Origin of the sequence: Microbacterium songi, assembly GCF_042747925.1 — a bacterium.
In the GTDB taxonomy this organism is placed as follows: domain Bacteria; phylum Actinomycetota; class Actinomycetes; order Actinomycetales; family Microbacteriaceae; genus Microbacterium.
On the sequence record NZ_JBHZIE010000010.1, the window covers coordinates 457,591 to 513,937 of the forward strand.

The window sequence follows — 56,347 nt, forward strand, 5'->3', positions numbered from 1 at the left end:
CTGTTCCTGATCACGTACACAGTGCACGTCATCGGCGACGTCAGCGGCATCACCCGCGGCTTCACCCTGAGCACGATCGGCGTGATCTACATCGTCTTCGCGGCGGACTACGTCATCACGCTGATCCTGTCGCACCCTCGTCGACGGTGGTTCCGCACGCATCTGTTCGATCTCGCCGTCGTCCTGGTGCCGGCGCTCCGACCGATCCGGCTGCTCGGCGCGCTGACCAGGATCGCGTCGATGCGTGGGACGGCCGGCACATCGATCAGGGCGCGGCTGCTCATCTACGGGTCGGGTACGGCGCTGCTGCTCATCTGGTACATCTCGCTCGTCGTCCTGGAGGCCGAGCGCGGAGCGCCGGGAGCGACCATCCGCACGTTCGGCGACGCGGTGTGGTGGGCGTTCTGCACCGTCACGACCGTCGGCTACGGCGACTACGTGCCGGTGACGGTCGTGGGCCGCGTCGCGGCCGTGTTCCTGATGGTCGGAGGCGTAGTGCTGGTCGGCATGATCGTGGCGACGTTCGCGTCATGGGTGGGCGAGCGTGCCTCGCGCGGGCACGATGAGGTGCGGCCGGCGAGCCGCGCCGACGTGCAGGAGCTGACGAAGGCTCTGCAGGAGGCGAGCGACCGCGTGGCGGCCGAGCGCCGGTCACGCGGCGCGTAGAGCCCTTCCGCTCACGGCGTAGGAGCCCGCTGGTGGGTGTCGGAGGTTGGTCGTACGCTGAAAGCGTGCTCGGAAAACTCCTCGTCCGCTATCTGATGCCCTACCGCTGGCTCTTGGCGGTGCTCCTCGTGTTCCAGCTCATCTCCGCGATCGCGACGCTGTATCTTCCGCGTCTGAATGCCGACATCATCGATCAGGGCGTGTCGAAGGGCGACACCGCCTACATCTGGTCCACGGGCTCGTTCATGCTCATCATCTCCCTCGGGCAGATCGTGGCCGCGATCGTCGCCACGTACTTCGCGGCGCGCGCCTCCATGGCCGCGGGGCGAGACATGCGCAACGACATCTACGAGAAGGTGAGCGGGTTCTCCGAGCGCGAGGTCTCGGCATTCGGTCCGGGCTCGCTCATCACCCGCAACACGAACGACGTCCAGCAGGTGCAGATGCTCGCGATGATGGGCGCGACGATGCTGGTCACGGCACCGCTGCTGGCGATCGGCGGCATCATCATGGCGCTCCGGCAGGACGTCGGGCTCAGCTGGCTCATCGCCGTCGCGGTGCCGCTGCTCCTGGTCATGGTCGTCCTGATCGTCAGCCGCATGGTGCCGCTCTTCCGTCAGTTCCAGAAGAAGCTCGACGCCGTCAACCGCATCATGCGCGAGCAGCTCACAGGCGTGCGCGTCGTGCGCGCCTTCGTTCGCGAAGACATCGAAGAGGAGCGGTTCGGCGTCGCCAACACCGACATCATGGTGGTCGGGCGCAAGGTCGGGTCGCTCTTCGTCCTGCTGTTCCCGCTCGCGATGCTGGTCCTCAACGTGACGATCGTCGGAGTGATCTGGTTCGGCGGCATCGAGGTCGATGACGGCAGCATCCAGATCGGCACGCTGTTCGCGTTCATGCAGTACATCGCGCAGATCCTGATGGGTGTGCTGATGGCGAGCTTCATGACGATCATGATCCCGCGCGCCGCCGTCTCGGCGGAGCGCATCGCAGAAGTGCTCGCGAGCGAGTCCACCCTGGTCCGTGCCGAGAATCCCGTGCGGGACTTCCCCGACCGGGGCGCGGTGCGCTTCGACGCCGTGGAGTTCACCTACCCGGGCGCGGAGTCGCCCGTGCTGCACGGCATCACCTTCGAGGCCCAACCGGGAGAGACGCTCGCGATCGTCGGCTCCACCGGCGCGGGCAAGACGACGCTCGTGTCGCTGATCCCGCGGCTCTTCGACGTCACCGGCGGGTCTGCGCGCGTGGGCGGCGTCGACGTGCGCGAGGCCGACCTCGATCTCCTGTGGCGGGGCATCGGTCTCGTGCCGCAGCGTCCATTCCTCTTCTCCGGCACGATCGCCTCGAACCTCCGATTCGGACGCGAGGATGCGACCGACGACGAGCTCTGGGCGGCGCTGGAGATCGCACAGGGCCGTGACTTCGTCGAAGAGATGGAAGGCAAGCTCGAGGCCCGCATCGCGCAGGGGGGCACGAACGTCTCGGGCGGACAGCGGCAGCGGCTCGCGATCGCACGCGCCATCGTGCATCAGCCCGACATCCTCGTGTTCGACGACTCGTTCTCGGCGCTCGACCTGACCACCGACGCCCGCCTGCGGCAGGCGCTGTGGCGCGAGCTGCCGCACGTCACCAAGATCGTCGTCGCCCAGCGGGTGTCGACGATCACCGAAGCAGATCGGATCGTCGTGCTGGAAGACGGACGCATGGTCGGTGTCGGAACGCACCAGGAGCTGCTGGAGACCAGCAGCACCTACCGAGAGATCGTCGACTCCCAGCTGGCGGTGCAGGCATGAGCACTCCCGACGTCATGACGGAAGAAGAGCGGGCCGAACTCGAGCTCGCCGAGCAGGCACGACAGAATTCCGGCGACTGGGATTCGGTCAAGCCCGGCAAGGCCGACAACTTCGGCCAGAGCTTCAGCCGCATGATCGGCCTGCTCCGACCGCACGCCGTCGCCTTCACCTTCGTCTCGATCCTCGGCGCGATCGGCGTCGTCCTGTCGGTCATCGCCCCGAAGATCCTGGGCGAGGCGACCAACCTCATCTTCGAGGGCTCCGTCTCCCGCGCGCTCGCCGAGCAGTTCCCCGCCGGCACGTCGCAGGCCGACGTCGTCGATGCGCTGCGGAGCGCGGGCCAGACCGATTTCGCCAACATCATCGGCGGCTTCAGCAACTTCACCGTCGGCGCGGGCGTCGACTTCGACGCCCTGCGCATGGTCGTCGTCGGAGTGCTGGCGATCTACGTCGCATCCGCGTTCCTGGGCTGGATCCAGGGCTATGTCATCAACATCATCATGGTGCGGACGATGTGGCGTCTCCGCGAGTCCGTCGAGGCGAAGATCAACCGCCTGCCGCTGTCGTACTTCGACAGGGTGAAGCGCGGCGACCTCATCTCGCGCGTCACGAACGACATCGACAACATCACCCAGACGATGCAGCAGTCGCTGTCGTCGGCGCTCACCTCCGTACTGACCGTCGTCGGCGTGATGGTCATGATGTTCTCCATCTCCTGGCAGCTGGCTCTCGTCGCGCTCATCTCGCTACCGCTCATGGCGGTCATCTTCGGCGTCATCGGCCCGAAGTCGCAGAAGGCCTTCGGCATCCAGTGGCGCAAGGTCGGGTTGCTGAACGCCCGCGTCGAAGAATCGTTCTCGGGCCACGCCCTCGTCAAGGTGTACGGTCGCGAGGCCGATTCTCGCGAGAAGTTCCGCGCCGAGAACGAAGAGCTGTACCAGGCGAGCTTCCGGGCGCAGTTCCTCTCCGGCGTGATCATGCCGGGTATGACGTTCATCGGAAACCTGACGTACGTCGGCATCGCGGTGCTCGGCGGACTCATGGTCGCCGGCGGCCAGCTCCGGCTGGGTGACGTGCAGGCCTTCATCCAGTACTCGCAGCAGTTCACGCAGCCGCTGTCGCAGCTCGGGGGAATGGCGGCGGTCGTGCAGTCGGGCACCGCGTCGGCCGAGCGGGTGTTCGAGCTGCTCGATGCCGAGGAGCAGACGCCAGATGCCGACGACGCCCCCGTGCCCGTCGACGGCGAAGGCGTCATCGAGTTCGAGAACGTCCGGTTCTCGTACACCCCCGAGCGGCCGCTCATCACCGACCTGTCGTTCCGGGTCGAGCCCGGACAGACCGTCGCGATCGTCGGCCCGACCGGAGCCGGCAAGACGACGCTCGTCAACCTCATCATGCGCTTCTACGAGCTGGACGGCGGCCGCATCCTGCTCGACGGACAGGGCATCGCCGCGTTCCGGCGCGACGACGTGCGGTCGCGCACCGGCATGGTGCTGCAGGACCCGTGGCTGTTCGCCGGCTCGATCAAGGAGAACATCCGGTACGGCCGGGAGTCCGCGACCGACGAGGAGATCTTCGAGGCGGCCAAGGCGACCCGGGTCGATCGGTTCGTCCACTCGCTGCCCGAGGGCTACGACACGGTGCTCGACGAGGACGCCTCGAACGTGTCGGCGGGTGAGAAGCAGCTGATCACGATCGCCCGCGCCTTCCTCGCCCAACCGTCCGTCCTCATCCTCGACGAGGCGACGTCATCGGTCGACACCCGCACCGAGCTGCTTCTGCAGCAGGCGATGAACGCCCTGCGTGAAGGCCGCACGTCCTTCGTGATCGCGCATCGTCTGTCGACGATCCGCGACGCCGATCTCATTCTCGTGATGGAGCACGGCGACATCGTCGAGAAGGGGTCGCACGACGAGCTCATCGCGGCGAAGGGTGCCTATTGGCGCCTGTACCAGTCGCAGTTCGAACACGCGTCGGCCGACTTCGGGGCAGAGGACTCGGGGTCCGCCGAGAACGTCCAGACGGGGAGCCGCGCCGAAGGCTGAACGGTCGTCGGCGGAACGCTGATCGTCCGCGAGGGACCGCCACCGCCGACCGGGTCAGTTGACAGCTGAGGTCAGACGCGCGAGGCCGTCCAGGAACGTAGCCTTGCGGGGCTCGCGACGCCATTCGTCCAGCGTGAGTTCGCGCCCGGCATCCCGATATCCCTGCTCGACCTCACGCATCGCCGCCACGAATGACGACCCGCGGACGAGCAGCGACGACTCCATGTTCAGGCTGAACGAGCGGATGTCCATGTTGCTCGACCCGATCACCGCCAGATCGTCATCGATCGAGAAGTGCTTCGAGTGCAGGATGTACGGCGCCGGGTAGAGGAAGATCCGCACGCCCGCCTCGAGGAGCGTCTCGTAATACGAGCGCTGGGCGTGGTACACCAGCCCCTGGTCGCCGATCTCCGAGACGAACAGCTGCACCTCGAGACCCCGCTGGCACGCGGTGGTGATCGCGTACACCATCGCCTCATCGGGCACGAAGTACGGACTCGTCAGGATGACCCGCTCCGTGGCTCCGTAGATCAGGGACAGGAAGAGGCGCAGGTTGTTCTCGGACTCGTACCCCGGACCGCTCGGGACGACCTGGCAGAGCAGCGCGCCGGGTGATGTCGAAGCGGGCACGGATTCCGCGGCGAGGTGCTCCTGCAGCAGTGTCTCGCCGGTCTCGATGAGCCAGTCCGACAGGAAGATGGTGTTGACGGATGCCACGACCGGCCCGGTCAGCCGCGTCATGAGCTCTTGCCACATCAGCCCCCGCGCGATGTTCTTCGGGGAATCGTACGAGCGGTCGATGAGGTTCTGCGATCCCATGAAGGCGACGAGCCCGTCGACGACGACGAGTTTGCGGTGGTTGCGCAGGTCGGGGCGCTGGTACTTCCCCTTCAGGGGCTGTACCGGCAGCATCCACTCCCACTGGACCCCGATCCGGTCGAGTTCGGCCAGCGTCTCAGCGCAGACCGAGACTCGCCGGGTCGCCACGTAGTCGGTGAGGAGCCGCACCGTGACCCCGCGTCCGACCGCGCGCTCCATCGCCGCGAAGAAGCCCTTCGTCGTCGCGTCGAAGGCGACGATGTAGAACTCGACGTGCACGAAAGCCGTCGCTCGATCGATGGCCGCGGCCATCGCATCGATGGAGGCCTGGTAGTCGCCGATGAGCTCCGCGTCGTTACCGCCGACGGCGGGCAGTCCGGTGAGCGTCTCGTTCTGCTGGACGACGCGTTGGAACCAGCGCGGCCATGCAGCATCCGTCGTCGTGATCCGCGCGCTCCCGACCATCGCACGGATGAGCGCGTCGATGCGCGACTGCTCGTCGCGCCTCTTCTGGGGGAGGCGGTACGTGCCGATCAACAGGAAGAACAGGATGCCGACCACCGGCAGGAGGAGGATCAGCAGCAACCACGCCATCGCGGCGGTGGGCTTGCGACCACGGGGGATGACGATCAGGGCGGTGATGTTGATGGCGAGGGTCACGGCGGCGCCGAGCGCCCACCACCACCCGGAGTCGGGCATCTCGCGGCCCTCAGCCCAGCAGCTTTGCTTTCGCGGCCGAGAACTCGGCGGCGTCGAGCACGCCCGCGTCGCGGAGCGCCGCGAGCTTCTGGAGCTCGCCGACGATGTCGAGCGCGGGCGCAGCGGCGGTGGGTGCCGGCGCGGCGGGCGCGGCGTACTGCGCCTGCGCGGCCGCGTGGGCGGCGGCAGCCTGCATCGCTGCAGCCTGCTGGTCGGCCTGGTACAGGGCCGCCTGTTGCTGCTGGGCATCCCGCTGCGCCTGGGCGCGCTGCATCGAACCGTTGACGGCGTTCGCCGTGCCGGCGACGACGGCGGTGCGCGCCGCGAGCCCGAGGAGGCCGGGGCGCCCCATGCGTCGGATCATGATTCTTCTTCCTCCTGCGCCGCCTGGACGAGCGCATTGACGATGGGTGCGGGGATGCGCTCGCTGCGGAGCACCACGCCGCCGGACGCCGCGAGGCTCTCGGCAAGCCGCTTGGCGAAGACGAGCTCGTAGGCCATGATCGCCGCCGAAGCACCCGGAGGGATCAGATCGGCCAGCTCATCGATGTCGTCGTCGCCGGCGATGCCGAGTTCGGCCAGTTCCAGGTCACCGAACCCGAAGCGATCTGCGTCGTCATCGATCTCGACGGCGGTGACGTCGCCGTCCTCGCCCTTCGAGACGATGATCATGTCGAGCAGTCGGACCAGCCCGCTCTCGATCAATTCGACGATGGAGGCGATGACGCCGGGGTCGGGGCGGTCGCCCTCGAAGCCGACCAGATGGAGTTCTACCGGACCGTACTCGAAGGCTGCCACGTCGTTCCTCTCGCTGGACGCCTCCACCGTAGACCCCTCAGGTCGTGGGGTCGATGCGCAAAACGGTCGGCGACTCGCCGAGCGTGACTTCGTCCACGACCCGCACGGTGCGTGCCAGGTCGTCGACGGCGGCGATGACTGTGCCGAAGGTCGTCCGTTCGGCGCACACCGCGGTGACCGCCACGAAGTGCGTGCCCGTGTCCCAGGTGTAGGTGGCGAACGGAGGAGTGCGCGGGTCGGAGGGGAGCGCCATCGCCAGCTTCTCCCCGACACCGAGGTAGGGGTTGCGGAACGACTCGGTGTCGTCGTACTCCATCGGCATCGACGCGCGCGCTGCGCGCAGCTGCGAGGTCGCCTCCTGGACCTGCGCCATCACGACGAGCATGTCGGGATCGGACTTCCACACCCACACGAGCACGCGGCCAGCGGCTTTGCGCATCAGGAACGGCGCGACCTGACTCATCGCCCACGCCGCCACGCCGTTGCCCTGGCGGTCGGTCGCACCGGTGGCGCGGTTCACCTGGGTCAGCAGCATCCGGATCGCCGCCTTGCGGTGTCGACGCCCCCGCAGCCCGAGCGAATCGGTGACCGGCACCCACTGGGTCGCATCGGCATCGGCCTGTAGTCGCGGCATCCCCCCAGAGTACGGGTGGCGCCGCGACCCCGCGTGCGGCGCGCGCCCCGGGGTCCTGTGGGCCGCTCGGGTAGAGTCGGAGCCGAATGCACCACCTCGTGCGACCCCACCCGCCGCAGAGATAGGCAGCAGAACCCCGTGACTTCCCCCGCCGCACCCGACGCCCCCGGCCCGGATGAGACGACCCCGCCCTCGCCGGCCCCCCTCACCATCCTCATCGGAGCCGACACCTTCAGCCCCCACGTGAACGGGGCCGCGCGTTTCGCCGAGCGCCTCGCCGCGGGCCTCGTGACGCGCGGCCACAACGTGCACGTGATGGCCCCGAGCAAGAGCCACCGGCAGCACGGGACGTTCACCGAGGTGATCGAGGGCGAGCCGATGACGATGCACCGCATGCGGTCGCACCGGTATCTGCCGCACGACTGGCTCACCTTCGTCTTCCCGTGGATGGTGAAGCACCACTCGCGGAAGATCCTCGACGAGGTGAAGCCGGACGTCGTGCACATCCAGTCCCACATCGTCGTCGGGCGCGGCCTGGCGAGGATCGCCCACAAGCGCGGCATCCCCGTCATCGCCACCAACCATGTGATGGCCGAGAACATCCTGGACTTCACCACCCTTCCTCCGGTGCTCGACAAGATCGTCGTCAAGCTCGCCTGGGACGACGCGAAGCGCACCTTCGACCTCACCCGCGCCGTGACGACACCCACCCGCAGGGCCGCCGACTTCCTCGAGTCGACGATCAAGATCCACGACGTCATCCCGATCAGCTGCGGGATCGACAAGTCGAACTACGCGCCGGATCTCTCCCCCCGCGACGCCAACCGACTGCTGTTCGTCGGCCGACTGACGACCGAGAAGAACATCGACCAGGTGCTTCGCGCGCTGCAGACGCTCGATCCCGCACTGGATGTCACCTTCGACATCGTGGGCAACGGCGATCAGCGCAAGAATCTCGAGCAGCTCACGCATCAGTTGGGACTCGACGGCCGTGTGACGTTCCACGGACACGCGTCCGAGGAGGACCTGCGCGCGATGTACTCGCGGGCGAGCGTGTTCGTGATCGCCTCGATCGCCGAGCTGCAGTCGATCGCGACGATGGAGGCGATGGCGTCCGGTCTGCCGATCGTGGCGGCGAACGCCGTGGCGCTTCCGCACCTCGTGCACGACGGCGAGAACGGCTACCTGTTCGAACCGGGCGACATCCCTGCGCTCGCCGCGCGCATCACGGACGTGCTCACCGCGAGCACCGAGGAGCGCCGGCGCATGCAGCAGGCGTCGCTCGACGGCGTGATCATCCACGACATCAATCGCACCCTCGACACGTTCGAGGCGCTGTATCGCGACGAGCCGCTCCCGGCCTGACGCGCCGCTCCCGCACACCCTCAGACGCCATGCACATCCTGATGTTCGCCGACCAGCACATCGAGACGCTGGGCGGTGCGCAGGTGTCGATGCGCCTGCAGCGGCGATTCCTCGAGCGCGCGGGGCACACGGTCACGATCGTGGCCCCCGCGAGGCACGGGCCGCGCGCAACGACGGCGACGCCGGATGCCGCCTTCCTCGATCTGCCGTCCGTGCCGATCACGCTCGACCGCGAGTACGCGCTGACCGTCCCGGGCCGACGTGCCGACGCCACCATCGACCGGGCTCTGACGCACCGGCCGCCGGTCGACGTCGTCCACGTGCAGGCCGACTTCTGGGGCGCCTTCCTCGGTCACCGCTTCTCGCGGCGAACCGGCATCCCCGCCGTGCACACGATGCACAACCGGGTCGATGTGGGCATCGAAGCGGTCGCACCGTTCCCCGGCACGGTGCTGGCCGCGCTCAACCTCTGGCAGCGACGATCGCTTCCTCGCCTGTCGGGGGTTCCGGTCGGATCCGACGGCTGGGCCTACCTGCGCGGTCTCGCGGCCGGCGCGCTCGCCGTGACCGCACCCTCGGCGCACTTCGCGCGGCGGCTCGAAGACCACCGGGTGTTCCCCTCGGTCGATGTCGTCTGGAACGGGATCGACGACGACGTCCTCGACGCGGCGCTCGCGGTCGCCGGTGCACCACGGACGAGCGGGAGACCACGCTTCGTGTGGCTCGGTCGCATGAGTCCCGAGAAGCGCCTGATGCCGTTCCTCGAGGCCGTCGCCGCGTCCGGCGTGCAGGCCGACGTCGAGGTGATCGGCGGCGGCGCGCAGCTGGCGGCGGCGCGCAGTCTCGTGCAGCGGCTTCAGCCCGCGGCATCCGTCACTTTCGCCGGTCGGTTGCCGTACGCCGAGACCCTGCGCCGCATCCAGGAGGCGGATGCCGTCGTGCAGACCTCGATCGGATTCGAGACGCAGGGCATGACGGTGTTCGAGGCCGCGTCGCTCGGCACCCCGTCGGTCGTCAGCGACCCCGACATCGGCGCGGAGCTCCGTTCGGGATTCTGGGCCGTCGGCGAGCGGGACGGTGATCCCTCGGTGGCTGCGCTCGCCGCGGCCCTGCGGCGGGCTGCGGAGGACATCTCCGGCGGCGCCGCCCCGGTGCCGGACGTGTCGATCCGCGAGCGGTTCCGGCAGTCGTCGCGCACCGACGCGATGCTCGAGGTGTATCGCCGCGCGATCGGCTGAGGCCCGGAGACGGCGACCCCTGTCACGGCAGGCGTGTCCAGTCGGTGCGGGTCGCACGGTAGCCGTCGGAGTGGACGGAGACGATCGTCGAGCCGATCGCGACGAGGGACAGGGCAGCAAGAACAATGAGAAGGATCATGGCAGAAATGCTACGGTTGCGTTCGTCCTGCCACGAGTGGCAGGATAGCCATGAACCACCGGATTACTGCCACGGTTCGGAGTCGGAGGAAATGACATGAAGAGCGTCGCGGTCATCGTGCAGCAGGGCTTCGCCCCGTTCGAATTCGGCCTCGCGTGCGAGGCGTTCGGCCTCGATCGCTCCGCCGACGGGATCCCCCCGTTCGACTTCCGCATCGTCACTCCCGACCCGGGTGCGGTGAGCAGCAACATGGCCTTCTCGGTCAACGTCGAGCGCGACCTGGCCTTCGCCGACGAGGCCGATCTGGTCGTCGTCACTCCGATTCCGCGCTCGACGTGGGGCGCGGTGGACGACCGCGTGAGCGACGTGATCCGGCGGGCGGTGGCCCGCGGCGCCTGGGTGCTGACCGTCTGCAGCGGGGCCTTCGCCGTGGCGGCGGCCGGAGTGCTGAACGGCAAGCGCGCGACCACGCACTGGATGTATGCCGAGCAGATGGCCGAGATGTACCCCGAGATCGACGTCGATCCCGACGTCCTGTACGTGCAGGAGGGGCGCATCATCACGAGCGCGGGCACTGCCGCCGGGATCGACGCCTGCCTTCACCTCCTGCGGCAGGAGCTGGGCGCCGAGATGACCAACCGCATCGCCCGGCGCATGGTCGTCCCTCCGCAGCGGGACGGCGGCCAGGCGCAGTTCATCGACCGTCCGCTTCCGCAGGCGACCTCGCTCTCGCTCGCTCCGGTCACGGACTGGATGGTCCAGAACCTGCGCCTCGACCTGACCGTCGATCAGCTCGCCGCGAAGGCGCACATGTCGCCGCGCACGTTCGCCCGTCGGTTCAAGGCGGATCACGGCACGACGCCGGCGGCCTGGCTCGCGCGCCAACGTCTGATCCACGCGCAGCGCCTGCTCGAGAAGACCGACCTGGGCCTGGATCGCATCGCGTGGGAGAGCGGGTTCGGGTCGGCAGCCGTCCTGCGTCAGAACTTCGCGCGCACCCTCGGAACGACGCCCACGGCGTATCGGGCGACATTCACGTGCCGATCGGATGCCGCGGCATCCGATGTCGTACCGCTCGCGTCGACCGTTCCCCAACTCGTCGCCTGAAAGTGTAGAAAGCGCTCCCAGGGAGTCGATAGGTTGGCGCGAGGGGGCGTCGCACCAGCGCCCCGGAAGGCGGCCCGTCGTGTGGACCCAGGACTTCGACCCGCTCGGCACGCTGTGGCTCTCCGCGATCGTCGCCGCGATCCCGATCCTGGCGTTCCTGCTCTGCCTGGTGGTGTTCAAGCTCAAGGGCATCACGGCGGGCATCATCGCGGTCGCTCTGGCCGTGGTCGTCGCGGTCTGGCCGTTCGGCATGCCCATCGCCTCGGTCGCCGGGGCGGGTCTTCTCGGCATCCTCACCGGACTCTGGCCGATCGCCTACATCATCATCATGGCGGTGTGGCTGTACAAGATCGCGGTCGTGAGCGGTCGGTTCGACACCATCCGATCGTCGATCGCTTCGGTCTCGCCCGACCAGCGCATCCAGGTGCTGCTCATCAGCTTCAGCTTCGGCGCGTTCCTGGAGGGCGCCGCCGGCTTCGGAGTGCCGATCGCGATCTGTGCCGCGCTGCTCGTGCAGCTCGGCTTCCGGCCGATCAAGGCGGCCATGCTGAGCCTCGTCGCCAACGCGGCCGCGGGAGCCTACGGTGCGATCGGCATCCCCGTCATCGTGGGTGCGCAGATCGGCGGGGTCGAGCTCGGCGACCTGTCGGTGATGATGGTCGTGGTGCTGCAGCTCATGACACTCGCGGTGCCGTTCCTGCTCGTGCTCATCCTCGACGGGCTCAAGGGGCTGCGTGAGACATGGCCGATCGTCCTCGTCCTGAGCGTGGCCTACAGCGGCGCGCAGGCCACGATCCTGCTGTTGCTCGGTCCGGAGCTGGCCGACGTGCTCCCCGGCCTGTTCGGCATGGTCGTGATCTTCGCGATGGGCCGTGTCTGGCAGCCCCCGCGCATCTACCGCGAGGACGGCGGGGCGGTTCCGGTTCCCGAGAAGCAGTCGTTCGGCGACGTGGTCGTCGCGTGGAGCCCGTTCTACATCCTCACCGCGTTCGTGTTCGTGTGGAGCATCCCATGGTTCAAGGGGCTGTTCGCCGCAGCATCCGTCGACGGGTCCACGCCCGCGGGCCCCCTGAACGGCCTCGTCTTCAACGTGCCCATCCCGGGCGTCACGGGCGCGATCCAGATCGCCGGCGACCCACCCACCACGATCCAGTCGATGTGGCAGTTCACCCCGCTGAACGCGACCGGCACCGCCATCCTCCTGGCCGTGCTGCTGACCTTCTTCACCACCCCGAACCTGCGCGCCCATGATCTGTGGGGGCAGCTGGCAGCGACCGTCCGCGAACTGTGGAAGCCGATCGTGCTGATCCTGCTCATCCTGGTGGTCGCGAACATCGCGAACTACTCGGGGGGATCGGCGAGCATCGGCAATGCGCTTGCGGGCGCCGGCGTGATCTTCCCGCTGTTCGCGCCGATCATCGGATGGTTCGGCGTCTTCATCACGGGCTCGGTCGTGAACAACAACACACTGTTCGCGCACCTCCAGGCGGTGACAGCGAACCAGATCGGCGTCGACCCCACCCTGCTGGTCGCCGCCAACACCGCCGGTGGCACGATGGCCAAAGTGGTCTCGCCGCAGTCGATCGCGATCGCCGCCGGGGCCGTGGGATTGGTCGGCAGGGAGAGCGAGATCCTCCGGGCATCGATCAAGTACAGCCTCGGGATGCTCGCCTTCATCTGCGTGTGGACGTTCCTGATCTCGCTCGTCCTGTAGCGCGCGTCGGGCGGCGCTGCTAAACTTGAGTCAATCAGGCTCAACTTTATGAGCCGCCCAGACTTCAGGAGAACACATGAATGCTGCACCACAACCCGGGCAGGAGGAAGCGCAGAGCGCCCTCGAACAGTTCGGGATCAACCTCACCGACCGTGCCCGCCAGGGCAAGCTCGACCCGGTGATCGGTCGAGACAGCGAGATCCGCCGGGTCAGCCAGGTGCTCACGCGGAGGACGAAGAACAATCCCGTGCTGATCGGCGAACCCGGTGTCGGCAAGACGGCCGTCGTCGAAGGTCTCGCACAGCGCATCGTCGCGGGCGACGTCGCCGAATCGCTCAAGGGCAAAGAGCTGATCACCCTCGACATCTCCGCGCTGGTCGCCGGCGCGATGTACCGCGGACAGTTCGAGGAGCGGCTCAAGAGCGTGCTCAAGGAGATCACCGAGTCCGACGGCAAGGTCATCACGTTCATCGACGAGCTGCACGTGCTGATGGGCGCCGGCGGCGGCGAGGGTTCGGTCGCCGCCTCCAACATGCTGAAGCCGATGCTGGCGCGCGGAGAGCTGCGCCTGATCGGCGCCACGACGCTCAACGAATACCGCGAGTTCATCGAGAAGGATGCTGCGCTCGAGCGTCGCTTCCAGCAGGTCTACGTCGGCGAGCCGAGCGTCGAAGACACCGTCGCGATCCTGCGCGGGCTCAAGGAGCGCTACGAAGCGCACCACAAGGTCGCGATCGCGGACGCCGCGCTCGTGGCGGCGGCCGCGCTCTCGCACCGCTACATCCCCAGCCGCCAGCTGCCCGACAAGGCGATCGACCTCATCGACGAAGCCGCGTCCCGCCTGCGGATGGAGATCGACTCCGCACCGCTCGCGATCGACGAGCTGCGACGTCACGTCGACCGGCTGAAGCTGGAGGAGCTCGCCCTGAAGAAGGAGAAGGATGCCGCGTCGAAGGAGCGCCTCGGCGTCCTGCGCGAGACGCTCCGCGGTGAGCAGGCACGCCTGGACGAGCTGCAGGAGCGGTGGGAGCGCGAGCGTGCGTCGCTGAACCGGGTGGGCGACCTCAAGACGAAGCTCGATGCCGCGCGCATGGAGGCCGAGCGCGCCCAGCGCGAGGGCAACCTCGAGAAGGCATCGCGCATGCTCTACGCCGAGATCCCCGCGCTGGAGCGACAGCTCACCGACGCCGAGCGCGCGGAGCCCGCGGGCGATCGTATGGTGAACGACCAGGTGACGGACGAGGACATCGCCTCCGTGATCGCGGCATGGACCGGCATCCCGGTGGGTCGCCTGCTGCAGGGCGAGACGGAGAAGTTGCTCCATCTCGAAGCCGAGCTGGGCAAGCGTCTGATCGGTCAGAAAGACGCCGTGAAGGCGGTCGCGGATGCCGTGCGCCGCTCGCGTGCGGGCATCAGCGACCCCGATCGCCCCACCGGGTCGTTCATGTTCCTGGGCCCGACGGGCGTCGGCAAGACCGAACTGGCCAAGGCGCTCGCCGAGTTCCTGTTCGACGATGAGCACGCGATGGTGCGCATCGACATGTCGGAGTACGGCGAGAAGCACTCCGTCTCGCGCCTGGTCGGGGCCCCTCCGGGCTACATCGGGTACGAGCAGGGCGGACAGCTCACCGAAGCCGTCCGTCGGCGGCCGTACTCGGTCGTGCTTCTCGACGAGGTCGAGAAGGCGCATCCGGAGGTCTTCGACGTACTGCTGCAGGTGATGGACGACGGCCGGCTGACCGACGGACAGGGGCGCACAGTCGACTTCAAGAACGTCATCCTCATCCTCACGTCCAACCTGGGGTCGCCCATCCTCATCGACCCCATGCTGACGATCGACCAGAAGCGCGAGCGGGTGCAGGCCCTCGTGCGGCAGGCGTTCAAGCCGGAGTTCATCAACCGGCTGGACGACATCGTGATCTTCCAGGCGCTCACGCAGGACGATCTCGCTCAGATCGTGGAGCTCGCCGTGTTCGCGTTGCAGCGCCGCCTGCGGGAGCGTCGGCTCACGCTGGCGGTCACGCCCGACGCGCGTGCGTGGCTCGCCGAGCGCGGGTACGACCCGCTGTTCGGCGCGCGGCCGTTGCGTCGGCTGATCCAGTCCGAGATCCAGGACCGCCTCGCGATGGGCATCCTGGGCGGCGGCGTGCGCGACGGTGACGTCGTGCGGGTGGATGTCGCGGCCGACGGTTCTGCGCTGGCCCTCACGAGCGCGGGGCCGGGCGCGGACTGACCTCCGCGGGAGAGCCGTGACGGTACGGTCGGAGCATGCACCTCGCTGCGCGCTCCGGCCGTTTCGTCTTCGTCGCCCAGTGGATCCTCGCGGTGCTGCTGCCGGTGTTCTTCTTCCTCGGGCGCGGGTTCGTGGGTGCCGAGCTCGGATGGCTGACCGTCTTCGGCATCGTCTACGGGTTCTTCGTCGTCGTCGTGCTGCTCGCCCCGCCGGTCATGACGCTCTTCGACCGCACGGTGCGCCAGCAGAAGCGCACCCGGTGGGGATACGGCTTCAGCACGATCGTGCTCTGGGTCGCCCTCGCCCTCGCGGCGCTCGTCGTCCCCGACGCCGGGGACGGTCCGCCGCTGGACTCGGCGCTCACCGTCTGGACCGGCGGCGCCGTCAGCCAGGAGTCGGCGGGGACGATCTTCGCCGTCCTGTCGGTGGCCATCGGCCTGGCGTACCTCGTGGCCTTCGGCTTCGCCGTCGCCGGCATCGTCCGCTGGCGATCCACCGGCGAGAGCTGAGGCCCCGGGCGCCGGGCGCGTGGCGCGTCGTGGCCGGGCGCGGGCGACGAACCCCGAGCGGCCCGACGGTGGTGCCCCCCGGCCTGCCGTGGCGCGAGCGGTCGCGACATGCCGCTGGGTGCCGCGGCGCTCCCGGGTCAGGCGGCGTATCGCGACCGCTCGCCAGGCTCCGGGCGCGCCGACCCCGAGCCGCCGATGCAGGTGGTACCCACCCCGAGCAGCCTGCCGTGGCGCGAGCGGTCGCGACATGCCGCTGCGTGCCGCGGCGCTCCCGGGTCGGCGGCGTGTCGCGACCGTTCGCCGTTCGCCGTTCGCCGTTCGCCGTTCGCCGTTCGCCGTTCGCCGCGCTCCGGGCTCCGGGCGATCGTTCGCCGTTCGCCATACGCCGGGCCGGGCGAGCTGCTGCCCGATGTCGCCGGGCCCCGGCCGCGGCGACGGGGCTCGGGCAGTGTGCGACCATCGACGTGTGCGACATCACCCCGTGACCGCGCCATGAGCATGGTCGGCGCGCTCTGGCGCTCCACCCACCCCGGTCCGAGCGTCGTCGTGACGGCGGTCGCGACCCTGCTCGGGGTGGCCGTCGGTCTGCCACCCTGGCGACTGATCGTCCTGGGCGTCGCTGTGCTGCTGGGTCAGCTGTCGGTCGGGCTGTCCAATGACGCCATCGACGCCCGCCGCGACCGTGAGGCGGGACGCACCGACAAGCCGTTGGCGCGGGGCGAGGCATCCGTCCGCTCGGCGTGGAACGCTTCGGCTGTGACCGTTGCGGTCGCCCTCGCGCTCTCCGCGGCGCTGGGGGGGTGGATGCTGGTGGCCCACGCGATCCTTCTGGCATCGGCGTGGTCGTACAACGTGGGGCTGAAGTCGACGCCCATCTCGGTGGTGCCGTTCATCGTCAGCTTCGGGCTGCTGCCTTCTCTCGCGACGCTGTCGGCGGTCGACCCCCGGCCGGCCGCGCTCTGGGCGGGGGCGGCGGGGGGTGTGATCGGCATCGCGATCCATCTGACCAACGTGCTCCCCGACTTCGAGGATGACGCACGCACCGGCGTGCGCGGCCTGCCCCACCGGATCGGCCGTCGGGCCTCCGCCGTGATCGCCGCCATCGCGCTCGCGCTCGGAGCACTCGTCGTGCTGGTCGGTTCGACGCTCGGCGCACCGACCGGCGGCGGTGGGACCGCGTCTCCCACCGTGTTCGCCTGGGTCGTCTTCGCGCTCGCCGTCGGGCTCGCCGCCGCGGGGCTCGCCCTCGCGCTGGTGCGGCCGCCCGGGCGAGGGGTGTTCCGCCTCGTCATGCTCGCTGCGCTCATGCTGTGCGTGCAGCTCGCCGCGACGGGCCAGTCGATCGCGGCGTGAGCCGACGGGACTCGGTCGGCGCAGCTCGCACGTCGACGTGCCGCCGTCACCCGAAGAATCACGCGCCGGCGTCGAGGCCCATCGCGTAGGCGTGGGCGAACAAGCGGCCCGCCGGCGGCGCGAGCATCGCGCGCACCCCGGTGCGGCGCAGGGTGTCGGCGACGCCGGGCATGGCACGGCCGAGATCGGTGTTGAGCGCCGCGAGGCGCGCCGCACGCAGAGCCGACCGCACCCGGCGGGTCTCCCAGCGCCCGAGATCGTCATCGGGGGCCACTCCGGTGCGCACCCACCGGGCCAGCAGAGGTGCGAGCCCCGCCGCGTCGAGCAGACCGAGGTTCATGCCCTGCCCGCCGATCGGGCTGACTTCGTGCGCAGCGTCGCCGATCACGAACAGGCGCCCCCGCCGCATCCGAGGGGCGACATAGCGCCGCACGCCGAACGACGAGGCCCACGTGATCCCCTCGGCGGCGTCGGGCTCGCCCCGCACCGCGACCGCGGTGCGGAGCCGTTCGAGCCGTCGAGCGGGGTCGTCGTCGCCGCCCGGGGCGTCCCAGGCGACGTAGCGTCGCTGGCCGTCGGGAAGCGGGAAGGACTCCATCACGCCGGTCGGATCGAGGTTCACCACGGCGACGTCGGGGTCGGCATCGACGGCTGCCGCGGCATCCGTCATCAGATAGCGGTCGGGGTACGTCGTCAGCGGTACGGCGCCGGGCCGGAAGACGAGGTCCCGACCGCCACTGCCCGAGGCCACGACCACGATCGGGCTCGTGCGCTCGCCGTCGTGCGCGCGCACCCGCACCGCATCGCGGGACGGGACGACCGATGTCACCGTGGTGTCGCGCCGGGGAACCGGTGCCCGGTCGGTGAGGATCTGCTCGGTGCGTGCCTGCGGGAGGGTCGCGACGAAGGGGAAGCGGGTCGACAGCAGATCGAAGCGCACGATGCCGAGCGTCTTCCCTCGGGCGCGGGCCAGCCCGCGGGGCACGCGAACCGCCCGGGCGAGCAGCTCGTCGGTGATCCCGGACTGTTCGAGCGCAGCCAGGACGGGCGCGTGGATGCCGATCGCGCGGGTACCGTCGCCCGCCGCAGCCCTCCGCTCGAGAACCTCGACGTCGATGTCGCGCCGGCGCAGCTCGCCCGCGAGCAGCAGACCCACGGGGCCCGCTCCGATGACGATGACGTCAGGCATCGTCTGACCTCGACGCGAGAAGGCGGAACGGCGCAGGACGCTCGATGCGCCACCCCGCGCCGAGCGCGGCGGCGAGCTCGTCGGCACGGTAACTGCGCCGGATCGAGCGCAGACCGTCGGTGCGCAGGAACGTGCCCGGCGCGAGCGGGGTGATCCCGAGGGCGTACAGCATGTACGCGGGGCGGCTCCTCGCGATGTCGGAGTGCAGCACGATCCCGGTCGACAGAGCAGCGGATGCCTCGGCGAAGGCGGTGAGCTCGTCGGGCTCGAGGTGGTGCAGCACGTGGTTGGAGAGCACGGCATCGAACTGCTCGCCCCGCGCGAGCAGCGACGAGGAGTCGTCGCACAGGAAAGTGGTGCGCGCCCCTGCGCGGGCGGTGGCAACGGCGTGCGCACGCGGGTCGGGGTCGACTCCCACCCAGTCGACGCTGAGCCCCTCGCGACCGGCGAGAGCGCTCAGGCGGGCGAGCACGTCGCCGCCACCCGACCCGAGATCCAGCACCCGAGCGGGACGGCCGAGCGTCCTGAGGTATGGTCCGAGGCGATCGCGGTACACGTGTCCCCACCCGGACACGAGGCGGTTGACGGTTCCGAACCTGCGCAGCGTCGCCGCGAGGCGGTCGGGATCGCACGCGGGGTCGTCCATCAGCTCGCGCAGATCGACATCGCGCCGGTGCAGTCCCGAGTACGTGGTCGCGCTCATCCCGTCGACGACCTCATGCCGGCGCCGGTGCGCGTTTCGTGAGGAGGGCCGACTCCACCGTCAGCCCCGGGCCGAAGGCGAGCGCGGAGATGCGACTCTCGGCCGCGACCTCGCGGTCGCCCAGCAGCGCGCGCAGGATGAAGAGGATCGTGGCGCTGGACATGTTCCCATGGTCGCGCAGAACCTTTCGCGACGCATCGATCGCGTGCGGGGCGAGCTCGAGGCCGGACTCCACCCGGTCCAGAACGCTGCGTCCGCCCGGGTGCACCGCCCAGACGTCGGGCGCGGGGTCGCCGGCGAGGAAGGCGCCGACCGCGCCGCGGATCTCCCGGCCGATGATCCGCGGCACCTCGGCCGAGAGGATCATCTCGAAGCCGTGATCGCCGATGGTCCAGACCATGTCCTTCTCGCCCTCGCTCGTGAGCGTCGTGGCGAAGCGGTGCAGCTCGAGTCCGCCGAGGTGCTCCCACGCCGGATCGGCCGAGACGACGGCGGCCGCCGCGCCGTCGGCGAACACCGACGCCGCGACGATCTGCTGCGGGTCGCTCGATGACCGCACGTGCAGGCTGCAGACCTCGGTGCAGACCACCAGCACGACCGCCTCCGGCTGTGCGGTCGTGATACGGGTGGCGAGCCGCAGAGCCGGCAGTGCTGCGGCGCACCCGATGAATCCGAGGTGGTAGCGCTCGACGTCGGGCGAGAGACCGAGGTCGCGCACGAGGCGGTAGTCCGGTCCGGGTGCGAAGAATCCGGTGCACGAGACGGTGACGACGTGCGTGATAGCGGATGCCGGCATCCGGGCATCCTGCAATGCAGAGCGTGCGGCATCTGCGGAGAGCCGCGGAGCGACCGCCGTGTAGACGTCGTTGCGCGCGCGGGTGGACGGCGACTGGAGTGCGAGCCCGTCGATGAAGGAGGGGCCGGGCGAGTCCGCCGTGCCTCCGGCGGGTGACGCGTCGGGGTCGCCGAGCTGGGTCAGCACCGTGTGCCGGTGCTCGATCGACGCGGCGTCGAATGCCGCGTGGATGAGGCGACCGGTGAGGCGATCGGTCCCGGGCTGGGCCGCGAAGAAGTCGCGGATGCGCTCCTGGGGCACTCTCGTCGGCGGGACGGCTGTGCCGATCGACAGGATGCGGGAAGCCATGGACTGACTCAATCACGGATCCGGCGACGTGGGGTCACGGCTTGTCAGATGGCGCGCGGGGCGCTACGGATACAGTGCTATCGGAGGTTCCGATCATGCCCAACGACCGCCGTGGTTCCCTGTCGCCTTCCGAGCGCCAGCGGAAGATCCTCGATTTCGTGATGGCGGCCGGCCAGGCGACCGCAGCCGAACTCACAGAGGTCACCGGACGCAGTCTCATGACCGTCCATCGCGACATCGACGACCTCTCCACGCGCGGCCTCGTGCGCAAGTTCCACGGCGGTGTCTCGGCTCTGCCCACAAGTGTCTTCGAATCCAGTTCGGACTTCCGCATGAACCGACGCACCGAGGCGAAGGAGGCATTGGCGCGTGTGGCCGCGGAGTTCGTCGAGCCCGGCAGCTCCGTCATGCTCGACGACTCGACGACGGTGCTGGCACTTGCCCGTCTCCTGGCCCCGAGAGGGGCTCTGACGATCGTCACGAATTACCGGCAGGTTCTCGAGTTGACGCGTGAAAACCCCGATCTGAACGTCATCATCATCGGCGGCCGCTACTCGCTGACGCACGATTCCTTCATCGGGCCTCCGGACCAGACGAACATCGAGGCCTATGCGGTGGACATCGCGTTCCAGTCGACGTCGACCATGGATACGCGGATGACCTATCACCAGGAGCAGGACGTGGTGAGCATGAAGCGGGTGCAGTTGCACACGGGTCGCCGTCGCGTGCTGATGATGGACGGGTCGAAGGTGGGCCACACCTCGCTCTTCCGCTACGCATCCATTGCGGACTTCACGGACGTCATCCTGACTGACGACGTCCCGTCGGCGACCGTCGATGCCATCGCCGAGGTCACGGCCGTGCACATCGCGCGCATCGAGCATCCTTCCTGAATCGAACGTCGAGCCCACGTGAATTACCAAACACTTTGACAGGATTACCACTCAGGGTGGTACTGTGAGGGCGTACTGACGAACCGCACGTAGTGTGCAGCGGTCTCGCGTGCGCTCCGATCTGCTCTCGTCGGCGCCTGCGGCCGAAGGCTGTGCCCGGGAAAGGACTCATAGATGAGTGATGCATTGGCAGGCAAGGTCGCCGCCGTGACAGGAGCCGCTTCGGGGATCGGGCTGGCCTGCGCCACGGCGATGATCGACGCGGGTGCCACCGTGGTGCTCGTCGATCGAGACCGGAAGAAACTCGGCGAACTGACGGAGAAGCTGGGGTCGCGGGCGGAAGCGCTCGTCGTCGACCTGCTGGATCCGGCGCAGACGGACGGCATCCTCGATGGTGTCCTCGGCATCACCGGGCGGCTCGACATCTTCCACGCGAATGCGGGAGCCTACGTCGGCGGCCCGGTAGCCGATGGCGATCCTGACGAGTGGGACCGTGTGCTGGATCTCAACGTCAAAGCCGCATTCCGAAGCGTCCGTTCCGTGCTGCCGCACTTCATCGCGCAGAAGTCCGGCGATGTCCTCTTCACGAGCTCCATCGCAGGAGTCGTTCCCGTGGTGTGGGAACCCATCTACACCGCGTCCAAGTTCGCCGTCCAGGCTTTCGTGCACACCACCCGTCGGCAGGTGTCCGAGCACGGGGTCCGCGTCGGCGCCGTCCTTCCCGGACCGGTGGTGACTGCGCTACTGGATGATTGGCCGAAGGCCAAGATGGATGAGGCGCTTGCGTCGGGCAGCTTGATGCAGCCCGAAGAAGTCGCCGCCGCCGTGCTGTTCATGCTCACCCGCCCCCCGCATGTGGTCGTCCGCGATCTGGTGATCCTGCCCAACGCCGTGGATCTCTGAGTACGCGGATCTCATGCACGGCGACAGCACTGTTCCCGGCGTGAGCGGAGCAGACCAGGTCCGCCACGGTCGTGGGACGCTGGGCGTGGAGCTGGGGTCGACCCGCATCAAAGCGAGCCTCATCGGTTCTGACCACTCCGTGCTGGCGACCGGTTCGTTCGAGTGGAGCAGCCGCCTGGTCGATGGATCATGGACCTACCCACTGGGCGAGGTCTGGACCGGACTGCAGGCGGCCGTCCGAGCCCTTCTGGATGACTGCGAACGGAGTCTCGGCGTCCGGCCGAGCAGATTCGCAGCGATCGGGATCTCCGCGATGATGCACGGATACCTCGCGTTCGACGGCGACGGCGGGCTCCTCGTGCCATTCCGCACCTGGCGGAACACCACGGCCGACGAAGCGGCGCGGCAGCTGACCGCCGCGTTGGGGTGCCGCATTCCCCGCCGCTGGTCGGTCGCACACCTCTACCAGGCCATGCTCGACGCCGAGCCGCATGTCGCCGACATCCGGTTCTTGACGACGCTTGCCGGATACGTCCATTGGCAACTCACCGATCAGCGGGTCCTGGGGCTGGGGGATGCCTCCGGCATGTTCCCCATCGACTCCCACTCCCACCAGTGGGATGCCCGCAGGCTCGAGGCATTCGACCGCCTCGCGCATGCGCGGCAGCCGGGGACCCGACTGAGCGACCTTCTGCCGATCCCGCTGATCGCGGGGGCCGACGGCGGCAGCCTGACCGCGCGCGGCGCGCTGCTGCTGGATCCGAGCGGTGGTCTGGAGGCCGGGAGTGCGTCATGCCCGCCGGAGGGGGATGCGGGCACGGGGATGGTCGCGACGAACTCCGTGGCTGTCAGGACGGGGAACATCAGCGTCGGCACGTCGGTGTTCGCAATGATCGTGTTGGAGGCGTCTCTTCCCGACGTCGCCTCGGATGTGGATCTCGTGACCACACCCTCCGGTGAGCGCGTCGCCATGATCCACTGCATCAACGGAACCGGCGAGCTGGCGGAATGGGCCTCGGTGTTCGAAAGATTCAGCGCGGCGATCGGCAACCCCGTCGACCGCAACACCGTCTTCCGGACCCTGCTCTCCGAGGCTCTGGACGGGGACGACGACTGCGGCGGGCTCCTCGCATACAACTTCCTGGCAGGCGAGCCCATCGTGGGTGTCTCCGCGGGGCGACCCATGCTCGTGCGCACGCCCGGCAGCAGGCTCACACTCGCCAATCTCATCCGGGCGCAGATCTTCAGCTCCTTCGGTGCGCTCAGCATCGGTCTGAGAGCCCTCGAGGAGGAGGGCGTAGCCGTCGACACCATGCACGCGCACGGCGGTCTGTTCACGACGGCCGGGGTGGGTCAGAAGATGCTGGCAGCGGCGATCGGGCATCCGGTGGCGGTGGTCGAAACGGCGTCGGAAGGCGGATCCTGGGGCATCGCCGTGCTGGCCGCTTATCGGAGCGCGGTACGCGCCGGCGATGGTTCCTCGCTCGCGGACTACCTGGAGACCCGGGTCTTCGCGGGAGCGATCGCGCAGGCCGTGGTTCCTCACGAGTCGGACATCGCCGGCTACATGAAGTTCCTCGAACGGTATCGGGCCGGCCTCGCGATCGAGCGCGTCGCTGAGATCGCCATGTGAGAGCGATTCAGCGCGGGGGCTGTTCCGGGTCCTTCGCGTACAGCGACATCGACGTCCTGGTCCGTGTGAAGGTCTCAAAACGATCCGCGTAGAGCGGAGCGACAGAGGCATCGGGTTCGAACACACGAGTATGCCGCACGAGGTGACGTGCCGCCTCGTCGGCGTCGGCGTAAAGACCTCTGCTCACGGCCGCGGCGATCATCGCGCCCTTCGCGCCCACCTGGCTGTCGGCCGGCCGCAGTGCGGGGACCCCTGTCACGTCCGCCACGATCTGGCACCAGAACGAGTTGCCCGAGCCCCCGCCCGACATCGCCAGCGCGGTCGAACTCGTACTCGCTGCCGACGCGCATTCCTTGATCACATAGGCGAGTCCTTCCAGGCATGCCCGGGCGATGTCAGCGCGGGAGTGCGCGAAATGGAGGCCTCCGATCGTGCCTCTCGCGGACCGATCCAGGAAAGGCGCGCGCTCGCCCACGCCCGAAAGGTAGGGCCAGATGATCACTCCGTTAGCCCCGGGGGGTGACTGGCTCGCGAGCTCGGTGAGTGCTGCCGCATCCGGCAATCCCAGCAGCTGAGCGGTCCAATCCACGACGCCCGTGCCCGCCAGCGTGGGGAAGGCGCGTACGACGGAGGGGCCGTGCCCGGTGAGCAGCGTCAGCCCGCCCGGCTCGCCTGTAGTGTCGGCGTGCGCCTCGATCACTCCCGCGCAGAGGGTGGTGCCCAGAATGCAGAAGGCGTCTGCGACGTCCACTGCGCCGCTGCCCAGAGCGGTGGCCACCACGTCGTACGGGGCGAGGACCACGGGCGTATTCGGTTCGAGTCCGGCAGACAGGGCGATGTCGCGTCGCAGTGGTTGCACGAGCTCGTCGCCCTCCAGCACGCGGGGTACGAGCGTGGCGTAGTCCTGCAGCCCGTAGAGCTCGAGTAGCATTCCTGATCCGCCGCCGGTGTGGACGTCCAGCCACGGAGCGGACGCCTCGGAGAAATGCAACCCACGCACGCCCGTGAGCGCGAGGAAGATCCAGCTTCCGCAGGTCAGGACGCAATCGACGCCGTCCAGTCCCGGGCCGCGGTCGAGCTGATGACGCATGATCGCGTTGGGCAGCCCCTTGTTGCCGAGGGATCCGTTGATACGGAATACCCGCTCCAAAGTGCCGTCGGCCTCCCAGGCGGCGAGGACCCCGTCGGCCCGCCCATCGTTCCAGAGGATCGCGTCGCCGGCAGGACGTTCATCCGCGCCCACGGGCCAGAAGCCGTCGCCCTGTGCCGTGATCGCGATCGACGTCACCGGCTCCGATGAGGCGGCGACGGCCTCCCTCATGGTGGTGAGCACGGCGCCGAGGACGTCCGCCATATCTTGCTCGACCCGGCCCGACTCCGGCCTCGACACCCGCGTGGGGCGTCGTGACACGGTGAGCTCCCGCCCGTCGGCGGAGAAGACGACCGACTTGATCACAGAGGTACCCGCGTCCACGCAGAGGATCGCGCTCACAGGGTGGCTCGTGGATGTGTGACAGTCGACATGTGCTGGGTGGCGTGATCATTCGCGCTTCCTCACACAGTAGTCGCCCGCATGAGCGCTCCCGCAGTGGCCATCAACGCCGATGTGAGAATTACCATTTTGATTGACAGAATTACCGCTCGGATTGCTATGATTACCGTGCCCGGTCTTCACAGTAGGCAGACCAGGCCAGTCGCCCCACCCTCGGTGATCGTCACCCCGGGGTTCTCGAAGTCGAGAGGTACACACAATGAAGTCAAAGACCTTGGTCGCGGCCGCGCTCGGCGCCACCGCGATGATCATCTCCCTCACTGCTTGCTCCGGGGGAACAGCGGGCGGGGGGTCCACGGGTGGGGGCGAGGCGGCGTCGTCCGGCACGATCGCCTTCTTGATGCCCGACCTCGCTTCCACCCGATACGAGCAGCAGGATGCTCCGCTCTTCAAAGAGAAGGTTGCGGAGCTGTGCCCGGACTGCACCGTCAACTATCAGAACGCGGCAGGAGACCCCTCCACGCAGCAGGAGCAGGCCGAGGCGGCCATCGCCGACGGAGCCCAGGTGATCGTCCTGGACGCCGTCGACACTAAGGCCGCAGCCGCCATCGTCCAGAATGCTCAGTCACAGGGCATCAAGGTGGTCACGTACGACCGCCCCATCGTGGACATCGCCGCGGACTTCTACGTGTCCTTCGACAACGAGGCCATCGGATACGCGATCGCCGAGTCGGTGCTCACGCAGCTGGACGCGGACGGTGCGACCGGGGGAGTGCTCCAGGTCAACGGTTCGCCCACGGACAACGCCGCCGGCCTCATCCGCGATGGCGTGGACAAGGCGATCCAGGAGAACGGCCGTGAGCTCCTGGCCGCCTACGACACGCCGGCGTGGGATCCGCAGAAGGCACAGGACTGGGTGAGCGGCCAGATCGCGGAATTCTCCAACCAGATCGTGGGCGTCATCGCCGCGAACGATGGAACGGCGGGCGGCTCGATCGCCGCACTCACGGCTGACGGAGTCACCCCGCTGCCGCTGGTTTCGGGCAACGACGCGGAGGTGGCCGCGATCCAGCGCATCGTTTCGGGAAGCCAGTTCAACACCATCTCGAAGCCCATCGCAACGGTGGCCGGTGCGGCTGCTGATGTCGCTGTGCAGCTGCTGAACGGCGAGACCCCGACGGCCGACACGACGCTCTTCGACACGCCGGCTCAGCTTTTCGAGCCGACCGTCGTCACGAAGGAGAACGTCAAGGAGGTCATCTTCGACGGCGGCATCTACACCGCGGACCAGATCTGCACCGCCGAGTACGCGGCGGCGTGCACGGAACTGGGTATCCAGTAGAACCAAGCCGAAGGGGTGCGATCAGGCGATACGCATGATCGCACCCCTTCCTTGAGAGGAGTCACGATGCCCACCGAAACGGAAACCACACCCAACCCCCACCTCGTCTTGTCTCTGCGGGGAGTCAGCAAGAGCTTCGGGGCCGTCGCTGCCCTGACGGACATCGACCTCGATGTGCACTCCAGTGAAGTCGTCGCCCTCGTCGGCGACAACGGAGCCGGCAAGTCCACGCTCATCAAGGTGCTCGCCGGAGTGCACCAGCCCGACTCCGGGACCATCACCTTCGCAGGGGAGGAGATCCGCCTGCAGAGCCCCACCGCCGCCATCGAGCATGGAATCGCGACCGTCTTCCAGGATCTCGCGCTCTGCGACAACCTCGACGTCGTCCAGAACCTCTTCCTCGGTCGCGAGCTCTCCCCGGTGCGATTGAACGAGATCGAGATGGAGGTTCGTGCCTGGAGCCTCCTGCGGCAGCTGTCCGCCAAGATCCCCTCCGTGAGGATTCCGATCGCGGCCCTCTCAGGCGGTCAGCGCCAGACGGTGGCCATCGCCCGGTCGTTGCTGGGCGAGCCGAAGCTCGTCATGCTCGACGAGCCGACCGCCGCACTCGGTGTCGCGCAGACCGCCGAGGTCCTGAACCTCGTCGAGCGGCTCCGCGAACGTGGGCACGGGGTCATCCTCATCAGCCACAACATGGACGATGTCCGGATGGTCGCCGACCGGGTCGTCGTTCTGCGTCTCGGGAAGAACAACGGCGAGTTCGCCGTGAAGGACGCTAATCAGAACGACATCATCGCCGCTATCACCGGCTCCCAGGACAACGCAGTCAGTCGACGCCAAGCAACGCGCGAGGCGAGTGAAGGGATCGAATCATGACCGCCATCCAACCCCCCACCGACCTTCAGGACGAGCGCCTGCGGCCAGCGGGCGCGGGCGCGCGCGGCCAACTTAAGTCCCTCGTCGACAAGCTTCGTGGGGGAGACCTCGGCTTCCTGCCCGTCATCGTGGGTCTCGTCATCATCTGGTCGGTCTTCCAGGCCCTGAACCCGACGTTCCTCTCCAGCCGCAACCTCAGCAATCTGCTCATGCAGTCGGTCGCCGTCGGAGTGCTCGCTCTCGGAATCGTCTTCGTCCTCCTCCTCGGCGAGATCGATCTGTCGGTCGGGTCGGTGAGCGGTCTGGCCGCCGCGATCATGGCCGTCTACAGCGTGAACAACGGATGGCCGCTCTGGGCCGCCATCGGGGCGGCCATCGCGGTCGGAGTGCTGATCGGCTTCTTCTACGCCGCCATCTACAACATCGTCGGAGTGCCGTCGTTCGTGATCACCTTGGCGGGTCTGCTCGGGTTCCTCGGGCTGCAATTGTTCGTCCTCGGCCCCAGCGGCACCATCAATCTGCCGTTCGATTCACCGATCGTGGTGTTCGGTCAGCTCGCCTTCGTTCCACAGCCCATCGCGTATGTTCTGGCTGTCGCCACCGCGGCGGCACTCGCCATCACGCAGATCGCCCGTTCTCGCGGACGCGCCAAGGCCGGTCTCTCAGCGCCGTCCCTCACCGGAATCCTCATCGGAGCCGCGGTTCTGGCGGCCGTCCTGGTGTTCGTGGTGTTCTACCTCTACGACGGCGCTCGGGGGATCGGCTGGATGGTCGTCCTCTTCGTCGCCCTCGTGCTGATCGCGAACTATGCGCTGACGCGCACGTCCTGGGGTCGATCGGTGTTCGCCGTCGGTGGCAACCGGGAAGCGGCGCGACGGGCGGGGATCAACGTCGTCCGCGTATACACGTCCGTCTTCGTCATCGCGTCGACCCTGGCCGTGGTCGGGGGCATCCTCGCGGCCGGCCGACTTGCCGCGGCCTCCCAATCGAGCGGCGCGGGGGACACGAACCTCAACGCGATCGCGGCCGCGGTCATCGGCGGCACGAGCCTCTTCGGCGGGCGCGGTTCTGCCTTCGCAGCGCTGCTCGGGATCATCGTGATCCAGTCGATCACGAGCGGACTCACGCTGCTGAACATGGATCCGTCGATCCGATACATGGTGACGGGCGCGGTCGTGCTGATCGCCGTCTCGCTCGACGCCCTCGCTCGGCGATCCCGGCGAGCGCACGGGCGGGGCTGAGCCCTTGTTCCGAAGGTGGTCGGGCCGGCGGACATTCGTCGGGCCGGCCATCTTTCGCGGGGAAGCGCCGAAGACATCACTCGAGCGCAGGCTCCGGCATCCGCACGACGGTCACCCCGTGTGTCGTCGGAGGCCCGCTCATCGCGGCGAGAGCGGCTCCGGCATCCGCCAGCTCGATCACCTCCCCGACCAGGCGGTCGGGGCGGAGGGCGCCGGAGGCCACGAGCTCCAGCATGCCGGGGTAGTCGCTGGCGGCCATGCCGTGCGAACCGTAGAGCTCCAGCTCTTTCGTGATGACCTGTCCCATCGGTATCGCGGGCGCGGCGTCGTCCCCCAGTAACAGGCCGACCTGGATGTGGCGTCCGCGCGGACGCAGGGATGCGATCGACGCGATGGCGGTCGCGCTCGTGCCCACGGCGTCGAGTGAGACGCGCGCGCCCCCGCCGGTCACCTCATGGATCGCGGTGACGGTGTCGTCGCCCGCCTCGAGGACGACTTCGGCACCGAAGTCCCTCGCTGCGCGCAGAGCGTCCAGGGACCGGTCGACGGCGATCACCCGGGCCCCGAGAGCAGTCGCGATCATGACCGCCGACAGACCGACGCCGCCGCACCCGTGGACGGCCACCCATTCATCCGGCTTCGGGCGACCGTGGACGGTGACCGCCCGGTAGGCGGTCGCGAAGCGGCAGCCCAGGGAGGCTGCGGCGACGAAGTCCACGGCGTCGGGCAGGTGCACGACGTTGAAGTCGGCAGCGGGTATGGCCACCAGGTCGGCGAAGGTCCCGGGCATCGTGAAGCCGGGCTGCGACTGGTGGGGACAGATCTGCGCCTCGCCGGCCAGACACCACTCGCATCGGCCGCAGCCGCAGACGAACGGCGCGGTGACCCGATCGCCCACTCCGAGGGTCGTCACCTCGGGTCCGACGGCCGCGACGACTCCCGCGAACTCGTGGCCGGGGACCTGAGGAAGATCCACGGGGTCGTGTCCCTGCCAGGCGTGCCAGTCGGATCGGCATACGCCCGTTGCGCGCACCGCGATGAGCACACCGTCGTCGGGCAACGGCGGGCTGTCGATCTCGACCAGGGAGGGGATGACGCCGTAGGCGTCATAGCGGAGAGCCTGCACGATGTGATCGTAGTCGCGCCGCGTGCGGTGGGTCAGACTGGAGAACGTGACCATCCGCATCGAAGACGTCGGCGTCGACGATCCCCGCGCGGTGGCACTCCGGCGCGTGCTCGACGAAGACCTGACAGAGCGCTATGGGACGCAGAACGCGGGGGAGTCCCCGGAGCTGACCGCGGCCCGCACCGAAGCCCTTCGCGTGCACCCCGAAGAGGTCGTCGCCACCTGGCTCGCGCTCGACGACGACGGCACCCCGCTCGGGCACGTCATGCTGCGTCGACGCAGCGACGAATGGGAGCTCAAGCGTCTCGTCGTCCCCGCGTGGGCACGACGACGCGGTGTCGGTTCCGCCCTGACCGCGACCGTCATCGACCGGGCCCGCGCCGGCGGTGCGCGCCGGGTCGTGCTGCAGACGGGGCATCCACAGCAGGAGTCGCTCGCCCTCTACACCAAGGCCGGCTTCACGCCGATCCCGGTCTACGAGCCCTACCGGGAGACGATGCCGAATTCGCTCTGCTTCGAACTGCGGCTCGACGAGTGATGACTGCGGCGTGACGGCGGCTGCCCGCCGGCTGCTGCCCGGCCGGTGCAGCCGTCAGGCCCTCACGCGGCCGCGATGAGCGATTCCGCCAGGGGACGACGCACGCGGGGGGCCGCCTCGCGCTCCTGAAGGGCCTCGGGGAGGGCGGCCGGGTCGCCGAGCGCACCGATGGCGATCGCGACCGTCGGGGTGAAACGCTCGTCCAGGCCGAAAGCCGCGCTGACGGCCGCGCGGTCGAAGCCGCCCATCTGGTGGACGTACAGGCCGTCGTGGTGGGCCTGCACGCTCAGGTGCGCGACCGCCTGGCCGAGGTCGTACGTCGCGAAATGCATGGGCGTGCCGTCTTCAGCCGTGGTCTCGGCGACACCGATGATGATCGCGCCGGCATCGCCGGCCCACACCTTGTTGAATCCCATCAGCGCGTCGACGACAGTCGCGTGCGCGTCGGTTCCACGGCGGGCGACGATGAAGCGCCACGGCTGGGTGTTGTTGGCGGACGGCGACCAGCGAGCCGCCTCGAGCGCGCTCGCCAGCTTCTCCTCGTCGACGGGCGCCGAGGTGTCGTAGGCGCGGGGGCTCCAGCGATCGGCGAGGACGTCGAGCACGGGGCTGTCGGTCTGGGCGGAGCGGGCGGTCTGCAGGGAGGTGTTCATGGCTGTTCCTTCGGACGAGTGCGGAATTGTCGGGGGCGCCATCGACCCACGGAGGTCCAACACCATGCGCTCGAATACATTCCCGGCGGTTCTGACCAACGACGGGAAGAGCGGATGCAGCGGCCCCTGGACACGCCGGTCCACCGGGTGCATCGTGGAGACATGTTCACGACCGACAAGGCATTCAGCGGATTCAGCGTCGACGACATCGACGCGGCACGCACGTTCTACGGCGAGACGCTCGGGCTCGAGGTCTCCGACAATGCGATGGGATTCCTCGAGCTCCATCTCGCGTCGGGCGCCGGCATCCTGATCTACTCGAAGCCCAACCATGAACCGGCGGGTTTCACGATTCTGAACTTCCCCGTCGCGAACATCGACGAGGCGGTGATCGACCTGAACTCCCGCGGGGTCGAGACCAAGATCTACGCCGACGAGGACTTCCCCTCGGACGAGCGCGGGATCGTGCGGGGCGACGGTCGAGGACCCGACATCGCGTGGTTCCGCGACCCCGCCGGCAACGTTCTGGCCGTGCTCCAGGACGACTGACGCGTCAGAGCGCCGGCCAGGACGCCGGCCCGGTCGTGCCCGCGGCGTACTCGTCGAGGGGCACCGCGCCGTCACGCCACGCGTCGAGCACCGGCTGCACGATCCGCCAGCACTCCTCGGCGGTGTCGCCGCGGACGGCGAGCGTCGGGTCCTGGTCGAGGATGCCCGAGAGCACTTCGGCATAGGCCAGCATCCCGCCCTGCGCGAGGTCGGTGTCCAGCGCCGCCCGGTCGAGGGCGAACGCGTCGCCCGGGCCGTTGAAGTTGATCTCGAGCGACATGACGGCGGGGTCGAGCGAGAGGCGGAGCACCGACGGTGCGGTCGAGCCGGTGAATCCGGTCGGCAGGTGCGTCACCGGTTTGAAGGTGATGACGATCTCGCGCCGCAGGCCGCCGAGCGCCTTGCCGGAGCGGAGCGTGAAGGGCACGCCCTCCCAGCGCGAGTTGGCGATGCCGACGGTCATCTCGGCGAGGGTCTCGGTCTCGCGATTCGGATCGACCCCGGGTTCGTCCGCGTAGGCGGGCAGCGACCGGCGACCGACTCTGCCGGCCGTGTACCGGGCGCGATGCGAGTTGTCGATCGGGTCGTCCTGCCACACGCTGGTCGCCCTCAGCACGGCGCCCTTCGCGTCGCGGAGGTCGACGGCGTCGAGGGTCGCGGGCGGATCCATCGCCACGACGGCGAGGATCTGCAGCAGGTGGCTCTGGATCATGTCGATCAGCGCGCCGGCCTTGTCGTAGTAGCCGGCGCGGCCCTCGAGCCCGAGCGCCTCGTCGAAGCGGATCACGACGGAGTCGATGTGCGCCGACGACCACACCGGCTCGAAGATGCGGTTCGAGAACCTCGCGCCGAGGACGTTCAGCACCGTGGAGCGGCCCAGGAAGTGGTCGATCCGGTAGACCTGGTTCTCGGGGACGATCTTGGCGAGCTGCTCGTTCAGGACGTGTGCGCTGGCCTGGTCCGTGCCGAACGGCTTCTCCAGCGCCAGCATCAGTCCCGCCGGCACGTCGATCCTCGCGAGGGCCTCGCACGATGCGGCGGCGACGGCGGGCGGCACGGCGAAGTACAGCGCGACCTTGCCGTCGATCCCGGCCAGCAGTCCCGCCATGTCCTCCGCGGACGTGATGTCGACCTGCCGGTAGTCGGTCTCCTTCAGCAGACGGTTCACGCCCGCGCCCGCAGCGTTCACCTTCGCGAACGAGGTGGCGACCGTCTTGCGCCACCGCTCGTCGTCCCAGTCGTCGATCCCGGCGCCGATCAGGCGGATGCGCCGTTCGCGCTCGCGCGTCAGCAGCTGCCCGAGCGCAGGCAGCAGCAGCCGCGAGGTGAGGTCGCCGGAAGCGCCGAGGATGATCAGGGTCGTGTCGGTGGCCATGGCGCCACCCTAGACCGCGCAACACTGTAAGACTCGACGCATGGCTGCACCCATCGAGGACTATGCGATTCTGAGCGACTGCCACACGGCGGCGCTCGTGTCGCGGGAGGGCAGTATCGACTGGCTGTGCCTTCCCCGCTACGACTCTCCGTCGACGTTCGGGGCGCTTCTGGGCACCGAGGATCACGGGCGATGGACGCTGCGTCCCACCGACCCGCACGCGCAGACATCGCGCCGCTATGACGGCGACGGGTTCGTGCTGCTCACCCGCTGGGAGACGGCGGCCGGTGTCGCCGAGGTCGCGGACGTGATGCCCTACGGCGACCGTCGTCCCGACGTGATCCGCCGCATCCGGGGGCTCGAGGGAACGGTCGAGTTCACGCAGGAGCTGCGCGTCCGCTTCGACTACGCGCGCTCGATGCCCTGGATGCGTCAGGCGGGGACGGATGCCGCGCCCGCCCTCGTCGCGACGGCAGGGCCCGACGCACTCGTCCTGCGCGGCGCCGCGCTCCGCGCGACCGACCACGCTCACACGGGCACGGTGACGGTGTCGGCGGGGGAGGTCGCCGACCTCACCCTCACCTGGTTCCCGTCGCACCGGCTCATCCCCGATCCCGTCGACGTCGACGCCGCCTTCGAGACAACGGCCGCGTGGTGGCGGCAGTGGGCGGACGGCATCGAACACGACGGGCCGCATCACGAAGCGGTCGTGCGGTCGCTCCTCGTGCTGCGCGCGCTCACGCACGAAGACACCGGCGGTATCGTCGCGGCCGCCACGACATCGCTCCCCGAGGATTTCGGCGGCTCGCGCAACTGGGACTACCGCTACGTGTGGCTCCGTGATGCGTCGCTGACCCTGGAGGCGCTCATCAGTCACGGTTTCACGGAAGAGGCCGTGCAGTGGCGACGGTGGCTCGTGCGGGCGATCGCCGGCTCACCCGCAGACGTGCAGATCATGTACGGCATCGCCGGCGAACGTCGGCTGACCGAACGCGAGCTCGACAACTTCCCCGGATACGACGGCGCGGCACCGGTGCGCATCGGCAACGGGGCCGTGGAGCAGTACCAGGCCGACGTGATCGGCGAGGTCATGGTCGCGCTCGAGGCCGCGCGTGTGGCGGGCGTCGACGAGGGCGAGTACTCGTGGCCGCTCCAGCGCGCGCTCCTGGGCTACGTCGAGGAGAACATCGGCCGCGCCGACAACGGCATCTGGGAGATCCGCGGCGAACCGCGCATGTTCACGCACTCCCGCGTCATGATCTGGGCGGCGTTCGATCGTGGCGTCCGGGCTGTCCGCGAGCACGGGATGCCGGGCGAGCTCGAGCGCTGGGAGGCGCTGTGCGACCGCATGCGCGCCGAGATCGACACGAGCGGCTACGACGAGGCGCGCGGGCACTTCGTGCAGAGCTACGGCTCGACCGAGGTCGACGCCGCGCTCCTGCTGCTGCCGCAGGTGGGTTACTGTGCCCCGGATGATCCGCGCATGCTGGGCACCGTCGCCGAGCTGGAGCGCCGGCTGATGCACGCGGGTCTCCTGCACAGGTACCGCACGGCGTCCGATGTCGACGGACTGCCCGGGACCGAGCATCCGTTCCTCGCCTGCTCGTTCTGGCTCGTCGAGCAGTACGCGGGCAGCGGGCGCCTCGCTGACGCGCACGAGCTGATGGACCGTGTCTGCGGGCTGGCCAATGACGTGGGGCTGCTGTCGGAGGAGTACGACGTCACGCTGCGGCGGCACGTCGGCAACACCCCGCAGGCGTTGTCGCACCTGGCGCTGGTGCGCGCCGCGGACGCGCTGGTGGCCCGCTCGGAGCGCTGAGCGCGCCCGGTTGGCACGCGAGGAGCGGATGCCGCGACCAGTGGCCGCGGCATCCGCTCCTCGTCGTCGTCGGCTCAGCCGCGGAGCGCCTCGACCAGCTTGACGCGACTGCCCATGCGCAGCAGGGAGTTCTGGTAGATCTTCGCGCCGAGCAGGATCGCCGCGACGCATGTCGCGATGAGGATGACGAGCGACACCAACGGCTCCCACCACTGCGCCTCGCCGAGGAACAGGCGCATCGGCATGCCCACCGGGGCGGAGAACGGCACGTAGGACATGATCGCCAGCACCGTGGGGTTGTCGTTGAAGAAGATGACCAGGAAGTACGGCGCCATGATGAGGATCGTGATCGGGAACGTCGTCGAGCCGATGTCCTCCTGACGGGAGACCATCGCGCCGGCCGCGGCGAACAGGGCGGCCAGCAGCACGAACCCGAACAGGAAGAACACCGCGAACCAGAGGATGGGCGCTCCGAGCAGTTCGAGCAGCTCGCTCTGACCGATGATCGTGAGCCCGACGATGGATATCGCCGCCAGCACGAGGATCTGCGCCATGGCCAGGATCGTGTTGCCGATCACCTTGCCGGCGAGGAGCGTGCGTGCCCGGATCGCCGAGATGAGGATCTCGACCACTCGCGTCTGCTTCTCTTCGACGACGCTCGCGGCGATGGTGGACCCGAACAGGCTCGCCGCCATCAGGAAGACCACGCCGAAGCTGATCGCGACGAAGTAGCGCACGATGTCATCGGTCTGCGACGGATCCAGCAGCTCCACCCTCGGCACCTCCGACAGCTGCATCGTCAAGCCGCTCGGGGCGGATGAGTTCGCGATCAGCACGTAGCCGAACGGTGTGGCCGAGGGGTCGGCGACGATGGCGGCGTCGACCGTGCCGTCGGTCACGAGCTTCTCGGCGGCGGCGCGGTCGGCCACTTCGGTGACCTCCAGTCCCTCCGTCGAGGTGAGCAGCGACGCGGCATCCGCGGTGATCGCCACCGGCGTCCCGCCCTGGTTCTGCGCGCTCAGCCCGCCGAACACGATCCCGGCCAGCGCGGCGATGAAGAGGATCGCCGAGGAGATCAGGAACGCCTTGCTGCGGAGCTTGGTGCCGATCTCGCGTTCGGCGACGAGCCAGACTGCGGCCGCCTCACTCGGGGCGCTCGGGCGCGTGCCGGAGCTCCTCCCGCCGGCGCTCGTGGTGCCGGCGCCCTTTTGAGCGGTGCCGTTGTCGGCGGTGCCTCGTGTTGCAGTGCTCATTTCACGACCTCCCGGAAGATCTGGGCCAGACTCGGACGTTGCGGGGCGAAGCTGCCGACGGCTCCGCGGGTGACGGCTTCGCGCAGGACGCGCTGCGCGGTGTCCTCGGAATCGACCTCGAACAGGGCGTATCCGCCGTCGAAATCGACGATGTCCACTCCGGGCTCACCTCGAAGCCACCCGGCATCCCCGACGGTGACCAGCTCGTAGCGATGGCGGGAGTGCGCGGCGCGCAGTGCTTCGCGCTCGCCGGTCGCGCGGATGGTGCCGCCGGCGATGATCACGAGGTCGTCGCAGAGCCGCTCGACCAGGTCGAGCTGATGCGAGGAGAACAGCACCGCGACACCCGACGCGGCGCGCTCCTGCAGCACCGCGGCAACCACGTCGACGGCGATCGGGTCCAGCCCGGAGAAGGGCTCGTCCAGGATCAGCACCTCCGGGTCGTGCACGAGCGCCGCGGCGATCTGCGCCCGCTGCTGGTTGCCCAGCGAGAGCGTCTCGACGTTGTCGTTCAGGCGCTCGCCCAGACCGAGGCGCTCGAGCAGAACAGTGGCGGATGCCGCGGCATCCGTCTTCGAATACCCGTGCAGGCGCGCCAGATAGGTGATCTGCTCGAGCACCTTCATCTTCGGATAGAGGCCGCGTTCCTCGGGCATGTACCCGAAGCGTCGGCGGTCATCGGTCGATACCGGGGTGCCGTCGAGCGTGACGGTGCCTCCGTCGGCGCCGAGCACGCCCAGCACGATCCGCATCGTGGTGGTCTTGCCGGCGCCGTTGCCTCCGACGAAGCCTGTCAGGCGTCCCGGGCGCACTTCGAAGCCGACGTGGTCGAGCACGCGATGCGTGCCGTAGCTCTTGTCGAGATCTGTGAGTTGCAGCATGCGAATCACGCTACGGATGCCGCGTCCCGGCCGGATCCCCCGTGGGGCGGAGATCTCGCGAGCGTGAGGGGGAGGTGGCCCGCGCCGTGCGGATGAGGCGTCGTTCGGGGTCGGCGGCGTCGCGGAAGCCGCGCGAACGGTCGCGACACGCCGCTGGGACACGCGGTGGCGCGGAACGTACGGCATGTCGCGACCGTTCGCGGCGCCGAGGGTGCGGTGCGGCGCGGCCGGGCGTGGCAGGGCCGAGGGCCGGGCGCCGAGGTCGCGGCGCGCGGGCGTCGAGCGGTCGCTCAGACCAGGTGGTGGCGGAGCGCCAGCACGGCCGCGTGCACGCGGTCGCGCGCGCCCAGCTTCTGCAGCACGTTCGAGACGTGCGTCTTGACGGTCGCCTCACCGATGTACAGCTCGGCGGCGATCTCGGCGTTGCTGCGGGCGTCGGCGAGCAGTCGCAGCACCTCGGCCTCACGCTCGGTCAGCGGCTCGGTCAGCGGTGAGGTACCGGGCCTCTCGTCCGCGGCCGGTGCCGTCACGGCCCGCACCGACCCGAAGCGCTCGATCACGCGACGGGTGACCGCCGGGGCCAGCAGCGCGTCGCCGCCCGCCACCACGCGCACGGCCGCGACGAGCTCGCTCGCGCCGGCGTTCTTCAGAAGGAAGCCGCTGGCCCCGGCATCCAGCGCCTCGAAGAGATAGTCGTCGCGGTCGAACGTCGTGACGATCACGACCCGCGCGCTCGACGTCGCATCGGCGACGATGCGCCTCGTCGCCTCGAGTCCGTCCATGTCGGGCATCTGCACGTCCATGCAGATCACGTCGGGTGCGAGCTCGGATGCTGCAGCCACCGCCTGCGCTCCGGTGCCGGCCTCGCCGACCACGGTGATGTCGCCGGCCGACTCGAGGATCGTCCGGAACCCCGCGCGCATCACGGCGTGGTCGTCCACCAGGAGCACGCGGATCACGACGCGCCCAACGGGACGGCGAGCCGCACGCGGAAACCGCCGCGCGGGCGCGGACCGATCTCGATCGTGCCCCCCGAGGCGACGGCGCGCTCGCGCATCCCGAGCTGGCCGAGCCCCGGCCGCACCGCCACGGCGGCGCGTCCGGTGTTGACGACTTCCAGTTCGAGCGAGTCCGGCCCGTAGCGCAGGCGCACGTCGGCTGCGGCATCCGGCCCGGCATGACGCCGCGCATTCGTGAGGGCCTCCTGGGCGATGCGATAGATGTTGACCTGAGTCACGGCCGGCACCGGCGCCGGCTCGCCGACGATGGTGAACGATGTGGGCAGTCCGGCGGCATCCGAGGCGGCCACCAGCACGGGGAGCGACTCGAGGCCGATCGTCGAGGCGGGGGCGTCGTCGGTCGCGCCGGGGGTGCGCAGGGTGTCGAGCAGCCGGTGCAGTTCGTCGACGGCTTCGCGAGCGGATGCCTCGATGCCCGTGATCAGGCGGGCCGAGGCATCCGGATCCGTCGGCAGCACGGCACCGGCCGCGGCCGCCTGCACACCCATCACCGACACGTGGTGGGCGACGACGTCGTGCAGCTCTCGGGCGATGCCCACGCGATCGAGGGCCACCGCCTGCGCCGCGGTGACCTCGCGTTCGCGCTCGAGCTCGGCGGTGCGCTGCACGAGCACGTCGCGTTCGGCCGCGGCCGTCCAGGCGCGCTCGCCGAAGTAGTAGGCGCCGCCGAAGTACAGCGCGTTCACGAGGATGTTGAGCATCGCGCTGGCGATGAAGGGGCTGAACGCCCCGGCGACCACTCCGGCGTCTTCGGCGTGGGTGAGGGCCTCGCCGTACATCGTGGCGAGCAGCCACACGAACATGCCGACGATGATGCCGCCGCGGACGATCGCGGCGCGCCGACGGCGGGGCGACCACGCGCCGACCGTGTAGAACGAGATGAACATGGCGATGTTGCCGACGTAGATCTCGGGCACGCGCAGGCTGACGGCGGCGAAGTAGGCGACCGCGATGATCACCGCGACGATGGCCGGCCATCGCCGTCGCGCGGCCAGGGGCGCCGCCAGCACGAAGGCGTAGACGATCGCGTACTGCATCGGACCCTGCTCATCGCCGTAGACGCCGGCGATCGCACTCAGCACCGAGCTCAGGAGCGCGCCGACGAAGATGACGGCGGCCAGGACGACGTCGTTGCGCAGCTGCTGCCGGGTCGGCGCCAGCCGCTGCGCGCGGGGGGTGGGAGGAGCGGATGCCACGCCCCCACGCTACGGGCAGCCCGGCGGTGAGGCATCCCCCGTGCGGGGGAGGTGACGAACGGGTAGAAAGGGTCCATGACCGGTCGGATCACGATAGATCTGTTCACCACGCTCGACGGCGTCGCGCAGGCCCCGGGCGGACCCGACGAGGACACTTCCGGTGGCTTCGAGTTCGGCGGCTGGCAGGCGCCCGTCGAGGACGAGAGGATCGCCGAGCTCGTCGGCGCCGGCATCGAAGCGATGGATGCGCTCGTGCTCGGACGCCGCACCTACGACATCTTCGCGGCATACTGGCCGCAGCACACCGGCACCCCGGTCGGACGTCGTTTCGCGGAGATTCCGAAGTACGTCGCCTCACGGCATCCGTTCGTCCCCGAATGGGCAGGAACAACCCATCTGGGAGAGGATGCGGTGGCCGCCGTCACCGCACTCCGCGACGTCCACGAGAACATCCATGTGATCGGCAGCATCGACTTCGTGCAGTCGCTGCTCGCCGTCGAGGCGTACGACGAACTGAAACTTTGGGTGCACCCCATCGTCCTCGGGCAGGGACGCAAAGTGTTCCCGGACGGCGCGGTGCCTGCGCGGCTCCGGCTGCTCGAACCGCCGGTCGCGGGGAACACCGCCGTCCAGCTGCGCTACGCCCCGGACGGGAAGCCCACTACGGGTCAGATGTAGCCGCCGGCGTCACGCGAAGCGGCCTCAGAAGATCATCGGTCGATCGTCGTCTTCCTCGGGGCCGTTCAGATCGAGGTCGACGACGACCGGAACGTGGTCGCTCGGTGCCTCGCCCTTGCGCTCGTTGCGGTGGATGGCCGCGCCCGCCACGGCGTCGGCGAACGCGTGCGAACCCAGCACGAAGTCGATGCGCATGCCCTCGTTGCGGGGGAAGCGCAGCTGCTTGTAGTCCCAGTACGTGAAGCCGGTCGGCACCAGCGGACGCACGACGTCTGTCAGCCCGGCCGCCTCCAGGGCGGCGAACGCCTCGCGCTCCGGGGGCGACACGTGCGTCGCGAACCCCTCGACCACGGCGGGGTCGCCGTTGTCGGCGTTCGTCGGAGCGATGTTGAAATCACCGGTCAGCGCGAGCGCCGCGTCGGGGTCGGCTGCCAGCTCGTCCCGCACGTGCGCGGTGAGGGCGCTCAGCCAGTCGAGCTTGTAGTAGTAGTGCGGATCGCCCAGCGAGCGCCCGTTGGGCACGTACAGGCTCCACACCCGCACCCCGTCGATGGTCGCCCCCATCGCGCGGGCCTCCTGTGGAGCATCCGGCCCCTCGTGGCCTTTCGCGAATCCCGGCATGCCGGGGAAGGACGTGGCGACGTCGGTCATCGCCGAGCGGCTTGCGATGGCGACCCCGTTCCACTGCGAGAAGCCGTACGCCTCGACGTGGAAACCCGCGTCCTCGAAGGCCTCGTAGGGGAACTGCTCGGTCTTGCACTTGATCTCCTGCATCGTGAGCACGTCGACGCTCTCGCGCACGGCGAAGTCGACGATGCGGTCGACGCGGGCACGGACGGAGTTCACATTCCAGGTCGCAAGACGCATGGAGCCAGCCTAGGCCGGGGTGCCGACGCCGATCGCCTCCGAGCGCTCGAGGGCCGCACGCATCTCGACGGCCATGACGGCGCTCAGCTGCGTGGCCAGGCTCACCCGGCCGGTCGGGGTGCTGCGCCAGTCGTCGTCGGCGAGCATGAGGCCGTCGCGCTGCGCGCTCTCCCAGAGGGAGTCGGTGCTCCCGCGCACGAACGCGACCAGCTCGAGGCGCCCGGCCGCACCGGGGTCGAGGTGCGGCAGCAGCAGCCCGAGGTAGCGGTAGAAGATGCCGCGGAACAGCCCGGAGTCGCCGCCGTCGTCCTCGCTCACGAAGACACCACCGCCGGTGAGCTGCCGGATGGTCGCGAGCGCGGTCTCCTCCGCGGCCCGTAGGGGTGTGCGATCGCCGGTCGCCCGCCCGATCTCGACGGCCGCCCCGATGTAGAGGCCCTGGTTGTAGGTGAAGCGCCAGTGGTCGACCGTGCCGTCGCCGGTGCGGTTGACCCCGTCGTCGACGATCCCGTCGGCCCCGCGCATGCGGGTCGTGAGCCAGTCGAATCCGCGCCGCGCATACTCGAGGGCTCGCGGGTCGCCGTCGGCTGCGGCGAGGCGGGCCGCGAGGATCGCGAACGGGCCGTTCGCCGGCGTGTTCTTGTACGCGAGCTGCTGCGTCCGCCAGGCCAGACTCTGCCCGAACGCGTCGTTCCAGCCGCGCCGGAACGAGTACTCCCACAGCGCGCGCGCATCCTCGCCGGCCGCGACGTCGCCCGCGGCGGTGCGCAGGCGCTGCAGGGCGAGCGCGAACCAGAGCATGTCGTCGAAGTAGTCGTTGTACAGCGACCCCCGGTTACGACGACGGATGCCGCGTGCCACGCGCGCGGCATCCTCCGCCCATGCCACGCGCCGGGTGCGCTCGAACGCATCGAGCCGGACGTCGACCAGATGTGCGAGCCACCAGTAGTGGAACGGCTCGTGCAGCCGCCGCGGGAACGTCATATGTGCGATCCGACGGTCATCGGCGCCGAAGAACTCGTCGATGCTCTGCTGCGCGATATCGGCCCGATGCGCCCAGGTGGAGGCGGACGGCGCTGCGGCGTCGGCGCGTGCGTTCATGCCCCGACGATACCCAGCGCCGGCGACCGGCGGCACCGTCTCCTTCGCCGCCGGTGGCCGGTCCGTAGAATCGACGGCATGACCGCTGCCTCCACGCCCGAGCTCGAAGCCGACCGCCAGGCGCTCATCGCCCTCATCAAAGATGAGGCCGTCTTCCACGGCGACTTCACGCTCTCCAGCGGCAAGAAGGCGACGTACTACGTCGACATGCGCAAGCTGACTCTGGATCACCGGGCCGCGCCTTCGATCGGTCGCATCATGCTCGACCTCATCAAGGACGTCGACGGCGTCATCGCGGTGGGGGGCCTCACGCTGGGTGCCGATCCGATCGCCAACTCGGTGATGCACGAGTCGGCGCGCACCGACAGCCCGCTCGACGCGTTCGTCGTGCGGAAGGAGCCGAAGGACCACGGCCGCGGACGTCAGGTGGAGGGGGCGGATGTCGCCGGCAAGCGCGTCGTCGTCGTCGAAGACACCTCGACCACCGGCCAGTCCGCGCTCAAGGCCGTCGACGCGCTGCGCCGCGAGGGCGCCGAGGTCGTCGCCGTCGCCGTGATCGTGGACCGCAGAACCGGGGCACAGGCAGCCGTCGAAGCGGAAGGGCTGGAGTGGCTCGCCGCGATCGACCTCGACGATCTCGGCCTCGCACCCCAGTAGCTCCGCGCCGAAAGCAGCGCCTCGCTCGTCCCGCGCCGGAAGGGAGCGGCGGGGAGGTCAGGAGCCGACCGGCGGATCACTCCGATCGTCGCCTGCGGGCGGATCGTTCCGCTCGTCGCGGTGGCTGCGCACGAGCTGCATCACGAACACGATCAGCGTCCCCAGCAGGATGATGACGCTCACGCCGTACAGCAGTGCCTGCGCAAGCGGTGTCATGCGGGCCGCTTCCCGGCCGCGGCATCCGTCACGATCTTCTGCACCCGCGCCGCGCGCGTCTCGGGCCGCTTCGCCATGGCGATCAGGGTCAGTCCCTGCTTCCGCGCGGACGCGGGGAAGGCGTCCCAGTTCGCCCGGGCCGCAGGCGCCGCGTCGAGGGCGGCCGTGAGCTCAGGAGGTTCGATACCGGCCTCGGGCCCGTCGAGCATGGTCCACGACCCGTTGGCCTTCGCGACCTCGATCGCGCGGATACCCGCCGCCTCCAGGAGACCCGCGGCCTCGAGCTCGATCAGACGGGCCTTGTTGGTCGCGGCCCATCCGCTCGACGGGCGCCGCGGCGCGAACCAGAGACCCGACGTCTCCTCGTCGAAGGTCCGCACCGGACCGTCGATCCAGCCGAAGCACAGTGCGGTGCGGATCGCCTCCTCGTAAGGGATGTGGAGGTGGGTGTACCCGGCCCGTCCGCGCACGAGCCACACTCCGGTCGCCGAGGCGTGGTTCCCGGCCAGCCAGGCGCGCCAGGTCGCGGCATCCGCGGCCACCACCTTCTCGCCGTCGTCGAGCGCTCCCATCAGAGGATGTCCGTCTCCTCCACCTCGAGCGGCTCGTCGCGCACGAGGTCGGCGACGGAGTCGAGCACCTCGTCGGGGCGGAACGGGTAGCGCTCCATCTCGGTGCGATCGCTGATACCGGTGAGCACGAGGATCGTGTGCAGCCCCGCCTCGATGCCGGCGACGACGTCGGTGTCCATCCGGTCGCCGATCATGCCGGTCGTCTCGGAGTGCGCGCCGATGCGGTTCAGCGCCGACCGGAACATCATCGGGTTCGGCTTGCCGACGACGTAAGGCTCCTTGCCGGTCGCCTTGGTGATGAGGGCGGCGAACGAGCCTGTCGCCGGCACGACGCCGTGCGCGGTCGGCCCGGTCGCGTCAGGGTTCGTCACGATGAAGCGCGCGCCGGCGTTGATGAAGCGGATCGCCTGCGTGATCGCCTCGAACGAGTACTGCCGCGTCTCGCCGACCACGACGTAGTCGGGCAGCGACTCGGTCATGACGAAGTCCGCTTCGTGGAGCGCTGTGGTCAGGCCCGCCTCGCCGATGACGAATGCGGTGCCGCCCGGCAGCTGCGAGCGCAGGAAGTCGGCCGTCGCGAGCGCCGAGGTCCAGATGCGGTCTTCGGGGACGTCGAGACCGGACCGTCGCAGCCGCGCGCTGAGATCCCGCGGCGTGAAGATCGGGTTGTTGGTGAGCACCAGGAACGGGGTGCCCTCATCGCGCCACTGGGCGAGCAGGTCGGACGCACCGGGGATCGGCCGGTTCTCGTGGACGAGGACACCGTCCATGTCGGTCAGCCAGCATTCGATATCGGCGCGGGTCCGCATGGTGTCAGCCTATTCCGTGGACGCGCGCGAAGACATACGCGCGGGGGCATAGTCTCATCTCGTGGCGCGCGCCGATTGGGATCCCGAGGACCTCCCCGACCTCTCAGGGCGCACCTATCTGATCACGGGCTCCAACGCGGGTCTCGGATACTTCGCGACCGAACAGCTCGCCGGCGCCGGCGCCCACGTCATCATGACGGGCCGCAACCCGAACCGGCTCGCGTCGGCTCGTGCGGCGGTGCTGCGCCGGGTTCCGGATGCCTCGGTGCAGACGCTTCTCCTCGACACGAGCAACCTCGGCTCGGTGCGCGCGGCGGCCGCGACCGCCCGCACCCGCGGGGGACTCGACGGGCTGCTCCTGAACGCCGGCATCGTGCACCCGCCGAAAGAACGCGAGCTGACCATGGACGGCAACGAGGTCGTCTTCGCGACCAACGTGCTGGGTCACTTCGCGCTCGCCGGGGCGATGCTGGCAACCCTAGCGAAAGCGCGCGGACGCATCGTCTGGCTCGGCAGCATGTCGACGTCGATGTGGGCCTACGACCCGGTCGACCCGCAGCTGGAGAGCGACTACAGCCCGTGGCGCGCCTACGTGCAGTCCAAGGTCGCCACGACGGCCCTCGGCCTCGAAGCCGACCGGCGGCTGCGTGAGACGAAGGTCGCGGTGCGCAGCATCGTCGCGCATCCGGGATATTCCACCAGCGGCCGCACGATCGGCATCCACGGGGTCAACGAGCCCTCTCGACTGACCCGCTTCACCGACAATCTGCAGGTCGCGTTCACGCAGTCCAAGGACCGCGGCGCGTGGTCGCTCGTGCGGGCACTCGTCGACCCCGCGGTCGAGGGCGGAGAGCTCGTCGGCCCGCGGTTCGTCGCCCGCGGCGCGCCGAGACGCGCGACCCCGGCCAAGATCACGCGCGACCTCGAGATCGGCGCGCGGCTCTGGGGCGTCTGCGAAGACGCCGCCGGCATGCGGTGGCCGTTCGGCCGGGCGGCCGCCGCGTCGAAGTGAGCTCTGCGCGCCGTTCTACGCGGTGAGCCAGACGGCGTCCGCCGCCCCGGCCGGAAGATGCAGGGTGTCGCCGTCGAGCGTCAGGGTCGAGGCATCCGTCACCTGCACGTCGGCGCCGGGGCGCACACCGGCGTCATCCAGCACGCGCAGCAGATCGGGGTCGCGGTCGCTCACCCGCAGCACGCGCCCGCGGTGGCCCGGCTTCGCCGTGCCGAGCAGGGTGAAGGGTTCGCGGTGCACGCGGCCCGCGGCATCCGGAATCGCGTCGCCGTGCGGGTCGAACCGAGGATTGCCGAGCCGGTGGTCGATGCCGTCGAGCAGCCGATCGCTGACGGCGTGCTCGAGAACCTCGGCCTCATCGTGCACCTCGTCCCAGGAGTAGCCGAACTCGCCCACCAGCCAGGTCTCGATCAACCGATGCCGACGGATCACCGCGGCCGCCCGCTGCTCGCCCGCGGGGGTCAGCGACACCGGGCCGTACGGGCGGTGCGACACGAGACCCTGCGCCGCCAGCTTCTGCACCATCTCGGTCACGCTCGAGGGGGCGAGCCCGAGCTCGAGCGCGAGCTGAGACGGGGTGATGCGATCGTCCTGCCACTCGGTGTGGTGGTAGATCGTCTTGAGGTAGTCGTCGATCGCGGGGGAGGCCACGCGCCCAGGGTACCGGCCGAGCATCGCTCAGCCGGTGGCCACGAGCCAGAGCAGCACGCCGTTGAGGGCGATGAGGAAGACGGATGCCGCGATCCCGGCGATCGTCGTGATCCCCCGGTTGCGGTGCGCGCCGAGCACCGCGCGTCGCGATGTGAGTACGACGAGCGGGACGAGCGCGAAGGGGATGCCGAAGGAGAGCACCACCTGGCTGAGGACGAGGGCGAGTGTGGGGTCGAACCCGACGCCGAGGATGACGAGGGCGGGGATCAGGGTGATCAGTCGGCGCGCGAGCAGCGGGACGCGCACGCGGAGGAGCCCGCGCATGATCTCGGCGCCGGCGTAGGCGCCCACCGACGTCGAGGCGAGACCGCTCGCGAGCAGCCCGACGGCGAAGAGCGTCGCGACGAGGGGGCCGATCCCGTTCTCGAGGGCGGCGTAGGCGCCCTCGAGGGTGTCCGTGCCGGCCACGCCCGTGAGGTTCGCGGCGGCCAGCAGCAGGATGCAGAGGTTGACCGTGCCCGCGATGAGCAGCGCGATCGAGACGTCCCAGCGCGTCGCCTTCAGCAGCGTCGGCGTCGGGATGCCGCGGCGGACGGCGAGCGAGGCATCCGGTCCTGTGTCGTCGCCGGCGCCCTCTACCGGAGCGAAGCGGTCGCGCGCGAGGGCGGAGTGCGCGTAGATCGCGTGCGGCATGATCGTCGCCCCGAGGATCGACGCGGCGAGGAGGACGGAGTCGGTGCCCTCGAATCGGGGGACGAGCCCGGCGACGATCCCGGCCGGATCGGGGGGGCCGATGAAGACGCCGACGGTGAAGCCGACGCCGATGACGAGGATCAGTCCGATCATCACGATCTCGAACGTGCGCGCTCCGCGTCGGGACTGCAGGACGAGGAGGCCCATCGAGATCACACCCGTGATCACGCCGCCCCAGAGCAGCGGCACGCCGAAGAGCAGGTGGAGCGCGATCGCGCCGCCGATCACCTCGGCGATGTCGGTGGCCATCGCCACGAGTTCGGCCTGCAGCCAGTACGCACGTCGGGCCCACGGGTTGCGGATGCGTCGTCCCAGCGTCTCGGGGAGGCTCTGCCCGGTGACGATGCCCAGCTTGGCCGAGAGGTATTGCACCAGCCACGCGACGATGTTGCCGAGGACGACGACCCAGACCAGCAGGTAGCCGAAGCGGGCACCGGCGGTCATGTTGCTGGCGACGTTGCCCGGGTCGAGATAGGCCACTCCCGCGACCATCGCCGGGCCGAGCAGCCAGGCGCCGCGGAACGGCGAACGGCGTCGGGCGGCTGCGGGGGCGGTGACGGGTTCGGCCGTGATCCCCAGTGATTTCGGCATACCGAAAAGCTAGACCATTTTTCGGTATGCCGAAAGCGGGTCCGGGTGGCGCTCTCGGGGCCGGCGTGCGCGCAACTCCTCACCATCGGACGCCGTGGGTGGAATTCGGGCCCGATCGGAGCGCGGCAGGGAGATTCTTGGGGAGTTACAGGCCCGGGCAAGTCGGTAGCCTTGCCCGGTGAACGCCGAACCCGAGCCACCCAGGGCCGACGCCGCGGCCGAGCCCGTCGAGCCCTTGCTCGCGGTCGGCGTGGGCCCGTGGCCGGGCGGACCGGACGCGTGGCCGGACGACCCGCACCTCGATCCCGAGCTGCTCGCCGGCGGCGACGCCCGCAACGTCATCGACCGTTACCGCTATTGGCGGATGGACGCGATCGTCGCCGACCTCGACGAGCACCGCCACCCCTTCCACGTCGCGATCGAGAACTGGCAGCACGACATGAACATCGGGTCGATCGTGCGGAGCGCGAACGCGTTCCTCGCCGACACCGTCCACATCATCGGCCGGCGGCGCTGGAACCGCCGCGGGGCGATGGTCACCGACCGATACCAGCACGTCGTTCACCACGCGGATGTCGCGGCTTTCGCATCATGGGCGGCCGAGGCATCACTCCCCATCGTGGCGGTCGACAACGTCGACGGTTCCGTCGCGGTCGACCGGGCGGACCTGCCGGAGCGCTGCGTCCTGCTGTTCGGACAGGAAGGGCCGGGGCTCAGCGCCGAGGCGCTGGACGCGGCATCCGGAGTCGTCGAGATCACACAGTACGGATCGACCCGCTCGATCAACGCCAGCGCTGCGGCCGCCGTCGTGATGTACGAGTGGTGCCGGCGGTGGGCGCGGGGCTGAGCGCGCCGGCGGTCACGCGCCGGTCGTCATCCAGCGCGTGCCCCGCACCCGCCACCCGAGGGTGGCCAGCCGCGCGAGGAGGTACACGCCGAAGAACGCGACCGCGAGCCACGCGAGGCCGTCCGCCCCACCCGCGCCCACCGCGTCGAGGACGACCAGCACGGGCACGAAGGCGACCAGGGTGAGGCCGCCGGCGAGCGCGAGGTATCTCGCGTCGCCCGCTCCCATCAGCACGCCGTCGAGGACGAACACGACCCCGGCGACGGGCTGGGCCACCGCGAGAACGAGCAGTGCCGGCCGGATGAGGGCGGCGAGCGCGGCATCCCCGGTGAAGATGAGCCCGATCACGCCCGACAGGGCGGCGATGACGGCGCCGACGACCACCCCGAACCACGCACCCCAGGCCACCGTGCGGCGCAGCACCCGCACGACGGTGCGCTCGTCCTCGGCGCCGAGCCCCTTGCCGATCAGCGCCTGCGCCGCGATCGCGAGCGCGTCGAGGGCGAAGGCCGCGGTGGAGAAGATCGTGAACACCACCTGCCACCCGGCCAGCTCGTCGGTGCCGAGACCGGTCGCGATGCCGACCGTCGCCAGCAGGGCCACCCGCAGCGACAGGGTGCGCAGGAACAGCCATCCGCCCGACCGCGCCGATCCGGTCACACCGTCGCGCTGGGGGAGGACGGATGCCGCATGCCGGCGTGCCATCCGGCCGACGACGACCACGTAGGCGGCGACCATCGACCACTGGGCGAGCACGGTGCCGGCCGCCGACCCGGCGATGCCCCAGCCGAGCCCGTAGATGAGGAACCAGTTGAGCAGCGCGTTCGCGGCGAAGCCGAGCCCCGCGATCCACAGCGGGGTGAGCGTGTTCTGCATGCCGCGCAGCAGTCCGGTCGCGGCGAACACGACCAGCATCGCCGGGAGCCCCCACATCGAGATGCGGAGGTACACCTCGGCCTGTTCGGTGACGTCGGGGGCGGCGCCGAACAGCGACACGAGCCATCCGGTCGAGAGCGACCCGACGAGGGCCAGCACCGCGCCCAGCCCCACCGCGAGCCACATGCCGTCGATGCCCACAGAGACGGCGCGTGAGGGGTCTCCGGCGCCGAACCGCCGGGCGACGGCGGGGGTCGTCGAATAGGCGAGGAACACCATCAACCCGACGATCGTCTGCAGCACCGCCGCGGCGATGCCGAGACCCGCGAGCGGCGCCACGCCCAGATGTCCGATGAGGGCGGAATCGACGATGAGGAACGCCGGCTCGGCGATCAGAGCTCCGAGCGCGGGCACCGCGAGCCGCAGGATGTCGCGGTTCAGGGTGTCGGGAGCGCTCACCCTGCGAGCCTACGAGGGCTGCGGCACCCGCTCGCTGCACCGCGGCGCCGCGGGCCGTCGTGTTGGGGGCCGTCACGCGGAAGCGTACGCTTTAGCGCATGACCGACTCCCTCCGATCCGGTCTCGCGCTCGATGACCTGAGCCCCGAGATCCGCCCCCAGGACGACCTCTTCCGCCACGTCAACGGACAGTGGCTGGACCGCACGGAGATCCCCGAGGACAAGGCTCGGTGGGGCTCGTTCCACCTCATCGCCGAGCAGGCCGAGAAAGACGTCCGCGCCATCATCGACGAGTCGCGCGATGCCGAGCCCGGTACCGAGACGAGGAAGATCGGCGACCTCTACGCGAGCTTCCTCGACACCGAGACGATCGACCGCCTCGGCGCGGCACCGCTGGCCGAGAACCTCGCGCTCGTCGATGCGATCGACAGCGTCCCCACGCTGCTGCGCACCGTCGGCCGCCTCGAGCGCGACGGTGTGGGCGGCATGATCGACCTCTACGTCGAGCCCGATCCCGGCAACCCCACACGGTACGTGCCGTTCCTCATCCAGAGCGGCATCAGCATGCCCGACGAGAGCTACTACCGGCTCGAGAGCTTCGAGGCCACCCGCACCGCCTACCGCGCGCACATCGAGAAGATCCTGGCGCTCGCCGGTGTCGAGGGGGCGGCGGATGCCGCCGACCGGATCATGGCGCTCGAGACCGAGCTGGCCTCGCACCACTGGGACAACGTGCGCAGCCGTGACGCGGTCGCCACCTACAACCTGAAGACGTGGGAGGACGTGGTGGAGCTCGTCGGCGTCGATCTGGCGCCGTGGCTCGAGGGCATCGCCGCCGATCACGCCGGCGCCTTCGACGAGGTGGTCGTCTACCAGCCGAGCTTCCTCGAAGGGCTCGGCGCACTGCTGAGCGACGAGCGCCTCGAGGACTGGAAGGCGTGGCTGCGCTTCAAGATCGTGCACGGCGCGGCCGCTTTCCTGTCTGACCCGTTCGTCGAGGAGAACTTCGCGTTCTACGGCACGCAGCTGACGGGCGTCCCCGTCAACCGCGAGCGGTGGAAGCGCGGAGTCAGCCTCGTCGAGGCCGCGATGGGCGAATCGGTCGGCAAGGTGTACGTCGAGCGCCACTTCCCGCCGGCCGCGAAGGAGGCCATGGACGAGCTCGTCGCGAACCTGCTCGAGGCCTACCGGCGCAGCATCCGCTCGCTCGACTGGATGACCCCCGAGACGCGCGATCGTGCCCTCGCCAAGCTGGACACGTTCACCCCCAAGATCGGGTACCCGGTGAAGTGGAAGGACTACTCGGGGCTCGAGATCGACGCCGACGACCTGGTCGGCAACGTCCGCCGCGCGCACGTGCTCGAGCACGACCGCCAGCTCGGCAAGGTGGGGCAGCCGATCGACCGGGACGAGTGGTTCATGACGCCGCAGACCGTCAACGCGTACTACAACCCGCTGATGAACGAGATCGTGTTCCCCGCGGCCATCCTGCAATACCCCTTCTTCGATGCGGAGCGGGATGCCGCGGCCAATTACGGCGGCATCGGCGCGGTCATCGGGCACGAGGTCGGCCACGGGTTCGACGACCAGGGCAGCCGCTTCGACGGCGACGGATCGCTGCGCGACTGGTGGACCGATGCCGACCGCAGCGCGTTCGAGGAGCGTACGGCGTCGCTCATCGCGCAGTACAACACCCTCGTCCCGCGGGGACTGCCGGCGGAGAACACCGTGAACGGCGCCCTGACGATCGGCGAGAACATCGGCGACCTGGGCGGGCTGAGCATCGCCCTGAAGGCCTACGCCCTCTCGCTCGGCGAAGATCCCGACGGCGTACCCACGGGTGCGCCCGAGATCGAGGGATACACCGGCGTGCAGCGTCTGCTGCTGTCGTGGGGTCAGATCTGGCAGCAGAAGGGCCGGGATGCCGAGACCATCCGTCTGCTGACGATCGACCCGCACTCCCCGAACGAGTTCCGCTGCAATCAGATCGTCCGCAACGTCGACGCGTTCTACGACGCGTTCGGCGTCACGGAGACGGATGCGCTCTGGCTCGACAAGGATGAACGCGTCACCATCTGGTGACCCGTTCGTCCTCCCCCTCGCCATCACACCGGAAGGACCCCTGCTCGTGGGTGCGCCCCCTGAGCCCTTCGACACCGCGGCCTCGTCGCCTGCCCAAGGACCACACCTGAGAAGTGCCGACGTGCAGCGGGGGCTGCGGCGAGGCGGCAAACGGCCGATGCGGCGTTCCGCGGACGGTCGCCGTTCCTTCGCTTCGACGCTCGCAGCGCTCGACGGCCTGGCGGTGTCGGGGGCGCGCGTGTCTCTGCGCGTCGACGACCTCGATCGTGGCACCGCGGTGCTGGCGGGCGATGACCACCTGACGCTCCCGGTCGCCGGGCTCGGGGTCGTCCCCCTCCTGGTCGAGGTCGCCGCGCGATTCGAGGCGGGGACGCTGGATGCGCTGGAGATCATCGACCGCGACGCCCTCGACGCGGTGTCGGTCTCCGGAGTGTGGCAGCATCTCAAGGCGCCGGCGCTGCCGATCGTCGACCTCGCGGTGCTCGCCGCGGCGACCGGCGATGCACTGGCCGTCAACGCCCTCCTCGAGCGCGTCGGCTTCGACGCCGTGCGTTCGCGGCTCGGTGCACTCGGGTTCGAGCGCTCTGCGGTGCTCGACCGCTTCCGCGATCACCGCGGTCCTGATGACGCTCCGCACCTCGCGCTCGGCACGGCCCGCGAGTTCTCCGCCCTCTTCGGCGCGCTCGTGAACGCCACCGCGGTCTCGGCCGGCGTGAGTGCGCAGGTGGCGGAGTGGCTCAGCCTGAACCATGACCTCAGTCTCGTGGCATCCGCGACCGGTCTCGATCCCTTCGCGCACGAGAACGACGAGTACGGGCTGCTCTTCATCAACAAGACGGGCCGGGACGCCGGTGTCAGGGCGGAGGCCGGAGTCCTCGCGGGTCCTCGGGCCGGGGTCTCGTACGCCCTGATCGTGTGCTTCGACGACCTGTCGATCGCGCACCGGCTGCGCGCCCACGAGGCCTTCCGGGTGCTGGGCCTGGACCTGATGGAGTACGTGTTCTAGGTCGAGCCGTCGAGAGGCGTGCGGCACCCCGCGGTCCGCGCTATTCGAGCCGGTCGACCAGTTCGAGCCCGCGCCTGGCCCACTCGATCTCGACGTGCGCGCGATCGACCAGGCCTTCGTACGCGAACCGCTTGTAGGCGATCGTGCGTTCGCGGTTCTCGGGGGCGGTGACGGCCAATCGGCGCACGAGCATCGGGTTGTCGGCCGCGTCGATCCGGCGCAACTCCGTCTCCCACTGGTCGAGCTCGGATTCCCACTGTGCGATGTGACCGCGCAGGAAGGCGCGGGCGGCGTCCGGCGTCGTGCTCTCGAGGTACGCGGCGCGGAGGTGCGCGGGGTCGCGCACCCGCTGATAGTCCAGCGATGACCGCATCCATGCGAGGTACGCCTGCTCGCCGGCATCCGTCACGTGATAGACGCGACGCGTCCCGCGCTCACCGCGGGTCTGCTCCTCGCCCTCGACCAGGCCTTCGGTCTCCATCTTGCGGAGCTCGGGGTAGATCTGCGAGTCGGGGGCATGCCAGACGTGTCCGACCGACAGCGAGAACTGCTTCTGCAGGTCGTAGCCCGAGAGCGGGCCGACGCGCAGGAGCGCGAGGAGCGCGTAGCGCAGGCTCATGAAGCTCCTTCGGCGGTCGAAGTCGGGGATCTCGGCGTGGTGTGCCGTGATCGAGATTATCGGGCGGCGAGCGGAGGCCGCGGCCACGCGTCCGCGTCCGCCCGGACCGCGCCGCGGAAAGACCAGGGGGCCCGAGCGTGCGCTCGGACCCCCTGCCATCGTCACCGACGGGTCATGCCGACTGGTACTGCGTGCGCCAGCCACCCTGGTAGGTGGCGCGGGCGACCGTCGAGTACGGGACGGGGCTGACGACGGCGCGCACTTCGGTCTGCTCGTGCGGCTCGACACTGGCCTTCGTGGTGCCCCCGTTCGGCTCGCCCCACACGACCTTGAGCTCGGTGCCCTCGGGTACGTTCGGGTCGACCGTCGCGAGGGAGAGACCACGTCGCTCGTTGGCGCTGTACCCCGTGAACATGGAGTATCCGACGACCGTGCCGTCCTCGTCGATCACCGAGTCGTAGTTCGCCGAGCCGTAGTTCGCGAGCGGGAGGTCGAAGAACTTGTAGCTGGGCCCGTCGACGTTCAGCAGCGATGTCCAGACCTTGCCGAGATCCTCGGCGTCCCACGCGAGCGTGACCTTCTTGCGCTGCGAGGCCGGGTCGACCTTCTCGAGAGCGTCGCGGCCGATGAAGTCGTGATCGAACTTGACGAAGTTGCCGTAGCCGAGCTCCCACGGGGTGAGGTAGTAGTCGGCGATGTCGTCCGAGACGAATGAGCCGGCGAGCGTCCCGGTGGCCTCGTAGCCGTCTGCCGGCAGCCACTCGCGGTACGCCTGCTCCTCGGCCCCCGTGTAGATCGCGGGCAGCGGCGAGGGGATCCAGCCGGACTCGAGCGTGTTCGACGGGTAGGCGCGCGAGCCCACGGGCACGAGCCCGAACTCGGCGCCGGCCTCGACGATGGCCGACCAGATGCGGTCGTGGTCGGCGTACGGGCCCCAGATCTCGAGACCGGGAGCACCCGCCATGCCGTGACGCAGAGTGCGCACCGTCGTACCGTCGATCGTCATCGTCGACATGTTGAAGAACTTCAGCTGTTCGAGCGATCCGCCGTTGAGCTTCTCGATGACCTGCCATGCGCTCGGACCCTGGATCTGGAAGCGGTAGTAGCGGCGCGTGACCTCGTGACCGTACGGACGCGAGGGCGAGCGGCGGTCGATCTCGATGTCGAGGTTCGCGTAGCCACCGGTCTCGCCGTGGAACAGCAGCCAGTTCGACGCGGGCGCGCGGCCGACGTAGGTGTACTCGTCTTCCGCTTCGCGGAACAGGATGCCGTCACCGATGACATGACCGCCCGCGGTGGTCGGAACGTACTGCTTCGCCTTGTCGACCGGGAACACGGCCGTCGAGTTGATCGCCGTGTCGGAGATCAGCTTGATCGCGTCGGAGCCCTTGAGGAACAGGTTGTCCATGTGGTGCGACTGGTCGTAGAGCACCGCGGAATCACGCCACGCCTTCTGCTCCTTGATCCAGTTCTGGAAGTCGGCGGGGACGACCGGGTAGATGTACGAGCCGATCTGCGAATTGCGCAGGAGCTCGACAGGGCTGCCTGCCGCGTCGATGACCTCTTGCAGATTCTTCGGTGCCATGGTGAACCTCTCTGTTCGTGGGCGGATGCCTCGGCCGAGGCATCCATCCGGGTGTTCGCGTGCGCGCCGTCAGGCGAACACGATGGTTTGGTTGCCGTGTCGGATGACGCGGTCTTCGGCGTGCCATTGCACCGCGCGGGAGAGCACGGCGCGTTCCACGTAGGCGCCGCGGGCCTGGAGGTCGGCGGCCGACATGGAGTGATCGACGCGGGCGACGTCCTGCTCGATGATCGGCCCTTCGTCGAGATCTTTCGTGACGTAGTGCGATGTCGCGCCGATCAGCTTCACGCCGCGCTCTTTCGCCTTGCGATACGGCGCCGCGCCGATGAATGCGGGGAGGAACGAGTGGTGGATGTTGATGACCGGTACGGCGACATCATCGAGGAAGTCTTCGGAGATGATCTGCATGTACCGGGCGAGGACCACCATGTCGACGTTGCCGCGGAGGAGTTCGAGGATGCGGCCCTCGGCCTCGGACTTGTCGGGGCCCTGCGAGGGGATGTGGAAGAACGGCACGCCGAAGGAGCGCACGTCCTCGGCGACGTCGGTGTGGTTGGAGATGACCATAGGGATGACGACGCGCAGCTCACCTCTCCGCTGACGCCAGAGCAGCTCGAGCAGGCAGTGGTCCGATTTCGAGGCGAGGATCGCCATGCGCTTGGGCACCGACTGATCGGTCAGGGTCCAGGACATCTCGTACGGCTGCAGCGTCGCCTCGAGGTCGGCCTCGATGTCGGGGAAGTACGACGTCAGGTCGGGGCGGTGGAACACGACACGCTGAAAGAACGCCCCGCCCTCCGGGTTGTCGGAGTACTGGTCGAGCGAGATGATGTTGCCCTTGTTGCGGGTGATCAGCGCGGTGACCGCGGCCACCAGGCCGGCCTTGTCGGGCCCGTGGACGATGAGGCAGGCGTGGTCTTTGAAGGCGTCCGTGTGCACAGTCATGGTTCCACCCTGTCAGGACTGTGCGGCGGTGTAGGCGTCGGCCCATTCCGCCGTGGCCTTGAGTCCTCCGAAGGTGTAGAAGTGCAGCTTCACACCCGCGTCGCCGGGAGCGCCGTCGGCGGGCGACTGGGGGTTGCGCTCGGCCAGCAGCGCCGACAGGTCGGATACGAAGCGGTCGGGCCCCGCCGTTCCCATCAGGTTGGTGAGCGAGAAGCCGTACTTCTTCACGATCATGGCGTTCGCGCCGATGCCGAACCGCCGGGCGAACCCGAGGAGGCGCTTGATGCCGGCCGGGCCGGGGGTGCCGATCCGGATCTGCGTGGCGATGCCGCGGGCCCGCACTTCGTCGATCCACGCGATCACGGGATCGGTGTCGAATGCGAACTGGGTCAGGATGACGGCATCCAGTCCCTGCTCCGTGAGCGCGGCGGACTTGTCTTCGAGGTGGCGCCAGAGCACGTCGCTCTTGATGTCGGGGTGACCCTCGGGGTACCCGGCGATCGAGACCTCGCGCACCCCGTACTTCTGCAGCAGCCCGGTCTGGATGACGCTGAGCGAATCCGGGTACGGGCCCTCGGGCTCGGACGGGTCGCCGCCCACCGAGAACACCTGCTCGGTGGCGCCGACCTCCTGCAGGCGCCCCAGGAACTCCTCGAGCTGATCCTGCGACTGGATGCGGCGCGCCGAGATGTGCGGCACCGGGATGAACCCCAGGTCGCGCACGGCCTTCGACGCGGCGACGCGCATGTCGATGTCCTCATTGCCGAGGAACGTCACGTTGATCTTGGTTCCCGGGGGGATGGCGTGCTTGGCCTCTTCGAGGCCGGGGATGTCCTTGCCGGTCATCTCGAGGGAGAAATCACCGATGAGGTCGAGCGCAGCCTGCCGGTTCGGGGCCGGTGTCGTGTGTGCCACTGATCGAGGTCCTTTCCACTCCCAGTGCGGGGGCGGCGTCGCACCCTGCGTCCCTCACGATACCTATCGACATAGGGAATGTCTATAGGTACATTGCCGGAATGCGGATCGCCCGGTCAGTCCTCACCCGCGACATGATCGTCGGCGTTCACCGACAGTTCGGGTGTCTT

The 56,347-nt window shown here is 69.2% G+C and carries 53 protein-coding genes (2 of these 53 running past the window's edge); 25 read left to right on the forward strand and 28 right to left on the reverse strand.

Annotation, left to right across the window (positions count from 1 at the left end; translation table 11 throughout):
* The 3 genes from ACFM35_RS13230 to ACFM35_RS13240 all read left to right on the forward strand — a co-directional run.
* Positions 1-666, forward strand: the 3' portion of a protein-coding gene (locus tag ACFM35_RS13230; RefSeq protein WP_378842749.1) for a potassium channel family protein. The gene continues 99 nt to the left of window position 1, outside the view; only the last 666 of its 765 coding nucleotides appear in the window; the start codon falls outside the window, past its left edge; its stop codon occupies positions 664-666.
* Positions 667-731: 65 nt separating this feature from the next.
* Positions 732-2,459 carry an ABC transporter ATP-binding protein gene (locus ACFM35_RS13235; RefSeq protein ID WP_378842751.1) on the forward strand — a complete coding sequence of 576 codons (1,728 nt, stop codon included), beginning with the start codon at positions 732-734 and terminating at the stop codon, positions 2,457-2,459.
* Positions 2,456-4,504: an ABC transporter ATP-binding protein gene (locus tag ACFM35_RS13240; protein ID WP_378842753.1), complete on the forward strand. Its 2,049-nt coding sequence runs from the start codon at positions 2,456-2,458 to the stop codon at positions 4,502-4,504. The genes ACFM35_RS13235 and ACFM35_RS13240 overlap by 4 nt, the downstream gene beginning before the upstream one ends.
* A 54-nt stretch (positions 4,505-4,558) precedes the next feature.
* On the opposite strand, the gene cls is transcribed toward ACFM35_RS13240, so the two are convergent.
* Genes cls through ACFM35_RS13260 form a run of 4 tightly spaced genes read right to left on the reverse strand, consistent with a single transcriptional unit; the run spans position 4,559 to position 7,454 of the window.
* Positions 4,559-6,022, reverse strand: coding sequence for a cardiolipin synthase (gene cls, locus ACFM35_RS13245; protein ID WP_378842755.1), 1,464 nt, complete (start codon positions 6,020-6,022; stop codon positions 4,559-4,561).
* 10 nt (positions 6,023-6,032) lie between these two features.
* Positions 6,033-6,386: an SHOCT domain-containing protein gene (locus tag ACFM35_RS13250; protein WP_378842757.1), complete on the reverse strand. Its 354-nt coding sequence runs from the start codon at positions 6,384-6,386 to the stop codon at positions 6,033-6,035.
* Complete coding sequence (locus ACFM35_RS13255) at positions 6,383-6,820, reverse strand: DUF6325 family protein (RefSeq protein ID WP_378842759.1); 438 nt, start codon at positions 6,818-6,820, stop codon at positions 6,383-6,385. Before ACFM35_RS13255 ends, ACFM35_RS13250 begins: the two co-directional genes overlap by 4 nt.
* A 37-nt stretch (positions 6,821-6,857) precedes the next feature.
* Positions 6,858-7,454, reverse strand: a complete 597-nt coding sequence (locus ACFM35_RS13260; protein ID WP_378842761.1) for a hypothetical protein — start codon at positions 7,452-7,454, stop codon at positions 6,858-6,860.
* 138 nt (positions 7,455-7,592) lie between these two features.
* Between ACFM35_RS13260 and ACFM35_RS13265 the strand changes: the two genes are divergently transcribed.
* From ACFM35_RS13265 to ACFM35_RS13295, 7 genes are all read left to right on the forward strand, one after another.
* On the forward strand, positions 7,593-8,819 hold the full coding sequence (locus tag ACFM35_RS13265; protein WP_378842763.1) for a glycosyltransferase: 1,227 nt from the start codon (positions 7,593-7,595) through the stop codon (positions 8,817-8,819).
* A 29-nt stretch (positions 8,820-8,848) separates the two neighbouring features.
* The gene (locus ACFM35_RS13270) at positions 8,849-10,057 is read left to right on the forward strand and encodes a glycosyltransferase (RefSeq protein ID WP_378842765.1); all 1,209 of its coding nucleotides are present in this window, start codon (positions 8,849-8,851) and stop codon (positions 10,055-10,057) included.
* A gap of 235 nt (positions 10,058-10,292) precedes the next feature.
* Positions 10,293-11,303, forward strand: a complete 1,011-nt coding sequence (locus ACFM35_RS13275) for a GlxA family transcriptional regulator (RefSeq protein ID WP_378842767.1) — start codon at positions 10,293-10,295, stop codon at positions 11,301-11,303.
* A 79-nt stretch (positions 11,304-11,382) separates the two neighbouring features.
* Positions 11,383-13,017, forward strand: coding sequence for an L-lactate permease (locus ACFM35_RS13280; protein ID WP_378842769.1), 1,635 nt, complete (start codon positions 11,383-11,385; stop codon positions 13,015-13,017).
* 76 nt (positions 13,018-13,093) lie between these two features.
* The gene (locus ACFM35_RS13285; protein WP_378842771.1) at positions 13,094-15,250 is read left to right on the forward strand and encodes an ATP-dependent Clp protease ATP-binding subunit; all 2,157 of its coding nucleotides are present in this window, start codon (positions 13,094-13,096) and stop codon (positions 15,248-15,250) included.
* A 35-nt stretch (positions 15,251-15,285) separates the two neighbouring features.
* Positions 15,286-15,759, forward strand: coding sequence for a hypothetical protein (locus tag ACFM35_RS13290; RefSeq protein ID WP_378842773.1), 474 nt, complete (start codon positions 15,286-15,288; stop codon positions 15,757-15,759).
* A gap of 492 nt (positions 15,760-16,251) precedes the next feature.
* Positions 16,252-17,112, forward strand: a complete 861-nt coding sequence (locus ACFM35_RS13295) for a UbiA family prenyltransferase (protein WP_378842775.1) — start codon at positions 16,252-16,254, stop codon at positions 17,110-17,112.
* A gap of 58 nt (positions 17,113-17,170) precedes the next feature.
* On the opposite strand, the gene ACFM35_RS13300 is transcribed toward ACFM35_RS13295, so the two are convergent.
* Genes ACFM35_RS13300 through ACFM35_RS13310 form a run of 3 tightly spaced genes read right to left on the reverse strand, consistent with a single transcriptional unit; the run spans position 17,171 to position 20,148 of the window.
* Positions 17,171-18,301 carry an FAD-dependent oxidoreductase gene (locus tag ACFM35_RS13300; RefSeq protein ID WP_378842777.1) on the reverse strand — a complete coding sequence of 377 codons (1,131 nt, stop codon included), beginning with the start codon at positions 18,299-18,301 and terminating at the stop codon, positions 17,171-17,173.
* Complete coding sequence (locus tag ACFM35_RS13305; protein ID WP_378842779.1) at positions 18,294-19,004, reverse strand: methyltransferase domain-containing protein; 711 nt, start codon at positions 19,002-19,004, stop codon at positions 18,294-18,296. Before ACFM35_RS13305 ends, ACFM35_RS13300 begins: the two co-directional genes overlap by 8 nt.
* A gap of 13 nt (positions 19,005-19,017) precedes the next feature.
* A complete protein-coding gene (locus tag ACFM35_RS13310) occupies positions 19,018-20,148 on the reverse strand; it encodes a type III polyketide synthase (RefSeq protein ID WP_378842781.1) in 1,131 nt (376 codons plus the stop codon).
* A 95-nt stretch (positions 20,149-20,243) separates the two neighbouring features.
* Here ACFM35_RS13310 and ACFM35_RS13315 point away from each other — a divergent pair, with 95 nt between their 5' ends.
* The 3 genes from ACFM35_RS13315 (at position 20,244) to ACFM35_RS13325 (ending at position 23,577) form a co-directional block, all read left to right on the forward strand.
* On the forward strand, positions 20,244-21,041 hold the full coding sequence (locus ACFM35_RS13315; protein WP_378842783.1) for a DeoR/GlpR family DNA-binding transcription regulator: 798 nt from the start codon (positions 20,244-20,246) through the stop codon (positions 21,039-21,041).
* A gap of 174 nt (positions 21,042-21,215) precedes the next feature.
* Positions 21,216-21,944, forward strand: coding sequence for an SDR family oxidoreductase (locus ACFM35_RS13320; RefSeq protein ID WP_378842785.1), 729 nt, complete (start codon positions 21,216-21,218; stop codon positions 21,942-21,944).
* Positions 21,945-21,957: 13 nt separating this feature from the next.
* Positions 21,958-23,577, forward strand: coding sequence for a xylulokinase (locus ACFM35_RS13325; protein ID WP_378842787.1), 1,620 nt, complete (start codon positions 21,958-21,960; stop codon positions 23,575-23,577).
* 7 nt (positions 23,578-23,584) lie between these two features.
* On the opposite strand, the gene ACFM35_RS13330 is transcribed toward ACFM35_RS13325, so the two are convergent.
* Positions 23,585-25,069, reverse strand: a complete 1,485-nt coding sequence (locus ACFM35_RS13330; RefSeq protein WP_378842789.1) for an FGGY family carbohydrate kinase — start codon at positions 25,067-25,069, stop codon at positions 23,585-23,587.
* Positions 25,070-25,328: 259 nt separating this feature from the next.
* Here ACFM35_RS13330 and ACFM35_RS13335 point away from each other — a divergent pair, with 259 nt between their 5' ends.
* The 3 genes from ACFM35_RS13335 to ACFM35_RS13345 all read left to right on the forward strand — a co-directional run bounded on the left by ACFM35_RS13335 (position 25,329) and on the right by ACFM35_RS13345 (position 28,528).
* Positions 25,329-26,411: a substrate-binding domain-containing protein gene (locus ACFM35_RS13335; RefSeq protein ID WP_378842791.1), complete on the forward strand. Its 1,083-nt coding sequence runs from the start codon at positions 25,329-25,331 to the stop codon at positions 26,409-26,411.
* Positions 26,412-26,477: 66 nt separating this feature from the next.
* Positions 26,478-27,287, forward strand: coding sequence for an ATP-binding cassette domain-containing protein (locus ACFM35_RS13340; protein ID WP_378842793.1), 810 nt, complete (start codon positions 26,478-26,480; stop codon positions 27,285-27,287).
* Entirely contained in the window at positions 27,284-28,528 is a 1,245-nt protein-coding gene (locus tag ACFM35_RS13345; RefSeq protein ID WP_378842795.1) for a sugar ABC transporter permease, read from the forward strand. The genes ACFM35_RS13340 and ACFM35_RS13345 overlap by 4 nt, the downstream gene beginning before the upstream one ends.
* A gap of 76 nt (positions 28,529-28,604) precedes the next feature.
* Here the strand turns inward: ACFM35_RS13345 and ACFM35_RS13350 are convergent, their stop codons facing one another.
* The gene (locus ACFM35_RS13350) at positions 28,605-29,654 is read right to left on the reverse strand and encodes a zinc-dependent alcohol dehydrogenase family protein (protein ID WP_378843043.1); all 1,050 of its coding nucleotides are present in this window, start codon (positions 29,652-29,654) and stop codon (positions 28,605-28,607) included.
* 46 nt (positions 29,655-29,700) lie between these two features.
* Here ACFM35_RS13350 and ACFM35_RS13355 point away from each other — a divergent pair, with 46 nt between their 5' ends.
* Positions 29,701-30,192, forward strand: a complete 492-nt coding sequence (locus tag ACFM35_RS13355; protein WP_378842797.1) for a GNAT family N-acetyltransferase — start codon at positions 29,701-29,703, stop codon at positions 30,190-30,192.
* Positions 30,193-30,254: 62 nt separating this feature from the next.
* Here the strand turns inward: ACFM35_RS13355 and ACFM35_RS13360 are convergent, their stop codons facing one another.
* A complete protein-coding gene (locus ACFM35_RS13360; protein WP_378842799.1) occupies positions 30,255-30,845 on the reverse strand; it encodes a nitroreductase family protein in 591 nt (196 codons plus the stop codon).
* A 162-nt stretch (positions 30,846-31,007) separates the two neighbouring features.
* On the opposite strand from ACFM35_RS13360, the gene ACFM35_RS13365 reads away from it, so the two are divergent.
* Positions 31,008-31,394, forward strand: coding sequence for a VOC family protein (locus ACFM35_RS13365; protein ID WP_378842801.1), 387 nt, complete (start codon positions 31,008-31,010; stop codon positions 31,392-31,394).
* Between the two features lie 4 nt (positions 31,395-31,398).
* Here the strand turns inward: ACFM35_RS13365 and ACFM35_RS13370 are convergent, their stop codons facing one another.
* Positions 31,399-32,769 carry a glucose-6-phosphate dehydrogenase gene (locus tag ACFM35_RS13370; protein WP_378842803.1) on the reverse strand — a complete coding sequence of 457 codons (1,371 nt, stop codon included), beginning with the start codon at positions 32,767-32,769 and terminating at the stop codon, positions 31,399-31,401.
* A gap of 40 nt (positions 32,770-32,809) precedes the next feature.
* Here ACFM35_RS13370 and ACFM35_RS13375 point away from each other — a divergent pair, with 40 nt between their 5' ends.
* Positions 32,810-34,588, forward strand: coding sequence for a glycoside hydrolase family 15 protein (locus tag ACFM35_RS13375; RefSeq protein WP_378842805.1), 1,779 nt, complete (start codon positions 32,810-32,812; stop codon positions 34,586-34,588).
* 74 nt (positions 34,589-34,662) lie between these two features.
* Here ACFM35_RS13375 and ACFM35_RS13380 read toward each other — a convergent pair whose 3' ends face one another.
* From ACFM35_RS13380 to ACFM35_RS13395, 4 genes are all read right to left on the reverse strand, one after another.
* Complete coding sequence (locus ACFM35_RS13380; RefSeq protein WP_378842807.1) at positions 34,663-35,841, reverse strand: ABC transporter permease; 1,179 nt, start codon at positions 35,839-35,841, stop codon at positions 34,663-34,665.
* Positions 35,838-36,722 (reverse strand): ABC transporter ATP-binding protein, encoded by an 885-nt coding sequence (locus ACFM35_RS13385; RefSeq protein ID WP_378842809.1) that lies wholly within the window; start codon positions 36,720-36,722, stop codon positions 35,838-35,840. Before ACFM35_RS13385 ends, ACFM35_RS13380 begins: the two co-directional genes overlap by 4 nt.
* A gap of 290 nt (positions 36,723-37,012) precedes the next feature.
* Positions 37,013-37,645 (reverse strand): response regulator, encoded by a 633-nt coding sequence (locus ACFM35_RS13390; protein WP_378843045.1) that lies wholly within the window; start codon positions 37,643-37,645, stop codon positions 37,013-37,015.
* Between the two features lie 32 nt (positions 37,646-37,677).
* Positions 37,678-38,937 (reverse strand): sensor histidine kinase, encoded by a 1,260-nt coding sequence (locus ACFM35_RS13395; RefSeq protein WP_378842811.1) that lies wholly within the window; start codon positions 38,935-38,937, stop codon positions 37,678-37,680.
* 75 nt (positions 38,938-39,012) lie between these two features.
* Here ACFM35_RS13395 and ACFM35_RS13400 point away from each other — a divergent pair, with 75 nt between their 5' ends.
* Complete coding sequence (locus tag ACFM35_RS13400) at positions 39,013-39,615, forward strand: dihydrofolate reductase family protein (RefSeq protein ID WP_378842814.1); 603 nt, start codon at positions 39,013-39,015, stop codon at positions 39,613-39,615.
* Positions 39,616-39,639: 24 nt separating this feature from the next.
* On the opposite strand, the gene ACFM35_RS13405 is transcribed toward ACFM35_RS13400, so the two are convergent.
* Both ACFM35_RS13405 and ACFM35_RS13410 read right to left on the reverse strand, forming a co-directional pair.
* Entirely contained in the window at positions 39,640-40,482 is an 843-nt protein-coding gene (locus ACFM35_RS13405) for an exodeoxyribonuclease III (protein WP_378842816.1), read from the reverse strand.
* A 9-nt stretch (positions 40,483-40,491) separates the two neighbouring features.
* On the reverse strand, positions 40,492-41,583 hold the full coding sequence (locus ACFM35_RS13410) for a glycoside hydrolase family 76 protein (RefSeq protein WP_378842818.1): 1,092 nt from the start codon (positions 41,581-41,583) through the stop codon (positions 40,492-40,494).
* A 78-nt stretch (positions 41,584-41,661) separates the two neighbouring features.
* Between ACFM35_RS13410 and pyrE the strand changes: the two genes are divergently transcribed.
* On the forward strand, positions 41,662-42,240 hold the full coding sequence (pyrE, locus tag ACFM35_RS13415) for an orotate phosphoribosyltransferase (RefSeq protein WP_378842820.1): 579 nt from the start codon (positions 41,662-41,664) through the stop codon (positions 42,238-42,240).
* Between the two features lie 57 nt (positions 42,241-42,297).
* On the opposite strand, the gene ACFM35_RS13420 is transcribed toward pyrE, so the two are convergent.
* From ACFM35_RS13420 to ACFM35_RS13430, 3 genes are read right to left on the reverse strand one after another with little or no spacing between them, the layout of a single operon-like run.
* Positions 42,298-42,456: a hypothetical protein gene (locus ACFM35_RS13420; protein ID WP_378842822.1), complete on the reverse strand. Its 159-nt coding sequence runs from the start codon at positions 42,454-42,456 to the stop codon at positions 42,298-42,300.
* Positions 42,453-43,028: a YdeI/OmpD-associated family protein gene (locus tag ACFM35_RS13425; protein WP_378842824.1), complete on the reverse strand. Its 576-nt coding sequence runs from the start codon at positions 43,026-43,028 to the stop codon at positions 42,453-42,455. Before ACFM35_RS13425 ends, ACFM35_RS13420 begins: the two co-directional genes overlap by 4 nt.
* A complete protein-coding gene (locus ACFM35_RS13430) occupies positions 43,028-43,837 on the reverse strand; it encodes an HAD-IIA family hydrolase (protein ID WP_378842826.1) in 810 nt (269 codons plus the stop codon). Before ACFM35_RS13430 ends, ACFM35_RS13425 begins: the two co-directional genes overlap by 1 nt.
* A 61-nt stretch (positions 43,838-43,898) precedes the next feature.
* On the opposite strand from ACFM35_RS13430, the gene ACFM35_RS13435 reads away from it, so the two are divergent.
* Complete coding sequence (locus ACFM35_RS13435) at positions 43,899-44,849, forward strand: SDR family NAD(P)-dependent oxidoreductase (RefSeq protein WP_378842828.1); 951 nt, start codon at positions 43,899-43,901, stop codon at positions 44,847-44,849.
* Between the two features lie 15 nt (positions 44,850-44,864).
* Here the strand turns inward: ACFM35_RS13435 and ACFM35_RS13440 are convergent, their stop codons facing one another.
* Together ACFM35_RS13440 and ACFM35_RS13445 are read right to left on the reverse strand one after the other, a co-directional pair.
* On the reverse strand, positions 44,865-45,500 hold the full coding sequence (locus ACFM35_RS13440; RefSeq protein ID WP_378842830.1) for a metal-dependent transcriptional regulator: 636 nt from the start codon (positions 45,498-45,500) through the stop codon (positions 44,865-44,867).
* A gap of 27 nt (positions 45,501-45,527) precedes the next feature.
* Positions 45,528-46,844, reverse strand: a complete 1,317-nt coding sequence (locus ACFM35_RS13445) for an Nramp family divalent metal transporter (RefSeq protein WP_378842832.1) — start codon at positions 46,842-46,844, stop codon at positions 45,528-45,530.
* Positions 46,845-47,022: 178 nt separating this feature from the next.
* Here ACFM35_RS13445 and ACFM35_RS13450 point away from each other — a divergent pair, with 178 nt between their 5' ends.
* On the forward strand, positions 47,023-47,691 hold the full coding sequence (locus ACFM35_RS13450) for a TrmH family RNA methyltransferase (RefSeq protein WP_378842833.1): 669 nt from the start codon (positions 47,023-47,025) through the stop codon (positions 47,689-47,691).
* Positions 47,692-47,703: 12 nt separating this feature from the next.
* Here the strand turns inward: ACFM35_RS13450 and ACFM35_RS13455 are convergent, their stop codons facing one another.
* Positions 47,704-49,026, reverse strand: a complete 1,323-nt coding sequence (locus ACFM35_RS13455; protein ID WP_378842834.1) for an MATE family efflux transporter — start codon at positions 49,024-49,026, stop codon at positions 47,704-47,706.
* Positions 49,027-49,124: 98 nt separating this feature from the next.
* Between ACFM35_RS13455 and ACFM35_RS13460 the strand changes: the two genes are divergently transcribed.
* Positions 49,125-51,107, forward strand: a complete 1,983-nt coding sequence (locus ACFM35_RS13460; RefSeq protein ID WP_378842836.1) for a M13 family metallopeptidase — start codon at positions 49,125-49,127, stop codon at positions 51,105-51,107.
* Positions 51,108-51,153: 46 nt separating this feature from the next.
* On the forward strand, positions 51,154-52,113 hold the full coding sequence (locus tag ACFM35_RS13465) for a serine hydrolase (RefSeq protein WP_378842838.1): 960 nt from the start codon (positions 51,154-51,156) through the stop codon (positions 52,111-52,113).
* A gap of 40 nt (positions 52,114-52,153) precedes the next feature.
* Here ACFM35_RS13465 and ACFM35_RS13470 read toward each other — a convergent pair whose 3' ends face one another.
* From ACFM35_RS13470 to ACFM35_RS13490, 5 genes are all read right to left on the reverse strand, one after another.
* Positions 52,154-52,732 (reverse strand): PadR family transcriptional regulator, encoded by a 579-nt coding sequence (locus tag ACFM35_RS13470; RefSeq protein WP_378842840.1) that lies wholly within the window; start codon positions 52,730-52,732, stop codon positions 52,154-52,156.
* A gap of 172 nt (positions 52,733-52,904) precedes the next feature.
* Positions 52,905-54,317 carry a vanillate/3-O-methylgallate O-demethylase gene (gene ligM, locus ACFM35_RS13475; RefSeq protein WP_378842842.1) on the reverse strand — a complete coding sequence of 471 codons (1,413 nt, stop codon included), beginning with the start codon at positions 54,315-54,317 and terminating at the stop codon, positions 52,905-52,907.
* A 69-nt stretch (positions 54,318-54,386) separates the two neighbouring features.
* Complete coding sequence (gene purU, locus ACFM35_RS13480; RefSeq protein ID WP_378842844.1) at positions 54,387-55,262, reverse strand: formyltetrahydrofolate deformylase; 876 nt, start codon at positions 55,260-55,262, stop codon at positions 54,387-54,389.
* Positions 55,263-55,274: 12 nt separating this feature from the next.
* On the reverse strand, positions 55,275-56,108 hold the full coding sequence (locus ACFM35_RS13485) for a methylenetetrahydrofolate reductase (protein ID WP_378843047.1): 834 nt from the start codon (positions 56,106-56,108) through the stop codon (positions 55,275-55,277).
* Between the two features lie 185 nt (positions 56,109-56,293).
* On the reverse strand, positions 56,294-56,347 hold the 3' end of the coding sequence (locus tag ACFM35_RS13490) for a MarR family winged helix-turn-helix transcriptional regulator (RefSeq protein WP_378842846.1). 486 nt of this gene lie beyond the right edge of the window; 54 of the gene's 540 nt are visible here — the last part of the coding sequence; the start codon falls outside the window, past its right edge — the gene reads right to left on this strand; it ends in the stop codon at positions 56,294-56,296.

Excerpts from the sequence above, each read along its gene's own strand:
- ACFM35_RS13290 (WP_378842773.1), top strand. The coding sequence starts at position 15,286 with ATGCACCTCGCTGCGCGCTCCGGCCGTTTCGTCTTCGTCGCCCAGTGG.
- ACFM35_RS13460 (WP_378842836.1), top strand. The coding sequence starts at position 49,125 with ATGACCGACTCCCTCCGATCCGGTCTCGCGCTCGATGACCTGAGCCCC.
- ACFM35_RS13485 (WP_378843047.1), bottom strand. The coding sequence starts at position 56,108 with ATGACCGGCAAGGACATCCCCGGCCTCGAAGAGGCCAAGCACGCCATC.
- ACFM35_RS13410 (WP_378842818.1), bottom strand. The coding sequence starts at position 41,583 with ATGAACGCACGCGCCGACGCCGCAGCGCCGTCCGCCTCCACCTGGGCG.
- purU (WP_378842844.1), bottom strand. The coding sequence starts at position 55,262 with ATGACTGTGCACACGGACGCCTTCAAAGACCACGCCTGCCTCATCGTC.
- ACFM35_RS13250 (WP_378842757.1), bottom strand. The coding sequence starts at position 6,386 with ATGATCCGACGCATGGGGCGCCCCGGCCTCCTCGGGCTCGCGGCGCGC.
- ACFM35_RS13380 (WP_378842807.1), bottom strand. The coding sequence starts at position 35,841 with ATGAGCACTGCAACACGAGGCACCGCCGACAACGGCACCGCTCAAAAG.
- ACFM35_RS13300 (WP_378842777.1), bottom strand. The coding sequence starts at position 18,301 with ATGCCTGACGTCATCGTCATCGGAGCGGGCCCCGTGGGTCTGCTGCTC.
- ACFM35_RS13285 (WP_378842771.1), top strand. The coding sequence starts at position 13,094 with ATGAATGCTGCACCACAACCCGGGCAGGAGGAAGCGCAGAGCGCCCTC.
- ACFM35_RS13405 (WP_378842816.1), bottom strand. The coding sequence starts at position 40,482 with ATGCGTCTTGCGACCTGGAATGTGAACTCCGTCCGTGCCCGCGTCGAC.
- ACFM35_RS13365 (WP_378842801.1), top strand. The coding sequence starts at position 31,008 with ATGTTCACGACCGACAAGGCATTCAGCGGATTCAGCGTCGACGACATC.
- ACFM35_RS13425 (WP_378842824.1), bottom strand. The coding sequence starts at position 43,028 with ATGGGAGCGCTCGACGACGGCGAGAAGGTGGTGGCCGCGGATGCCGCG.
- ACFM35_RS13270 (WP_378842765.1), top strand. The coding sequence starts at position 8,849 with ATGCACATCCTGATGTTCGCCGACCAGCACATCGAGACGCTGGGCGGT.
- ACFM35_RS13340 (WP_378842793.1), top strand. The coding sequence starts at position 26,478 with ATGCCCACCGAAACGGAAACCACACCCAACCCCCACCTCGTCTTGTCT.
- ACFM35_RS13360 (WP_378842799.1), bottom strand. The coding sequence starts at position 30,845 with ATGAACACCTCCCTGCAGACCGCCCGCTCCGCCCAGACCGACAGCCCC.
- ACFM35_RS13310 (WP_378842781.1), bottom strand. The coding sequence starts at position 20,148 with ATGGCTTCCCGCATCCTGTCGATCGGCACAGCCGTCCCGCCGACGAGA.
- ACFM35_RS13240 (WP_378842753.1), top strand. The coding sequence starts at position 2,456 with ATGAGCACTCCCGACGTCATGACGGAAGAAGAGCGGGCCGAACTCGAG.
- ACFM35_RS13400 (WP_378842814.1), top strand. The coding sequence starts at position 39,013 with ATGACCGGTCGGATCACGATAGATCTGTTCACCACGCTCGACGGCGTC.
- ACFM35_RS13420 (WP_378842822.1), bottom strand. The coding sequence starts at position 42,456 with ATGACACCGCTTGCGCAGGCACTGCTGTACGGCGTGAGCGTCATCATC.
- ACFM35_RS13305 (WP_378842779.1), bottom strand. The coding sequence starts at position 19,004 with ATGAGCGCGACCACGTACTCGGGACTGCACCGGCGCGATGTCGATCTG.
- ACFM35_RS13390 (WP_378843045.1), bottom strand. The coding sequence starts at position 37,645 with ATGCGCGCGGGGTTCCGGACGATCCTCGAGTCGGCCGGCGACATCACC.
- ACFM35_RS13335 (WP_378842791.1), top strand. The coding sequence starts at position 25,329 with ATGAAGTCAAAGACCTTGGTCGCGGCCGCGCTCGGCGCCACCGCGATG.
- ACFM35_RS13345 (WP_378842795.1), top strand. The coding sequence starts at position 27,284 with ATGACCGCCATCCAACCCCCCACCGACCTTCAGGACGAGCGCCTGCGG.
- ACFM35_RS13295 (WP_378842775.1), top strand. The coding sequence starts at position 16,252 with ATGAGCATGGTCGGCGCGCTCTGGCGCTCCACCCACCCCGGTCCGAGC.
- ACFM35_RS13430 (WP_378842826.1), bottom strand. The coding sequence starts at position 43,837 with ATGCGGACCCGCGCCGATATCGAATGCTGGCTGACCGACATGGACGGT.
- ACFM35_RS13370 (WP_378842803.1), bottom strand. The coding sequence starts at position 32,769 with ATGGCCACCGACACGACCCTGATCATCCTCGGCGCTTCCGGCGACCTC.
- cls (WP_378842755.1), bottom strand. The coding sequence starts at position 6,022 with ATGCCCGACTCCGGGTGGTGGTGGGCGCTCGGCGCCGCCGTGACCCTC.
- ACFM35_RS13375 (WP_378842805.1), top strand. The coding sequence starts at position 32,810 with ATGGCTGCACCCATCGAGGACTATGCGATTCTGAGCGACTGCCACACG.
- ACFM35_RS13385 (WP_378842809.1), bottom strand. The coding sequence starts at position 36,722 with ATGCTGCAACTCACAGATCTCGACAAGAGCTACGGCACGCATCGCGTG.
- ACFM35_RS13260 (WP_378842761.1), bottom strand. The coding sequence starts at position 7,454 with ATGCCGCGACTACAGGCCGATGCCGATGCGACCCAGTGGGTGCCGGTC.
- ACFM35_RS13445 (WP_378842832.1), bottom strand. The coding sequence starts at position 46,844 with ATGCCGAAATCACTGGGGATCACGGCCGAACCCGTCACCGCCCCCGCA.
- ACFM35_RS13320 (WP_378842785.1), top strand. The coding sequence starts at position 21,216 with ATGAGTGATGCATTGGCAGGCAAGGTCGCCGCCGTGACAGGAGCCGCT.
- ACFM35_RS13325 (WP_378842787.1), top strand. The coding sequence starts at position 21,958 with ATGCACGGCGACAGCACTGTTCCCGGCGTGAGCGGAGCAGACCAGGTC.
- ACFM35_RS13470 (WP_378842840.1), bottom strand. The coding sequence starts at position 52,732 with ATGAGCCTGCGCTACGCGCTCCTCGCGCTCCTGCGCGTCGGCCCGCTC.
- ligM (WP_378842842.1), bottom strand. The coding sequence starts at position 54,317 with ATGGCACCGAAGAATCTGCAAGAGGTCATCGACGCGGCAGGCAGCCCT.
- ACFM35_RS13315 (WP_378842783.1), top strand. The coding sequence starts at position 20,244 with ATGCCCAACGACCGCCGTGGTTCCCTGTCGCCTTCCGAGCGCCAGCGG.
- pyrE (WP_378842820.1), top strand. The coding sequence starts at position 41,662 with ATGACCGCTGCCTCCACGCCCGAGCTCGAAGCCGACCGCCAGGCGCTC.
- ACFM35_RS13275 (WP_378842767.1), top strand. The coding sequence starts at position 10,293 with ATGAAGAGCGTCGCGGTCATCGTGCAGCAGGGCTTCGCCCCGTTCGAA.